The sequence below is a fragment of the Streptomyces sp. NPDC056883 genome (assembly GCF_042788835.1).
GTDB lineage: Bacteria > Actinomycetota > Actinomycetes > Streptomycetales > Streptomycetaceae > Streptomyces > Streptomyces stoeckheimensis.
The window spans coordinates 420,052-475,681 of the sequence record NZ_JBHUBS010000003.1; the positions used below are offsets into that span (position 1 = coordinate 420,052).

The window sequence follows — 55,630 nt, forward strand, 5'->3', positions numbered from 1 at the left end:
GCCCCCACCCGAGAGGGAGGACGCGCCTCCCCGAGCCCTCTCGTCCTGGGGCCAGAGGAACGAACCCCCCCCCCCCCGCCCTTCCCCCACTCCCTGCCCCCCCCCCCTCTCCCCCCGCTCCGAGACGGGTTCGTGCGCGTTGGATCAGCGCGAGGAGCCCGCGCGGCGCATCCGCGCGGCGAGCAGGACTCCGGCTCCGGCGACGAGTGCGGTGCCCGCACCGCCCGCGATCCAGGCGGTGTTACCGGCGCCGGTGGTGGCGAGGTGCCCGCCGCTGCCGCCCTGGGGGGTGACCGCGGTGTTCCCCGGGGTGCTCCCGGAGCCGGGGGTGGTGCCGGGAGCGGTCGGGGTGGGGGTCGGCGTCGGCGTCGGCTTCTCCTTTTCCTTCTCCTTCTCCTTGTCCTCCTGGGCCTTCTTGTCCTTGGCGCGGGCCTCGTGCTGGCCCGTCTTCAGGAACTCGGCGCGGTCGGCGGGAGTGCCGTTGAGCGCCGCGACGCCCGCCTTGACCAGCTCCGGGCCCCCGCCGTCGATGATCTGGGCGATCTCGATCCGGTTGTCCTGGTCGCGCAGGTGGTGCTGGCCCGTCTTCAGGAACTCGATGCGGTCGGCGGGCGTGCCCTTGAGCGCCTTCTTGGCACCTTCCTTCAGATTCGGGCCGGCGCCGTTGACCATCCTGGAGATGTCGACCTGGTTGTCCTCGTCGCGCAGCTCGTGCTGGGTGACCTCGTAGAAGTGGCGCAGCTGCTCCAGGGTCGCGTCGCTGCGCATGATCTGCTTGATCCCGTCCTTCAGGGCGGGCCCCGCGTCGTTCGCCAGACGGGTGATGAGCACCCGGTAGTCGTCCCGGCGGATCACGTGCTGGTCGGTCTCGATGAACTTGCGCATGGCCGCAGGACCGGCGGCGATGGCCTTGCGGCCCGCTTCCTTCATGTACTCGCTGGCCATCGGGTCGGCGATGATCGCGAGGATCGTCTTGCGGTCCTGCTCGGCCTGACTGTCGCCCGGCTGCTCGGCGGGGGGCTGAACCGCTGCCGGCTGCTCGGCCGGAGGCTGCACCGACGCGGGCTGGTCGGGCGCGGTCGGAGCAGTGGGGCCGGCGGGCGCAGCGGGTTCCTCGCCGGTGGCGAAGGCCGGGGACGAGAGGAACACGGCTGGGGCCAGTGCGGAAACGGTGATCGCCGCAGCGATTCGGGACAACTTCACAGCAAAAACCCCCAGGGGAGAACGTTCTTTCGCAGTGAGAGACTCACCGGCCGCACGGATGGTTGTACGGCACATCGAAGAACCTGGGGGCGTGACCGCTGCTCAGCCCGTCAGGGCCGCCTCGGCTCCCGCGTAGGTGATCCCGTGGTCGCCCAGGACCTCGGCGGACGTGCCGGGGCGGGAGAGGAGGGCGAGGAGCAGGTGGAGGGTGGAGATGTGGCGCTCCTTGCGGCCCAGGGCGATGCGCAGGGACTGCTCCAGGACCTTCTTGGCGCCCGGGGTGAACCGGGTGCGGCCGGATCGGCCGCGCGGGGCGGGGTCCGACAGGGCGCCCTCGCCGTGGGTCTCCTCGATGCGGGAGACGATCTCCGTGAGGTCGATGCCGAGGCCCGCGAGGGCTTCCTCGTCCGCCTTGGACATGCCGCCCCGGCGGCGGGCCGCCGCCAGATCGGCGGAGATCGCGGCCCGGTCTGCGTCCAGGGGGTCGAGGGCGCCCAGGGCGAGCAGGGCGAGGAGCAGGTGCTCCTCGCCGACCCGCTGCGCCCCGGTCCGCTCGGCTTCGGCGACCGCGCCCGTCACGGTGGAGCGGGCGTCCTGGGTGAATCGTTCGAACATCAGAGCCTCCCGTGCTTCTTGTGTACGGCCTGCCGGCTGACGCCCAGCTCGGCCGCGATCTCCTGCCAGGACCAGCCCTGGGCGCGGGCCCCGCGCACCTGTACGGCTTCCAGCTGCTCCAGCAGTCGCCGGAGGGCGGCCACGGCGCGCAGGCCCACCCGGGGGTCACGGTCACCGGCGCGCTCGGCCAGATCGGTAGCTTCCGTCATGGGTGTCAATGTAGGTTGACGCACGGGAGGATGTCAACCCGCATTGACAGCGGCGAGGGCTGGACGGCGAGGGCTAGACGGTGAGGACGATCTTGCCGAACACGTCGCCCGACTCCAGCTTCTCGAAGCCCTCGCGGGCCCGGTCCAGCGGCAGGGTCTCGTCGATCACCGGGCGGACGCCGGTCGCCGCGCAGAAGGACAGCAGATCCTCCAGCTCGTCCTTCGAGCCCATCGTCGAGCCGACCACCTTGAGCTCCAGGAAGAAGATCCGGGTCAGCTCGGCGTGCGCCGGGCGGTCCCCGCTCGTGGCTCCCGAGATGACCAGGGTGCCGCCGGGGCGCAGCGATTTGACCGAGTGCGACCAGGTGGCGGCGCCGACCGTTTCGATGACCGCGTCGACCCGCTGGGGGAGCCGCGCGCCGGGCTCGTAGGCCTCCACGGCGCCCAGCTCGACCGCACGCTTGCGCTTGGCCTCGTCGCGGCTGGTCGCGAAGACCCGCAGGCCGGCCGCCTTGCCGAGGGCGATGGCGGCGGTGGCGACCCCGCCGCCCGCGCCCTGGACCAGGACCGAGTCGCCCGGGCGGACGCCGGCGTTGGTGAAGAGCATGCGGTACGCGGTCAGCCACGCCGTGGGCAGGCAGGCGGCCTCTTCGAAGGAGAGCTCGGCGGGCTTGCGCAGGACGTTCCAGGCGGGGACGGTGACCTGCTCGGCGAAGGTGCCCTGGTAGCGCTCGGTCAGGATCGAGCGGGGCTCGTCGGGGCCGACGCCGTGGCCGGTCTGGCCGATGACGGAGTGCAGGACGACCTCGTTGCCCTCCTGGTCGATCCCGGCGGCGTCACAGCCGAGGATCATGGGGAGCTTGTCCCCGGACAGGCCGACCCCGCGCAGCGACCAGAGGTCGTGGTGGTTGAGGGAGGCGGCCTTGACGTTCACGGTCACCCAGCCGGGGCGGGCCTGCGGGGCGGGGCGGTCGCCCAGCTCGAGGCCGCTCAGCGGCTGGTCACGGTCGATTCGGGCAGCGTAGGCAGCGAACATGGCCGCGAGGCTACCGGTCGGTAGGCCGCCGGACCACCCTGCGCCGCCGCGTCCGCCCGTGTCTCCTTAGGCTTGCGCCGCGGGCGCGCTGCGTGCCCAAGGGGAGGACTGCATGGGGTACTTGGACGAGGGCGACCCGCGTTGGGCTGCCGACTCGGGTGGTGAAGGTCACTGGGAGAAGCCGGAGTGGGGGGCCGCAGACGGCCCCGCGGCGGCGGCGCTGCTCGCCGAGACGGCTGAGCAGAGCCGCCTCATCCTGGAGTACCTGGTGCGCCACCCGGGGCTGGAGGTGCACTGCACGGAGCTCGTGGACGCGGTGATGGGCGGCCCCAACGCGAGCAACCCCGCCAACCGTGTCGCCGGTGCGCTGGCCGGCATGGGCAAGGCGCACGCCGCCAGCGGCCGACGGCTGCCGTTCTACTGGTGGGCCGCCCCGGAAGGCTCCACGGGCGCCACGTACGCGGTGAAGCCCTCCGTGGCCGCCGTCTTCCTGGCGGCGCTCCTGGAGCAGGCGCGACACGCCCGGGGCTGATCCGAGCCGGGTACGCGGAAGGCCCGGCCGGATCGCTCCGGCCGGGCCTTCACCCGTACAGCTCAGTGCGGCGATCAGACGAGGCGGGCCACGCCGTCGGCCTTCGCCGCTGCGGCGACCGCGGCCGTGACGGCCTCGGCGACGCGCGCGTCGAACGGCGACGGGATCACGTAGTCGGCGGTGAGCTCGCTGTCGGCGACGACACCGGCGATGGCGTCGGCGGCGGCGATCTTCATGTTCTCGGTGATCCGCGAGGCCCGGACCTTGAAGGCGCCCGCGAAGATGCCCGGGAACGCCAGCACGTTGTTGATCTGGTTCGGGAAGTCCGAGCGGCCCGTGGCCACGACCGCCGCGTACTTGTGCGCGACGTCGGGGTGGACCTCCGGGTTCGGGTTGGCCATGGCGAAGACGAAGCAGTCCTTCGCCATCGTCGCCACCGCGGCCTCGGGGACCGTACCGCCGGAGACGCCGATGAAGACGTCCGCGCCCGCGAGGGCGTCCTCCAGGGAACCGGTCTGGCCGGTCTTGTTCGTCAGGCCCGCGATCTCCGCCTTGACGTCCGTCAGGTCGGAGCGGTCGGCGGAGACGACGCCCTTGCGGTCGGTGACGCAGACGTCGCCGATGCCCGCGTCCACGAGGATCTTGGCGATCGCGATGCCGGCGGCACCGGCGCCCGAGATCACGGCGCGCAGGTCGGCGAGGGTGCGACCCGTGAGCTTCGCGGCGTTGCGCATGGCGGCCAGCGTCACGATGGCCGTGCCGTGCTGGTCGTCGTGGAAGATCGGGATGTCCAGCGCCTCCTGGAGGCGGCGCTCGATCTCGAAGCAGCGGGGCGCCGAGATGTCCTCCAGGTTCACCCCGCCGAAGGACGGCGCGAGGCGGATCACGGTCTCGATGATCTCGTCCGTGTCCTTGGTGGCGAGCGCGATCGGAACCGCGTCCACACCACCGAACTGCTTGAAGAGAATGGCCTTGCCCTCCATCACGGGGAGGGAGGCCTCGGGCCCGATGTCACCGAGTCCGAGCACGGCCGTACCGTCGGTGACGACGGCGACCACGTTGGACTTCCAGGTGTACTCGTTCACGAGCTCGGGCTGCTCGGCAATGGCGCTGCACACCTTCGCAACGCCGGGCGTGTACGCCAGGGACAGGTCGTCCTTGTCGTTGACGGGCACGGTGGCCACGATGGCCATCTTTCCGCCCCGGTGCAGCGCGAACACCGCATCCGGGTTGTTGTCCGTCACGCTGTCGCTGCGAGGATTGACGATCTCCGCTGCCACTGTCTTAACCCCTTAAGTCTTTGAATCGTTGAGGGTGGCCACTCCTGGTTAAGGGGTGGGCGGGCACCGCGTCCGTCTCCGCGTCGACGGGTTTGGGTCCGTCTCCGCGAAGGGGAGGTTCGTACGCGCGGGCGCGCCGCACGCGCGCCCTGAGCCCCGGATGAGGGGTGTAAGGATCTGTTCTACCCGAAGAACGCTCACCCAGACGAGTCGATTCCCGCTCGACCATAAGCTCCTTGTCCCGGTTTTGGCGAAAAGTCCAAACCTCTCTGTCCGATGGGCGAGACGCGCCGCAAATAGTGCGGCAAAAGGACCAGGTCACAGCCGTTCGTGCGGTTCTGAGGCCCCTTGTCCGCAGTCCTGTTGGGTACGAAGCGGCTGCCGTTATCCGATTTTGACCTGACGGGCTGCCTGAATGACTCAGTCCGAATGGCAAGATGCCCCTAATCACACAAGGTCGCGACACTCGATGGGGCGTGCCCGACCGCTTTTCGATGCTTTCCACCTGCCGGAGGAACCAGCTCATGACCGCTAGCACCACCCGCCGTACGACCGCCGCCCGGTCCCGGATCGCCGCGGTCGGCGCGATCGCGGTCGCCGGCGCCCTGATCCTCACCGGCTGTGGAGACCAGACCGAGAAGAAGGGGTCCGGGGACGCCACGAAGTCCAACGCCGCCCCCCTCTTCTCCGCCCTGCCGAAGAAGATCCAGGACGCGGGTGTCATCAAGGTCGGCACGGACGCGGCGTACGCGCCGATGGAGTTCACCGAGGGCGGCAAGATCGTCGGTGTCGACCCCGACATCGCCGAGGCCCTGGGCAAGCAGCTCGGCGTGAAGTTCGAGTTCACCTCGGGCAGCTTCGACGGTCTGATCACCTCGATCTACTCCGGCCGCCAGGACGCGATCATGTCCTCGGTCACGGACAACGAGAAGCGCCAGAAGGGCCTCGACGACGAGGGCAAGCAGATCGGCAAGGGGATCGACTTCGTCGACTACTTCTCCTCCGGCGTCTCGCTCCTCGTCAAGAAGGGCAACCCGCAGAACATCAAGTCCCTGGACGACCTCTGCGGCAAGACCGTCGCCGTCCAGCGCGGCACGATCTACGAGGACACCTTCAAGGCGCAGGCCACGAAGTGCGGTGACAAGAAGCTCACCATCGAGGCCTTCGACACCGACGCCGAGGCCCAGACCCGCGTCAAGGCCGGCGGCGCCGTGGCCGACCTGAACGACTTCCCGGTCGCCGCGTACATCGCGAAGACCTCGGGCGGCGGCAACGACTTCGAGGTCGGCGGCGCGCAGGCCGACGTCGGCCTCTTCGGCATCGGCGTCAGCAAGGAGAACACCCAGCTGCGCGACGCCCTGAAGCAGGCCCTCGACGCGATCATCAAGGACGGCTCCTACGCCAAGGTCCTGGAGAAGTGGAACGTCAAGGACAGCGCCGTTCAGTCCGCGACGGTCAACGCAGGCAAGTGACCCGTGCGGTCCGGGGGCGCACGCGCCCCCGGACCCTGGTTCCTGAGCTCCACTGAAGGGCAGTCATTGTGACTGACAAGATCGACAAGGGTCCGGCGGCCACCCCGCCGGCCGGGCCCGGCGCCTCGGGTACCCCGTACGAGGCAATCAAGGCAATCCCCGTGCGGCATTACGGCCGCTGGATCAGCGGCGCCGTGGTCGTCGTCCTGCTGGGCTGGCTGGTCTATGCCTTCTCGCAGGGCAACGTGATCTGGAAGACGGTCGGAGACAAGCTCTTCGACCCCTCGATCATCGCCGGCCTCGGCAACACCGTGATCATCAGCGTGTCCGCGATGGCGCTGGGCCTCGTGCTCGGCATCCTCTTCGCGGTCATGCGGCTCTCGAAGAACCCGGTGACCAACACCGTCGCCTGGCTCTACATCTGGTTCTTCCGCGGTACCCCGGTCTACGTACAGCTGCTGGTGTGGTTCAACCTGTCGCTGATCTTCCAGTACGTGAACCTCGGCCCGATCTACAAGCAAGAGACCGTCGAGCTGATGACCCCGTTCATGGTCGCCCTCCTGGGCCTGGGCCTGAACGAGGGCGCCTACATGGCGGAGATCGTCCGTGCGGGCATCCAGTCCGTCGACGAGGGCCAGAGCGAGGCCTCGCACGCACTCGGCATGACGCAGACGCAGACCATGCGCCGCGTGGTCCTCCCGCAGGCGATGCGCGTGATCATCCCGCCGTCGGGCAACGAGTTCATCAACATGCTGAAGACCTCGTCCCTGGTGTCCGCGGTCCAGTACACCGAGCTCCTGCGGGCCTCGTCGAACATCGGGTCCACGGCCGGCGCCATCATGGAGATGCTGTTCGTCGCCTCTATCTGGTACCTGGCCCTGACCAGCGTCTTCAGCGTCGGTCAGTACTACCTGGAGCGCCGCTACGCGCGCGGTTCGCTGCGCTCCCTGCCGCCCACGCCGTTCCAGCGGCTCAAGGCCAACCTGAACATGTTCCGCCGTACGGAGGTGGCGAAGTGACCGCCCAGCCGATGGTCAAGGCCGAGGCCGTCCACAAGTCGTACGGCGCCGCCCACATCCTGCGGGGCATCGACCTCGAAGTCGCCCCCCGCGAGGTGTTCTGCCTGGTCGGCCCGTCCGGCTCCGGCAAGTCCACCTTCCTGCGCTGCATCAACCACCTCGAGCGCATCAACTCCGGCCGCCTCTCGGTGGACGGCGAGCTGGTGGGCTACAAGGAGAAGGCCGGAAAGCTCTACGAGCTCAAGGACAGCGAGGTCGCGGCCCAGCGCCGGGACATCGGCATGGTCTTCCAGCGCTTCAACCTCTTCCCGCACATGACGGCCATAGAGAACGTCATGGAAGCCCCCGTCATGGTCAAGGGCGAGAGCAAGGCCGTCGCACGGGCCCGCGCGATCAAGCTCCTGGACCGGGTCGGCCTCGGCGACAAGGGCGGGAACTACCCCACCCAGCTCTCCGGCGGCCAGCAGCAGCGCGTGGCCATCGCCCGCGCGCTGGCGATGGAGCCGAAGCTGATGCTCTTCGACGAGCCCACCTCCGCGCTCGACCCGGAGCTCGTCGGCGACGTCCTCGACGTCATGCGGGACCTGGCCGAGTCGGGCATGACCATGATCGTGGTCACCCACGAGATGGGCTTCGCCCGCGAGGTCGGCGACAACCTCGTCTTCATGGACGGCGGCGTCGTCGTCGAATCCGGCCACCCCCGCGAGGTCCTCGGCAACCCGCAGCACGACCGCACCAAGGCCTTCCTCTCGAAGGTCCTGTAACCCGGCCGCGTTCCATGCGTGAGGGGCGGTACGGAGATCCGTACCGCCCCTCACGCATGACCGGCCCGCGCTGCGGGCCGGGGCCTACTTCAGGGCCAGCACCAGCCCGTCGGAGGGCGAGCGCCAGACCGTACGGGCCTCCGCGAAGCCGGCGCCGCGCAGCGTGGCCGCGTGCCAGGACTCCGGCGGGGTGTCCCCGTCGGCGTGCTCGCCGTAGATCTCGAAGCGGGCCTTCGTCGGCTCGGCGAGCACGGGGTCGGCGGCCGCGAGCTCCCACCACTCGCGCCAGTCCAGTGCCCCGGTCGCCTTCGCCCGGTCCATTCCGCCGTGCCGGTGGGCGCGCTCGGCGGCGTTGATCCGCGGGGTGGCGGGGTCGGGCATGTGGTCGGCGTTCATGAACACCCCGCCGGTGCGCAGCAGGGGAGCGAGCTGCCCGTAGAGGACGGCGAGGTCCTCGCTGGGCAGCCAGTGCAGGGCGGTGGCCGTCAGGATGGCGTCGTAGGAGCCGTGGGGGAGGGCCGTGCGCCAGTCGGGGTCCTTGAGGTCGGCGGTCACGAAGGTGACGCGGGGGTCGCCGGCGAAGTGGCCGCGGGCGATCGTCAACAGCGCGGGGTCGAGATCGACTCCCGTACTGGTGGATTCCGGGAACCTCTTGAAGACGCGGTCCGTGATACTTCCCGTACCGCACGCGAGATCGAGCACCCGGGGGGCGGTGCCGACCAGCGCCTCCACCATGTCCAGCATCACCCGGAACCGCTCCTCGCGGTCGGGCATGTACCACTCCTGCTGCCGGTCCCAGCTGTCCTGCCAGGCCTGCCAGTCGGACGGTGCTGCCGTATCGAAGCGTGCCGTATCCGCCACGAAATCCTCCACGCGTAATACCCTCGAACATGTCTCAGCCGTTACCGGAGACACTAATCTGCAGCCGTAAGGACTACAAGTGGAACTGGCCCATTACTCGGACTACGCCGTGCGCCTGGTCAACACCGAGGAGCCGGCCCGCAACAAGGACTCGCTGACCTCCGTGGACGCCGTCCGTGCGCTCTTCGGTGCCAGCGTCCAGATGGCCCGCCGGGTCACGGACGGTGACGTCACCCGCTTCCGCAACGTCCGCGGCCGGCTGCGCACCGTCTTCGAGGCCGCCGACGGCGGGGACCACGTCCTCGCCGTCGACCTGCTGAATTCCCTGCTCATGGAGTTCCCGGTCAGCCCGCAGGTCTCCGGGCACGAGACGATCGGTGAGCACGGCGGCCCGAACTGGCACATCCACCTGGCCGACCACCCCTCCAACGCCTCCGCCGGCTACGCCGCGATCGCCTGCTTCGGGCTGGCCTTCCACCTCACCGAGCACGGCCCGGACCGGCTCGGCCTCTGCCAGGCCCCGCCCTGCCGCAACGCCTACCTCGACACCTCCACCAACCGCTCCCGGCGGTACTGCTCCGACCGGTGCGCCACCCGAGCCAACGTCGCCGCCTACCGCGCCCGCAAGCGGCTGGAGGCCGAGGAGTCCGCCCACAGCGGGCGCAGCGCCGAGGAAGCCCAGGAGAGCCACGCCCTCAGCGAGCGCTGACCCTCCGCCGCGTGTTCCGGCCGGGGGCGCGGCCGGAAGCGGACCACCGCCGTCGCCAGCACCAGCTCGTCGGGGACCACCCCGTAGTCCGTGCTGTCGCCCGTCTCGTTGTACGGGTTGTCGCCCAGCACCCACCAGCCGCCCGGCCGCCGCTCCGCCGCCCGCTTCACGACCAGCAGGTCCTGCTGGAACGGGTGGCGCAGCACCACCACGTGGCCCGGCCGTACCGGGGCCCCGTAGCGGACCAGCACCTGGTCCCCGTTCTCCAGGGTCGGCGCCATCGAGGGGCCGCTCACCTCCACGGTCCCGATCCGTTTCAACGGCGACTCCCACTCCCGCGACCGGCCGCGCGAGCGCGTGCTCCCCGTCATCCGTGACCTCCGTAACCGCTCTGGTCCACTCTCCGTGCCCTCCGCATGCTGCCGCACTCTTCCGTACATTCGGTCACCGGCCCGGGCACACCCCTGGACTTTTGTCCCAACCCCACGGGGGCGGCCGCGAAATCGTCTTTCTCACGGAGTAATCTCCCCCTTGAGAAGACGATCACGAGGAGGACAAACCCCATGCTTTCCCGCCTGTTCGCCCCCAAGGCCACGGTCTCCGCGCACTGTGACCTGCCCTGTGGCGTGTACGACCCCGCCCAGGCCCGCATCGAGGCCGAGTCCGTCAAGGCCGTGCAGGAGAAGTACCAGGCCAACGAGGACGCCGACTTCCGCGCGCGCGCCATCACCATCAAGGAGCAGCGCGCCGAGCTCGCGAAGCACCACGTCTCCGTGCTGTGGAGCGACTACTTCAAGCCGCCGCACTTCGAGAAGTACCCGCAGCTGCACACCCTGGTCAACGACACCCTGAAGGCCCTCTCGGCCGCCAAGGCGTCGAACGACCCGGCGACCGGCGCCAAGGCGCTGGAGCTCATCGCCGAGATCGACCGCATCTTCTGGGAGACCAAGGCCGCCTGATCAGGCTCCGTGCCTGATCGGCCTTGTCCCGAGGACGATGACGAAGGGGCCCGACCGCAGTGCGGTCGGGCCCCTTCGTCATGCTGTCGGCTACTCGTCGACCCCTCTAGTCTTCGTCTTCGTCGTCCCGGCGGGCCAGCCAGGTGGCGAGGCGTTCCACCGGGACCTCGAAGTCCGGGTTCAGGTCGACGAAGGTGCGCAGCTGCTCGGCGAGCCACTCGAAGGTGACCTCCTCCTCGCCGCGCCGCTTCTCCAGCTCCTCGATGCCGCGATCGGTGAAGTACAAGTCGGGCTCCGTGCGGTGGTCGGGTGTTCGGGTGTCTCCCGTCAGGATAATCCGCCGCCCCGCCGGGCCCGGACCTGACCGCTTTCCGCCGTTCGCGGAGCCCCTCCCCAGGGCAGGGATGAAGGGTCCGCGGCGGGAGGTATGCATGGATCACCCCGAGCCGAGCGACGACGTGCTGCGCGCACTCGGTTCCACCGAGCCGTCCACCGAAGGGACCGCGCTGGTGCGCGGCGTACGCCGGGCCCGGCGGCTGCGGCTGCTGCGCGAGCTCGGGGAACTGCCCGGCGCCCGCGCCGGGGAGGCGGCCGAGCGCTGGGCCCTGCTGGCGGAGGCCGGGCGCCGCGACCCCGGCGCGGTGGCCGACGTAGTGCACTATCCGGCCACCGGGGTGTGGGCCGAGGAGACGCTGCGCCGGCTGCGCACGCGGCACGGGCCGCCCGCCGACCTCGGACACCTCGGGGCGCTCGCCGCCGCCGCGGCGCTGCGCGCCGGGATCGGCTTCAAGATCACGCTGCGGCCCGCGCACGGACGGCTCCCCCTGCCCACCCTCGGACTGCTGCGCCCGGACCGGCCCGGCCCGCTCGCCCTCACCGAGGGCTCCTGGGACCCCGGCAACCCGGAGGCACTGGCCCTGCACGCACTGCCCGACGGGCGGACCGCCCTCGACGACCTGGACCCGTACCGCGCCCCCGAGACGGTGCCCGCCGCACGCCGGCTCACCCCCAAGGGGCACAAGCGCTGGGACACCCAGTGGTCCGGGGCCCTCAGCCTGCTGCGGCGCTACGACACCGCCCGCGCGGAGGAGGCCGGGAGGCTGCTGCGCTGCCTGGTCCCGCTGTCCGGCATCTCCCGGTCCTACGGCGCGACCCTGCCCGCCGCGGCGGGCTCCGTCCTGGCGCGGGCCCAGCCGCCGCCCGCGCTGGCCGCGACCCTCGTGTTCGAAGTGCAGCACGGGAAGCTGGCGGCCCTCGCGGAGGCGCTCCCGCTGCACACCGCCGACCGCGCCGCGCGGTACTGGGCCCCCTGGAGGGCCGATCCTCGGCCGCTGGAGGGGCTCCTGCGGGGCGCGTACGCGCATCTCGGACTGGCGGGCTACTGGCAGCGCGCGGCGCTCTACGGGGCCAGGGGGGCGTGGGCGCAGCACGCGCGGGTGCGGGCGCAGGTGGCGGCGGTGCTGCCGGTCCTGCTGGCCTGCCCGGAACTCACCGCCGGGGGGCGGGTGTTCGTCGATGCGATGGCCGCGGCGGAGCGGGCCATGGACGGGGTGCCGGCGCCGGGTGCGCGGTACGCGGTGGCCCGGGGGGTGGTCGAGCGGGACCGGGTCGCGTGGTGCGAGGCGCACCCGAACCTGGCCCCGTACGCGGTCGGCTGACAGGGCGGGCCGCTGCGCGGGGCCGTCCCCCACCCGCCCTTCGCCCGTTCCCCGGGGCACCGCCCCGGACCCCGCTCCTCAAACGCCGGAGGGGCTGAATGTGGCCGAGGATGCCGGAAGGCCCGGCCCCCATGGGGGCCGGGCCTTCCTTCAGGTGCGAGGCCTAGGCTTCGAAGACCTCGTTCAGGAGGAGCTGCTGCTCCGCCTGGTGGCGCTTGGCCGAGCCGACCGCCGGGGACGAGCCGTGCGGGCGGGAGATGCGGCGCAGGCGCTCGCCGGCCGGGACGTCCGCGCCGACCGCCAGGTCGAGGTGGTCGATCAGGTTGAGCGCGATGAAGGGCCACGCGCCCTGGTTCGCCGGCTCCTCCTGGGCCCAGATGTACTTCGCCGCGTTCGGGAACTTGGCGATCTCCGCCTGGAGCTCGGCACCCGGGAGGGGGTAGAGGCGCTCGATGCGGATGATCGCCGTGTCGGTGATCCCACGCTTCTCGCGCTCGGCCTCCAGGTCGTAGTAGACCTTGCCCGCGCAGAAGACGACCTTGCGGATCTCGTTCGGGTCACCCGCACCGGAGGAGATCCGGGTGTCGCCGATGACCGGACGGAACGAACCGGTCGTGAACTCCTCCGCCTTCGACGCCGCCGCCTTCAGACGCAGCATCGACTTCGGGGTGAAGACGATGAGCGGCTTGTGGTGCGGGTTGTGGACCTGCCAGCGCAGCAGGTGGAAGTAGTTCGACGGGAGCGTGGGCATGGCCACCGTCATGTTGTCCTGCGCGCACATCTGCAGGAAGCGCTCCGGGCGGGCGGAGGAGTGGTCCGGGCCCTGGCCCTCGTAGCCGTGCGGCAGGAGGAGCGTGACGCCGGACGTCTGGCCCCACTTCTGCTCGGCGGAGGAGATGAACTCGTCGACGACGGTCTGCGCGCCGTTGACGAAGTCGCCGAACTGGGCCTCCCAGAGGACCAGCGCGTCCGGGCGGGCCAGCGAGTAGCCGTACTCGAAGCCCATGGCCGCGTACTCGGAGAGCAGCGAGTCGTAGACGTTGTAGCGGGCCTGGTCCTCGGACAGGTAGAGCAGCGGGGTGTAGTCCTCGCCCGTCTCCCGGTCGATGAGGACCGCGTGGCGCTGGCCGAAGGTGCCGCGGCGGGAGTCCTGGCCGGACAGCCGGACCGGGGTGCCCTCCATCAGCAGCGAGCCGAAGGCCAGGGTCTCGCCCATGCCCCAGTCGATGGTGCCGTCGTCGATCATCGCCGCGCGGCGCTGGAGCTGCGGCAGCAGGCGCGGGTGGACCGTGTGGCCGTCGGGGATGTTGACCTGGGCCTCGGCGATCCGCTTGACGACCTCCTGGGAGATCGCGGTGTTCACGAAGACCGGGAACTCCTGCGCGACCTGGGCGGGCGCCACGGGGGCGACCGCGGGCTGCGTGGCGGCCTCGCGGACCTCCGCGAAGACCTTCTCCAGCTGGCCCTGGAAGTCCTGGAGCGCCTGCTCGGCCTCTTCCAGGGTGATGTCGCCGCGACCGATGAGGGACTCGGTGTACAGCTTGCGCACCGAGCGCTTCTTGTCGATCAGGTCGTACATCAGCGGCTGCGTGAACGCCGGGTTGTCCGACTCGTTGTGACCGCGGCGGCGGTAGCAGATGAGGTCGATGACCACGTCCTTGTTGAACGCCTGACGGAACTCGAAGGCGAGCCGCGCGATGCGGACCACGGCCTCCGGGTCGTCGCCGTTCACGTGGAAGATCGGCGCCTCGATCATGCGGGCCACGTCGGTCGCGTACATCGAGGAACGCGAGGACTCCGGGGCGGCGGTGAAGCCGACCTGGTTGTTGATGACCACGTGCACGGTGCCGCCGGTGCGGTAACCGCGCAGCTGCGACATGTTCAGCGTCTCGGCGACGACGCCCTGGCCCGCGAAGGCCGCGTCGCCGTGCAGGGCGACGGGCAGGACCGTGAAGTCCGTGCCGCCCTTGTTGATGATGTCCTGCTTGGCGCGGACCACGCCCTCCAGGACCGGGTCCACAGCCTCCAGGTGCGAGGGGTTGGCGACGAGCGAGACCTTGATCTGCTCCCCGTCCAGGCCCGTGAAGGTGCCGTTGGCGCCCAGGTGGTACTTGACGTCGCCGGAGCCGTGCATGGACTTCGGGTCGAGGTTGCCCTCGAACTCGCGGAAGATCTGCGCGTACGACTTGCCGACGATGTTCGCGAGGACGTTCAGGCGGCCGCGGTGGGCCATGCCGATCGCGACCTCTTCGAGGCGGGCCTCGGCGGCCGAGTCGATGACGGCGTCGAGCAGCGGGATGACGGACTCGCCGCCCTCCAGGGAGAACCGCTTCTGGCCGACGTACTTCGTCTGCAGGAAGGTCTCGAAGGCCTCCGCCGCGTTCAGCCGGCGCAGGATCCGCAGCTGCTCCTCGCGCTCCGGCTTGGAGTGCGGGCGCTCGATGCGGTCCTGGATCCAACGGCGCTGCTTCGGGTCCTGGATGTGCATGAACTCGACGCCGGTGGTGCGGCAGTACGAGTCGCGCAGCACGCCGAGGATGTCGCGGAGCTTCATCATCGACTTGCCGGAGAAGCCGCCGACCGCGAACTCGCGCTCCAGGTCCCACAGGGTGAGGCCGTGCTCGGTGATGTCGAGGTCGGGGTGCTTGCGCTGCTTGTACTCCAGCGGGTCGGTGTCGGCCATGACGTGGCCGCGGACCCGGTAGGAGTGGATCAGCTCGAAGACGCGGGCGGCCTTCGTGACGTCGTCGTCGTGCGAGGCGTCGATGTCCCGGAGCCAGCGGACCGGCTCGTACGGGATGCGCAGCGCCTCGAAGACGTCGTCGTAGAAGCCGCTCTCGCCGAGCAGCATGTTCGCGACGATGCGCAGGAACTCGCCGGAGGCCGCACCCTGGATGACCCGGTGGTCGTAGGTCGAGGTCAGGGTCATGACCTTGGAGATGCCCAGCTTGTTCAGGGTGTCCTGCGAGGTGCCCTGGAACTCGGCGGGGTAGTCCATGGAGCCGACGCCCATGATGACCGACTGTCCGGGCATCAGGCGGGGCACGGAGTGGACGGTGCCCAGGCCGCCGGGGTTGGTGAGGGAGACCGTCACCCCGGTGAAGTCGTCCATCGTCAGCTTGCCGATGCGGGCCCGGCGGACGATGTCCTCGTAGGCCTGCCAGAACTCGAAGAAGTTGAGGGTCTCGGCCTTCTTGATGCCGGCGACGACGAGCTGGCGGTCGCCGTTGGGCTTCACCAGGTCGATCGCGAGGCCGAAGTTGATGTGCTCCGGCTTGACCAGGGTCGGCTTGCCGTCCTTCTCCGCGAAGGAGTAGTTCATCGACGGCATGGCCTTGATGGCCTGCACCATCGCGTAGCCGATGAGGTGGGTGAAGGAGATCTTCCCGCCCCGGGCGCGCTTCAGGTGGTTGTTGATGACGATGCGGTTGTCGAACAGCAGCTTCACCGGGACGGCGCGGACGGACGTGGCCGTCGGCACTTCCAGCGAGGCGTTCATGTTCTTGACCACGGCAGCCGCCGGGCCGCGGAGCGTCACCAGTTCGGGGCCGGCAGGGGCCTCGGTGGCGGGCGCGGCCTTCTGGGGGGCTACGGAGGCGGAGGGGGCGGCGGCGGGAGCCGGGGCCTGAGGGGCAGCGGCAGCCGGTGCGGCGGCGGCCGGGGCCTGGGAGGTGACAGTCACAGCAGGGGCACCAGAGGGGGTGGCAGGTACAGGGGCAGGTGCTGACACGGGCGTCGTGGGCGCGGCGACCGGGGTGGCGGGCGCGAGGCTCGCCGTCCCTGTGGCGGCGGCGTCGGAAGCCTGCGGAGTCGCGGCGGTGACGGGGGCGGCGGCCTGTGCGGAGGCGCCGTCCGTCGTCGTCGCGGCGGGGGGAGCGGGCCGGTCCGTGGGCTTATCCGCCTTCACCGGAGCGACAGCGCCCCCCGGCTTGTAGTCGGCGAAGAAGTCCCACCAGGCCCGGTCGACCGAGTTCGGGTCCTGGAGGTACTGCTGATAGATCTCGTCGACGAGCCACTCATTCGCGCCGAAGCCCGGGGCGGGGTTCTTCCCGCCTGCTCCTGCTTCGGTCGTGGTGCTCGAGTTACTGGGGGACTGTGGCGACACGGCGGCAACCGCCCTCTTCCGCTTCACAAGGTATGGACAGCGGGAATAAAGGCTACGCCTCCCGGGCCGTGAGATGCAGACCGGGCGGGACTTACGTCGCGTAGGTCACATCGAACGGCGGGTTTCACCACCAGGAATGGCGGGAAACAAGCGTGGTTCGGGCAGGAGGCACCGCGGTTGCGGCCCCCTGGCTTCGCACCCCTGACGGACCCCGGCGTGTGTGGCCGAGATCATGTCCTTCCCACTCGAACCCTACGTCAACTCGATGCCTGCGAGCTGCCCGGAAGTGTGACAAGGATCCGGCAGCCCCGTGACGATTCGGCCACTCCGATGTCGCCCCCATGCAGGCCGACGGCCCAGCGGGCGATGGCCAGGCCCAGGCCCGTGCCGCCGTCGCCGCCCCTCGCGCTGCCCCGGTTGAACCGCTCGAAGACCCGGTGGCGCTCCGCCTCCGGAATTCCGGGACCTTCGTCCCGCACTTCGAGCACCAGACCCCCGGGCGCGTCGCCCGCCCGGGCGTGGACCGTGACCCGGCCGTGCGGCGGGCTGTGCTTGACCGCGTTGTCGATCAGGTTCGCCACCACCTGGTGCAGCCGTTCGGCGTCCGCGTACGCCGTCAGGTCCGGCGGGGACACGTCCAGGTGGAGGTGGACGTCGTTGCGGGTGTGCCCGCCCGAGCCGGAGGACAGCCCCGGCCGGCCCGCGGCCGCCAGACCCGACTCCTTCAGCACCCCCGACAGGTAGGGCCACACCTCGAAGCGGCGGGCCCGCAGCGGCACCACCCCGTTGTCCACGCGGGAGAGGTCCAGCAGGGTCTCCACCAGCCGGCCGAGCCGTTCGGTCTGCTTCAGGGCCGTGCGCATGGTCTCCGGATCGGCGGCGGAGACCCCGTCCACCACGTTCTCCAGTACCGCCCGCAGGGCCGCGATCGGGGTGCGCAGCTCGTGCGAGACGTTGGCGACGAGCTCCTTGCGGTGCCGGTCCACCGCCTCCAGGTCGTCCGCCATCAGATTGATGGTGGAGGCCAGGTCGCCCAGCTCGTCGCGGCGGCCCGCCCCGCGCACCCGGCGCGTGTAGTCCCCGCGGGATATCGCCCGGGCCACGGTGGTCATGTCGTCCAGCGGCGCCGTCAGGCTGTGCGCCACGAACTGGGTGATCAGCATCGAGGCGATCACCGAGAACACCGTGATGAAGCGCACCTCGGTGGCCGTGCGCAGGGCCACCATCAGCAGGCCCGTGGTGATGAAGACCGACACCACCACCAGCGTGCCCAGCTTGGTCTTGATCGAGAACGGGGAGAAGGGCCGCAGCCCCCCGGTCGGCCGCTGCCCCGGCGGCCGGTAGCCGCTCACGGCTGCGCCGGGGTCTCCAGGGCGTACCCGACGCCGTGGACCGTACGGATCCGCTCGGCGCCGATCTTCCGGCGCAGCGCCTTGATGTGGCTGTCGACCGTACGGGTCCCGGACGCGTCGGCCCAGTCCCACACCTCGGCGAGCAGCTGCTCCCGCGAGAGCACCGCGCGCGGGGTCCCGGCCAGGCACACCAGCAGGTCGAACTCCGTCGGCGTCAGGTGCACGTCCTCGGTGTGCACGCGGACCCGGCGCTGGGCGTGGTCGATCTCCAGATCGCCCAGGCGCAGCGTGGCTCCGCGCGGGGCGTGGGCGGCCACGTTGGCCCGCTCCACCCGCCGCAGCAGTACGTGGACCCGCGCGGCCAGCTCGCGCATGGAGAAGGGCTTCGTCATGTAGTCGTCGGCGCCGACCCCGAGGCCGACGAGCATGTCGGTCTCGTCGTCCCGGGCGGTGAGCATGAGCACCGGGACGGGCCGCTGGGCCTGGACCCGGCGGCAGACCTCCAGGCCGTCGAAGCCCGGCAGCATGACGTCCAGGACCAGGAGGTCCGGCAGCCAGCCCTCGGCCGCGGCCACGGCAGCCGGCCCGTCCGCGGCCGTCTGGACCTGGAAGCCCTCGGCGCGGAGCCGGGCCGCGATGGCCTCCGCGATGGTGTGGTCGTCCTCGACGACGAGTACCCGGCGCTGCGCGCCGGGGGTGGCCGCGGCGCCGTTGTGGGTGGTGGTGTGCGTCTGTTCCATGTCCCGCCCCTGAAGATCCCGCGTGGTAGGGGTGCAGCGTAGAGGAGCGGCTGAGCTCCGGCTATGACGGGTTCGCTGCGCGGGTTCGTTGCCGGGCCCTCTGCCCCCGGACCTGCGGTTCAAACGCCGGCGAGGCTGGAAGATCCAGCCTCGCCGGCGTTCGAGGCGCGGGGTCCGGGGCGGAGCCCCAGGTCTTTCGGGGTCCGGGCGGAGCCCGGGGAACGGTGGAAGGGCGGGTGGGGGACTCCCGCCCCGCAGGGCTACAGGGTCAGGCCGTGGCCGTGCGGGAACACCGGGTTCTCGGTGTCGTTCGGGACGTCCGGGCGGGAGGCCGCCACTGCCTCCATGGAGCGCGGGAGTTCGAAGGGCAGCCGCCCCCCGGCGGCCGCCCGTCCGAAGGCCACGTCCAGGAGGGCGGCGTCCGAAGCCCCGTAGTCCGCGATCAGCGCGGCCGCCCGCTCCGCGATCTCGGGGATCACCGCGGCCCGCTCCAGGTTGATGCAGACCAGGGTCGGGACGGCGTCCAGGAGGGCCAGGATCTCGGTCAGCTCCGGCTCGGGGAAGGCCAGCGAACCCGAGTGGAAGAAGGACTCGAAGATGTTCGTGCGGGGCTCGTGCGGGGTGCGCAGCCGCAGCACCGCCAGGTCCGCCTCGGCCGGGTCGGACACGAGTTCGCCGTACGCCGCCGCGACGTCCGCGTCCACGTCCTTGACGTACAGCTTCGGCCGACCGGAGACCGGCAGGGTCTCCCCGGTGTTGGTGAGCACCGTCAGGGAGCGCCGCTGGGCCGCCGCGCCGGCCGCGGTGAAGTCGGCGCGGCCGACGGTCTCGGCCGCCGCGTCCGGGTCCACGTACGGGTTCTCGAAGAGGCCGAGGACGAACTTCTCGCGCAGCAGCCGGCGGACGGACGCGTCGATCCGGGCCTCGGAGATCCGGCCCGAGCGGACCAGCTCCACGACGACCTCGGGGCACTGCTCGCCGCCGAACTGGTCCGAGCCCGCCTCCAGGGCCAGGGCCGCCCGCTCGGCGATGCTCAGGTGCTCCACGCCCCAGGCGCGGGCCGGGTGCGGCTCGCCGAAGATCACCGAGTCCGTGATCAGGCCCCAGTCGGTGCAGACGATGCCCTGGAAGCCGAGCTGCTCACGGAGCAGGCCGGTGACGACGCCCTTGTTGAAGCCGAAGCCGACCTCTTCCCAGTCGGTGCCGATGGGCTGGCCGTAGTACGGCATCATCTGCGAGCAGCCGGCCGCGATGGCCGCCTTGAACGGCTCCAGGTGGTGCTCGCGCATCCCGCCCGGGTAGATCTGCTCCTTGCCGTGCGCGAAGTGCGGGTCCTCGCCGTCCTTCTGCGGGCCGCCGCCGGGGAAGTGCTTGACCATCGCGGAGACCGATGCCGCGCCGAGCGTCTCGCCCTGCAGGCCCCGTACGTACGCCTGCACGAGCTCGCCCGTCAGCTTCGCGTCCGAGCCGAAGGTGCCCGACTGGCGGGCCCAGCGGGGCTCCGTGGCCAGGTCGATCTGCGGGTGCAGGGCGACGCGGAAGCCGACGGAGAGGTACTCGCGCCGCATGATGTCGGCGAACTCGAAGACCAGCTCCGGGTCGCCTATCGCGGCCAGGCCGATGGCCTCGGGCCAGGCGGAGAAGGCGCCGGCGTTGAAGGAGGCGCCGACGTTGTCGGTGAAGGAGTGCCGGGGGTCGGTCGACAGGGTCACCGGGATGCCGAGGCGGGTGCCGGCGGCCATCTCCTGGACGGCGTTCTGCCAGGTCGCCATCGCACGGGCGCCGTAGCTGCCGAGGAGGTTGAAGTGGGTGAGGTGGCGGCCCTCGATCAGCTCGGGGGTGGTGAACGGGAGGATCGAGCCGTCGGTCTCGGTGACCGGGGTGCCGTCCGCGTTCATCATCAGCATCGAGTGGAAGAGCTGGCCGGCCTTCTCCTCCAGGGTCATGCGGGAGAGCAGGTCGTCGACGCGCCGGTCCACGGGGAGGGAGGCGTCGCGGTAAGGGAGGGGCGAGGCGGCGGGGGCGGCCGGGGGCGTCGGGGTGGCGTTCATGGCGGGGCTCCTGGGGAGGTCGGTCGCGCGGGAGGTCGCGGGGGCGGGTGCGGGAGCGTGCGTGGGGGCGGGTGTGGGGCCGGACGGGTGGCTGTGGTCGGGGGCGCCGGGGCCGGGTGCGCGGTCTGCGGCGGGCGCGGTCGGGCGGGCCGTCACCTGACCGAGCGGATCAGCTGGACCAGGGCGGCGCCGACGGCCGCCGCGATGCCGCCGAAGAGGAAGAGGGCGCCGTAGTTGCCCCCTCCGCCGATGGCGAGGACGAACGGCGCGAGCATCGGGACCAGGGACTGCGGGAGGGCGTTGGCGATGTTCAGTACGCCCATGTCCTTCGCGGCGGTCTCGGGGTCCGGCAGGACGGCGGCGGCGAGCGCCACGTCGACCGCGAGGTAGAGGCCCTCGCCGAAGCCGAAGACGGCCACGGCGAAGAGGAACATCCCGAAGGTGCCCGCGGTGGCGATCAGCAGCAGCCCGATGCCGATGACGAAGGCGGACGCGAACACGAAGGGCTTGCGGCGGCCGGTGGCATCGGACAGCCAGCCGCCGGCGAGGGAGCCGGCCACGACGCCGCCGACGGTGACGAGGGTGGTGGTGAACATCTTCGAGGCGACCTCGCCCTCGGCGACCCCGAGGCGGTCCATCAGGAAGTACACCTGGTAGCTGGTCACGCAGGCGATGCCGATGAAGACCAGGAAGCGGCTCGCGAAGTTCCACGAGTAGTCGGGGTTCTTCCGCGGATTCACCCAGAAGCTGTGCAGGAACTCCCGCAGGCCGTACGGGGCCACGGACTCGGCGCGGGCCGGCCGGTCGGGCATCACGGCGGCCAGTACGCACACCCCGAGGACGCCGACGACGGCCGGGACGATGAAGGCCAGCGCCATGTTCTCCGTGAACAGCTGCGCGAGGAAGCTGCCCGCCACCATCGAGACGGACAGCATCATGCCGACCATGCCGGAGACGCGGCCGCGCTGGTGGTCCGGGATCAGGTCCGGGATGCAGGCGGTGACCATGCACAGGGCCGCGTTGCAGCCGAGCTGCGCGATGGCCCAGCCGACGAGCAGCGTGGTGACGCCGGAGCCGAGGCCGACGACGGTCAGCCCGACGGCGGCCACCGCCATGCCGCCCACGAGCCAGGGGCGGCGGCGGCCGAACCGGCTGGTCGTGCGGTCGGAGAGGGCGCCGAAGAGCGGGTTGCCGACGAGGGCGAGGAGCGCTCCGACGGAGAGCACCTTGCCGAGGGCGGCGCCGCGTTCGGCCTCCGGGACGATCTGGGTCACGCGCAGGGCCAGGGTCACCACGATCGGGGTGAAGACGGCGATGCAGACGCCGAGCTGGGCGGCGACCAGGCCGAAGATCAGCTTGGCGGGGGCGTCGGCCGGTGGGTCGGCGGGTCCGTGGGCCGGAGCGGTCGGGGCGTGGGCCGCGGTGGCTGAGCCGTGGGCCGGGGTGGCCGGATCGGGTCGGTCGGTGGCGGCGCGTGCGCTTCCGGGGTCCTGCGTGAGCGGCATGAGGGCTCCAACGTCTCCGCGTCGGCCTCGTCACCGACCGGGCGGTTTCACGGTAGGCGCGAAAACCGCGTACCCACTAGGTTTTCGCGGAGTGAGCTGGATCACTCCCTCGGGGTGGCCGGAAACCGTCCGGTTTAGGGTGGTCCGCATGGCACAGGAGAAGGGCCGAACGGCCCCCAAGGCGGCCCCCAAGGCGGCGACCGCCCGGGGCGGCTACGCGGTGGGCGACGCCCGTCGCCAGAAGATCCTCGACACCGCCGTCGAGCACTTCGCGCAGTGGGGTTTCCACGCCTCCTCGCTCGCCCGGATCGCCAACGACTGCGGGATCACCCAGGGCGGCCTGCTCCACCACTTCCGTGGCAAGGAGGACCTGCTGCTGTCCGTGCTGGCGCAGAGCGAGCAGCACGACGTCGAACGGCTCTTCAGCGGGCCCGCGGAGAAGGTCCCCTCGGTCGCCGCGTACTTCGCCGCCGTGGTCGCCCTCGCCGAGGAGAACGCCCGCCGGCCCGGGCTCGTACGGATGTACAACACGCTGGTCGGCGAGTCCGGGAACCAGGGCCACCCCGCGCACGCCTACTTCCGGCAGCGCTACGACCGGGTCCTGGGCTACAGCGTCGACCTGCTCCGGGCGGGCGTCGCGCGCGGCGAGGTGCGGCCGGACGCGGACTGCGAGGCCGTCGGCCGCGAGATCATCGCGGTGATGGACGGGTTCCAGATCCAGTGGGTGCTGGACCCGGAGGGCGTGGACATGGCGGTCCTGCTCCGCGCGTACCTGGACCGGCGGCTGCGGGAGATCACGGTGGCGGGAACCGGGCTGTGACGGGCCGGCGGGCAGCAGCGGCGGCGACCTGGCCCCCCTGCTCCCCTCAGCGCGGCTCGAAGGCCGGCAGGGCGCCCAGGACCCCCTCCAGGGGCCGGGGCAGCGTGGTCTGGGCGGCGGCGACCTCGTAGCCTCCGTGCCGGAAGGCGTACGTGAACGCGTCGAAGACCGGCTCCTTGGGCATCGAGATCCGGGGCAGTCGGGGGAAGTCCGCCTCCCGGAGCGCGGTGCGCAGCTTCGCGAGGGCGGCCGCCGAGAGCTTGCCGCTGTCGACCGTCTCGGCCTTCGCGTCGAGCCGGAGGAACGATCCGTCCCCCTTGATGATCAAGGTGCTGGTCTTTCCGCTGATGCCGCCGCTACGGGTGACCGCGACGAGCGTCTCGTCGGCGCCGGGCGGCGAGGCGCTGGGGGCGGGGGCGGAGGTGCTCGGCGCGGGCTGCGGGGCGGGAGCGGTCGTACCGGTGCCCGGGTCCGGGCTCTGGCCGGCGCTCTGACCGGGGGACGGCGTCCCCGGGGTGTCCGTCGCGGTCCCGGACGGAGCGCCGGTGGCGGGGCCAGTGCCCGTGCTCGCGTTCGGATTCGGCTTCGGTGAGGCCCCGTCCTTGGAGCCGTCGGAGGAGCACCCGCCCAGGGCCGCCACCACGGCCAGCGCCACGGCCGCCGTTGCCAAGCCCACTCGCCCACCACGTGCTCGCACGCCCCACCCCCGCAGGTATCCGGCTCGAACCCCGAGTATGGAGTCAGCACCACCCGCACGGATAGCACCCGGAGGCCGACATCCGCCGCTTCGCCCTTTGGCGCTGGCTGCCGCCGCTCACCGCCCTCGCACTCGGCCTCTGGGGCCTCCCGCGGGGCGGCTCCCTGTGGCGCGACGAGTCCGTCACGTGGCAGGTCGCCCACCGGCCGCTCGGCGAGCTCTGGGAACTGCTGGGTCAGGTCGACGCCGTCCACGGCCTCTACTACCTCCTGATGCACGCGGTCTTCGCGGCGACGGGCACCACCGCCTCCGACCCCGGCCTCTGGGTCCTGCGCCTCCCCTCGGTCGCCGCCACCGCCCTCGCCGCCTCCGGCGTGGCCGCGGTGGCCCACCACCTGACGGGCACGCTGCGCTCCGGCCCTTCCTCCGGGCGGGTCGCGGTGCTGGCCGGGGTCGGGTACGCGCTGCTGCCGCCCGTGCAGATGTACGCCCAGGAGGGGCGCTCGTACGCGCTCGTCGCCGCGGCCGTCGTCTGGGCCACGTACCTGATGCTGCGCGAGCACTGGGTCGCCTACGCCGTGGTGCTGGTGCTCGGGTGCTGGCTGCACGAGTTCGCCGTACTGGCGCTGCCCGCGCACGCGTTCGCCGCTTGGCGCTCGCGCGGCTGGCGGCTCGCCGCCGGGGCGGTGGTGGCCGCGCTGCTGCCGCTCGCGCTGGTCAGCGCGCGGCAGGCGCAGCAGCAGCTGGGCTGGCTCGGACGGCCGAGCTGGCAGGACTGGGCGGCGTACGGGGTCCTCGCGGCCGCCTCGCTGCTCCTGGCCCGGGGGGCCGCGCGGGAACTCGTACGGGTCGCCCTGCCGCTGGCGCTGCTGCCGCCCGGAGTCCTGCTCGCGGTCTCGCTGGTGCACCCCTGGTACGTCGACCGGTACGTCCTCTACGCCCTCGCCGGCTTCGCCCTCCTCGCGGGGGCGCGGCTCGCCACGGCGCGGGGGTGGTGGGTGTGGCCGCTGGTCGGGGTCCTGCTCGTCCCCGTGGGGCTCTGGTCCGCGTGGCTGCGTACTCCCGAGAGCCGCAAGGACGACGCGCGGGCCGTGGCGGCGGCCGTACGCGAACTCGCGCGCCCGGGCGACGCGGTGCTGTTCCTCCCTTCGCGGCGGCGCGAATGGCTGCTGTCCTCGCCGGAGGCCTACGGCTCCCTGCGCGACCTCGCCCTGTCCCGCACCCCGGCGGCTTCGCGGAGCCTCCAGGGCGTGGAGCGGACTCCGGAGGAGATCCGGGCGGCCCTGCTGGACCCGGCCGTCGACCGGGTGATCGCCCTGCTGGACCCGGTGGGGCAGCCGCTGGACGGCTATCCGGCCGAGGCGGTGAAACGCCAGACGCTGGTCTCCCACTTCGACCTGTGCTCCGTGACGGACGTACGCGGCGCCCGCGTGGCCCTCTTCGCCCGTCCGGGCGCCTGTCCGTAGGTCGCGGTGGGGTCGAGGGTTGAGGAGGGTGCCTCCCTCGGACGTGGTCGCAGGGGAGAGGATGGGCCGCGGGGCGCCCACCGTGCCGGGGCCCGTTGGATTCTGTCGGAGGTGCCGTATGGACGCAGACGCAGCTCGCCCCCACTCCCTCGTGCCGCCCGGTCCGCTCGTCGGCGGGGACTGGCTCGCGGAGCGGCTCGGTGCGCCCGGACTCGTCGTCTTCGACGCCTCCGTCGGGGCGCACCGCGACACGGACCGGCGGATCTCGGGAGCCCGTCCCTTCGACCTCGACGGCGCGCTGTCCGACCACACCGCCGCCGCCCCGCACACCATGCCCGGCCCCGCCGCCTTCGCCGAGGCGATGCGCGCCCTGGGCGTGGACGACGGCAGCACGGTCGTCGTGTACGACGGCGCCGGCATCTACTCCAGCGCCCGCGCCTGGTGGATGCTGCGCAGCATGGGCTTCGACCGGGTCGCCGTCCTCGACGGCGGGCTGCCCGCGTGGGTCGCCGCCGGGCGGCCGGTGGAGGAGCGCCGGCCGGGCTACGAGGGCCCGCGCGGCTCCTTCACGGCCCGGCCCCGCGCCGGACTGCTGGTGGACGCCGGCACCGTCTCGGCGGCCCTGGCCGATCCGGCCGCCGCCGTGCTCGACGCCCGGACCCGCGAACGCTTCGCCGGGACCGCCCCCGAACCCCGCCCGGGCCTGCGCGGGGGCCACATGCCGGGCGCCGTCAGCCTCCCCTTCGGCGAACTGCAGCGCCCCGACGGCCTGATGCGCCCCGCCACGGAGCTCCGCGCGGCCTTCGGGGCGGCGGCGGGAGAGCGGGAGCGGCTGTACTTCAGCTGCGGATCGGGGGTCACCGCCTGCGTGCTCGCCCTCGGCGCCGACCTCGCCGGGTACCAGGACCTCGCGGTGTACGACGGCTCCTGGAGCGAGTGGGGCGTGCCGTCCCCGGACCGGCCGGTCGTGCAGGGGGGTTAACCCCACCCCGGATCCGGGCACGTGCACCATGCCCCCGCGGCCGCCGCGCGGGCACGATCGACACCATGACCACGAAGACGCGCCCCCGCGGCACCAAGGCCACCGTCACCCTCACCGCCACGGCACTCGCCGCCGGCCTGCTGCTCACCGGCTGCTCCTTCGGCTCGCTCGTCTCCCGCGGCGGACCGGAGAAGACGGGGAGCGCGGACGCCACGGTGGCCGAGGCCGTCACCGCGGTCGAGGTGGCGGACTCCGGGAGCGGATCCATCGAGGTGGTCGTCGGATCAGGCCCCGGCGTCGTCGTCGGCCGCACCGTCCACTACCACGGCGACACCGTCCCCGAGCCCGCCCAGCGGCTCTCCGGCGGAGTGCTGACCCTCACCAACGGAGAGTGCTCCGGCCGCTGTTCCGTCGACTACCGGCTGGAGGTACCGGCCTCCGCCACGGTCCGGGCCAAGAGCAGCAGCGGCCGCGTCGCCGTGTCGGGGGTGGCCGCCGCCGACGTCGTGACGTCCTCGGGCGGGGTGCGCGTGGAGCGGATCGCCGGCGCGCTGGAGGTCGGCACCGCCTCCGGCCCGGTCCGGGCGGACCGGATCGCCGGCCCGCTGAAGGTCCGTACGTCCTCGGGCTCGATCACCGCCGGGGAACTGTCCGGAACGGGCGCTGACGCCCGCTCCGACTCCGGCGACGTCCGTCTCGCCTTCACGACGGCCCCGGCCTCGATCGCCGTGCGGACCAGCTCGGGCGAGGCGAAGCTGAAGGTCCCCGCGGCCCCGTACGCACTCGACGTCGCCACCGACTCCGGCGCACGCGACATCACCCTCCCCGCGACCCCCTCGGCCGCCGCCCGCCTCGCGGTGACGACCTCCTCGGGCGACATCCACATCTCGGCGGCCTGAGCCACCCCTTGCCCTCGCCCTCGTCCGCACCCGTGGTGACCTGTGTCTTTCCGGTTGTGTCACCGCCTGGGCGGGATGCGCCCGACCCTGTTCGCCCCGGGCGAACGGGCGTTGGGGAACATCGGGACCCTCACGTGCATTGAGTCGGCATAGCTCAACTTCACTGCCGGAGGGAACATCATGGCTTCGACGTCCGTAACGCTCACCCTGCCCGTGCTGCCGCTCGACGACGAGGTCGTGCTGCCCGGGATGGTCGTTCCGCTGGACCTGTCCGACGCCGAGGTGAGGGGTGCCGTCGAGGCCGCGCAGGCGGCTGCCGCAGGTGGCAAGCCGAAGGTGCTGCTCGTGCCCCGGGTCGACGGGACGTACACCGGCACCGGGGTGCTCGGCACCGTGGAGCAGGTGGGGCGGCTGTCCGACGGGGATCCCGGGGCGCTGATCCGCGGGCGCGGCCGGGTCCGCATCGGGGCCGGGACGACCGGGCCCGGGGCCGCGCTCTGGGTCGAGGGGGAGACGGTGGACGAGGCCGTCCCCGATCCGCTGCCCGGGGCCGTCGCCGAGCTCGTCAAGGAGTACAAGGCGCTCGCCACGAGCTGGCTCAAGAAGCGCGGGGCCTGGCAGGTCGTGGACCGGGTGCAGCAGATCGAGGGGGTCGGGGCCCTCGCGGACAACTCCGGCTACTCCCCGTTCCTGACCGTCGAACAGAAGGTGGAGCTGCTGGAGACGGCCGACCCCGTCGCCCGGCTGCGGCTCGCCGTCAAGGCCCTCAGCGACCACCTCGCCGAGCAGGACGTCGCCGAGTCCATCGCCAAGGACGTCCAGGACGGCGTCGACAAGGTCCAGCGCGAGTTCCTGCTCAAGCGGCAGCTCGACGCCGTGCGCAAGGAACTGCGCGAGCTCAGCGGGGAGAAGGAGGGCGAGGAGTCCGACGACTACCGGGCCCGCGTCGAGGCCGCCGACCTGCCCGAGAAGGTACGGGAGGCCGCGCTCAAGGAAGTCGACAAGCTGGAGCGCTCCAGCGACCAGTCCCCGGAGGGGTCCTGGATCCGCACCTGGCTGGACACCGTGCTCGAACTGCCCTGGAACGAGCGGACCGAGGACGAGTACGACATCCGGGGAGCCCGCGCCGTCCTGGACGCCGAGCACGCCGGACTGAGCGACGTGAAGGACCGGATCACCGAGTACCTGGCGGTGCGCAAGCGCCGCTCCGAGCGCGGGATGGGCGTCGTCGGCGGGCGCAGGGGCGGGGCCGTGCTGGCGCTCGTGGGCCCTCCCGGCGTCGGAAAGACCTCCCTCGGCGAGTCCGTGGCCCACGCCATGGGGCGCAAGTTCGTCCGCGTGGCCCTCGGCGGAGTCCGCGACGAGGCCGAGATCCGCGGACACCGGCGTACGTACGTGGGCGCGCTGCCCGGCCGGATCGTACGGGCGATCAAGGAAGCCGGGTCCATGAACCCGGTCGTCCTGCTCGACGAGATCGACAAGGTCGGCTCCGACTTCCGGGGAGACCCGGCGGCGGCCCTGCTCGAAGTCCTCGACCCCGCCCAGAACCACACCTTCCGGGACCACTACCTGGAGGTGGAACTGGACCTGAGCGACGTCGTGTTCCTGGCCACCGCCAACGTCCTGGAAGCCATCCCCGAGGCCCTCGCCGACCGCATGGAACTGGTCCGCCTCGACGGCTACACCGAGGACGAGAAGGTCGTCATCGCCCGCGACCACCTGCTGCCCCGGCAGCTGGAGCGCGCCGGCCTGGCCGAGGAGGAAGTGGTCCTGGAGGAGGACGCGCTGCGCAAGCTGGCGGGGGAGTACACCCGCGAGGCGGGCGTGCGCACCCTGGAGCGTTCCCTCGCCCGGCTGCTGCGCAAGGTGGCCTCCCAGCACGAGCTGGGGGAGCGGGAGCTGCCGTTGCGGATCGGCGCCGACGACCTGCGCGCACTCATCGGGCGGCCGCACCACGTACCGGAGTCCGCGCAGGACCCGGCCGAGCGGCGCACCGCGGTACCGGGCGTGGCCACCGGCCTCGCCGTGACCGGGGCGGGCGGCGACGTCCTGTTCGTCGAGGCCTCGCTGGCCGATCCCGAGACGGGCGCGGCCGGGCTCACCCTGACGGGCCAGCTCGGTGACGTGATGAAGGAGTCGGCGCAGATCGCGCTCAGCTTCCTGCGCTCCCACGGCGCCGAGCTGGAACTCCCGGTCGCCGACCTGAAGGACCGGGGCGTGCACATCCACTTCCCGGCGGGCGCGGTGCCCAAGGACGGTCCGAGCGCGGGCATCACGATGACGACGGCGCTGGCCTCGCTGCTGTCGGGCCGGCAGGTCCGCACGGACGTGGCCATGACCGGCGAGGTCTCGCTGACCGGGCGGGTGCTGCCGATCGGCGGGGTCAAGCAGAAGCTGCTGGCCGCGCACCGGGCCGGGCTGACCACCGTCATCATCCCGAAGCGGAACGAGGCCGACCTGGACGACGTTCCCGCCGAGGTGCTGGCAGGGCTGTCGGTGCACCCGGTGACGGACGTACGGCAGGTCCTGGAGCTGGCCCTGGCCGCGGACGAGGTCGCGGTGGCCGCGGTGGCGTGATCCGGGCGGCCGGTCAGCCGGTCGGCCGGTCGGCCGGTCGGGCCGAGGGCCCGGGGTTCCCCGCTCCGGCGGGGCCCCGGGCTCCCGGCGTACCCGCTGCGAAATACTGGTGGCCCACACACCAGCGAAGGAGCGGGCCGTGCACGGGACCGAAGACCAGGAGTTCCTTGCCCTGGAGCGGGAGCTGTCCGTCTTCCTCCGACGGGCCCGCGCCTCCTCCGGGGAGATGGCGCGCGAGCTGCACCCCGAGCTGGAACCGGCCGCGTACGGGCTCCTCGTACGGCTGGAAGCCGCCGGGCGGCAGCGGGCGACCGAGCTCGCCGCGTACTTCGGGGTCGGCAAGGCCACCATGAGCCGGCAGCTGCGGGCCCTGGAGGTGCTGGGGCTGCTGGCCCGCGAGCCGGATCCGGCGGACGGGCGGGCCTTCCTGGTCGGGCTCACGGAGGAGGGCCGGGAACGCTTCCTGCGGGTCCGGGGCGCCCGGCGCGAGCAGTACATGCGCAAGCTCGCGGACTGGGACCGCGGAGAAGTGGCGGAACTGGCCAGGCTCCTGAACCAGTTGAACGCGGGCGGGGAGTAACACCAGAGCTCGGGCGCGGGCTCGGGCTCGGGTGCGGGCCGCCCGTGCCCCTACAGCTCCACGTAAGCCGCCGACGCGTCGTCGTGGCGCTTGTCGCGGCGGTGCGCCCGGCCCGGGTCCGATTCCAGCGCGCGCACCCGGTCGATCAGCGACTGCGCGCCCTCCTTGTGCAGCACCGCCAGGCATTCGGCCCAGTCGCCCTCCCCGAACGTGTCCGTCCACCGGCTGGCCCCGTCCGTGAGCGCCGCCACCGCCCGTACCTCCGCGCGCGGCGTCCGCCCGGTCACCGCCCGGGCCGCCACCTCCGGGTCGGCGGCGGCGGTGAAGAAACCGCCCTCCGCGTTGCGCAGCTCGTCGGCCGAGGCCTCCGTGCGCAGCCGCTCGCGCGGGATCCGGTCCAGCCGGTCGTCGAGGACGGCGCGCACCTCTCCTCCCGGCGCCTGGAGGAGGAGTACGGAATCCGAGAGCACCAGGTGTTCGACGCAGGACGCGTCCCAGCGGACCACGACCACCGTCGCCTGGGGCGTCCGGACGTGAGAAAGGTCACAGGTGTCGCGGTGGGCGTCCGCGGTGACGCGGATGGCCTCCGCCAGGACCCGGTCGAGGGGCATGTCCCGGCGCGATCCGGACAGTTCGGTCAATCGGCCGCCCAGCCTGGCCGCGAACCACGGCACTCCGTGCGCGCATCCGACCTCGCCCGGAGGCGGGGTGACCCCGTCGAGGGCCACCAGAACTCCGCCGCCCGAGGCGGGGATCGCGGCCGACAGCCAGTCCTCGTTGGGGCGTTCCGGGTTGCCGGGGGCGGAGGAGAGATCGATGCGCATGGGGACATTCTGCCCGCGCGGGGCTCCGTAGGGGCGGGAAGAGCCGGGGAAGGTCCGGACCAAAGTGGGGCGGGTGGGGAGTGAAGGGACTCCCGGGGGCCGCGGGGTGGCTCTCGGCGATGTGGGCGGGCATCCTGCCAAAAGCCGCATCGATCTTTCAACCACCCGTCCACGGTGCGGCCCTGACAGCCGATCGCCGAGTTGGTCGCCAACTCCTCCGTGCTGTTCACTCCTTCGTGTGGCCGGGCGGGCGATGTGCGGCCCTCCTCCCAACTCACTGCGAGGGTCTGAGGCGGTACGGCGGCAGGCGCGCGCGCAAGCGGCGCGTACCGAGCAGCACGTACCCGGCACCAGACAACGAGCACGAGCAGCACACGTAAACAGGATTGCGAGCACCGGTGCAGAAGAAGCGGCCTCGGAAGAACGGCACCGTCGCGAACGGCACCGCACCCGACGGCACCGCACCCGACCGACGAGCCCCCGACGGCCCGGTCGCCGCGACCGCACCCGCAGGGCGCCGCGTCCGCGTGCGCCGCAGGCTGGTCATCGGGGTCGCCGTGGCCGGGCTCGCCGTGCTCGTGGCGGGAGCGCCCGCCGTCCTGTCCGCCTCCGCGGACCTGAAGGACTCCCAGCAACTGGTCACCCTCGCCGACCAGAGCCGGCAGACCCTCACCCTCGCCCACCTGCTCGGGGACGAGCGCGACGCGGTCACCGCGTACGTGGCCAAGGGCCGCCCCGGCGGCGCCCGGGGCGCGCAGGCCGCCGCGGTCCAGGAACGCACCGCGGGCACCGACCGCCAGCTCGCCGAGGTCCAGGCCGACGCGGACGAGGAACTCGCCCAGGCCCTCGGCCGGGTGGGCGCCGTCCGCACCGAGGCCATCGAGGGCAAGGACAGCGCCCTCGCCGCCCACCAGGCCTACTCCGGCGTCATCGCCGAACTCCTCGCACCGAGCGGCCGGCTCGCCGAGCTGACCCCGCCGCGCGCCGCCGACGCCCTCGTCACCGCGCGTCCCCTGGCCGCCCTCGGCCAGGCCGTGGAACAGGCCTCCGCCACCCGCGGACTGCTGCTCGCCGCGCTGTCCGTGCCGGGCGGCGACAAGCAGCCGGGCGCCGCGTTCGTGGACGAACTCACCGCCGCCGCCCAGCGGGCACGCGTACGGGAGCAGGGCGCGCTCGACGACTTCGCGCGGGCCGCGCGCCCCGACGTGCGCCAGAGCCTCACCGCCACCGTCACCGGACCCGAGGTCAAGACGGCCGACGACTACCTCAAGCGGCTCACCGACCGGCCCGCCCTGTCGCCCGCCGACCGCAAGCTCGATCCCGGCACCGTCGGACCGGCCCTGACCGCCCGCGTCGACCGGATGCGCTCGGTCGAGGCCACCCTCGCCGGCCAGCGCGCCACCGCGCTCGCCGCGCTGCGCGACGACGACGTGACCGCGCTGGAGGTCATGGTCGCCTTCCTCGGCGTCCTCTTCCTCCTCACCCTCGGCATTTCCACCGCCATCGCGCGCTCCCTCACCCGGCCGCTGTCGGTCCTGCGGCGCGGCGCGGCGCGGCTGGCCACGCCGGAGGGCTCGGTGGAACCGGTTCGGTTCACGGGCCGCAACGACGAGTTCGCCGAGGTGGTGCGCCACCTCAACGCGGTACGCGACCAGACGGTCTCCCTGCACACCCGGATCGCCGGACTCGACGCCGACCGGCGCCGCCTCATCGGCCGCAACGAGGCGCTCTCGGCCGGCCGGGAGGCGCTGGAGGAAGAGCTCGCGCAGCTGCGGGCGGGGCTGGAAGAGCACCGCCGCATCATGTCGACCACGTCCGTGTCGCTGTCCCTGCGGACGCTGGGGCTCGTCGAGCGCCAACTCGCCGTCATCGAGGAGCTGGAGTCCGAGGAGCCGGATCCGGACCGCCTCTCCACCCTCTTCAAGCTCGACCACCTGGCGACCGTGATGCGCCGCCACAACGAGAACCTTCTCGTCCTCGCCGGCCAGGAACACGGCCACGGGCAGAGCCTGCCGGTGCCGCTGGTCGACGTCATGCGGGCGGCGGTCAGCGAGATCGAGCGCTACGAGCGCGTCGACCTCGGGGTGCTGCCCTCGTACACGCAGGTCGCCGGGCACGCCGCCGACGACATCTCGCACGTGCTGGCCGAGCTGCTGGAGAACGCGACGACCTTCTCGCCGCCCGACGCCAAGGTCAAAGTGTCCGGCTGGCTGCTGGACTCCGGCGACGTGGTGCTCTCCGTCGTCGACGAGGGCATCGGGATCACCGGGGACCGGCTGACGACCCTGAACGAGCGGCTGGCCACGCCGGACGCGTACGACGAGGAGCCCGAGTCGGAACACGGCCTGGGCCTCGGCCTGTACGTGGCCGGCCGGCTCGCGGCCCGGCACGGGGTGAGCGCGGAGCTGCGCGCGCAGCGGCACGGCGGTACGGAGGCGCTGGTCGTCGTACCGGCGACGCTGCTGCCCGCCACCCCGCCGGCCTCGCCGGTCCACACCCTGGGCGCACCGGGCGCACCCGCGCTGCACCTGCCCGGGGTGATCGCGGAGGCCAACGAGAACACCCTCCCCGCACGGGTACGGGGCCTTGCCACCCTCCCGCCCGAGGCCCCGGCGGCGGCCGAAGAGCCGGCCGCGGCTGAGGCACCGGCGGTGCCCGAGCCCCAGGCCGCGGCTTCGGCACCGGTCGTGGAACCGGACCCCGTGTCCTTCCCCGAGCCCGAGGCCGCCCCCGACCCCGCCCCGGTGTCCTTCCCCGAGCCGGAGCCCGCGCACGAGACGGCGCAGGCCTCGGCCGCGGAGCCGCCCGCGCGGGTGGCTCCGGAGCCCGCTCCGGCGGGGTTCGCGCCGCCGGCCGGGCAGCTGCCGCCCACGGAGCAGGTGTTCCGGGTCCCGGCACCGGTCGAGGTCCCCGCCGAGCAGGTGTTCCGCGTACGGCCCCAGGCCCGGGCCGCCGCCGAAGTGCCCGTAGAGCAGCCGCAGGTTCCCGCCCGGGCCGCCGCCGAAGTGCCCGTGGAGCAGCCGCAGGCTCCCGCGGACGTGCCCGCCGAGCAGGTGTTCCGCGTACCGCCGCAGGCCGAGGCGCCTGCCCCGTACGAGGCCGAGCCGGAGGAAGCCCTCACCGACAAGGGGCTTCCCAAGCGGAGCCCCCGCGTGGTGAGCGCCGGACGCGAGGAAGAGGTGCGCCCGGCGCCGGGCCGGGTGGACGCCGACGAGCTGCGCCGCCGGCTCGGCGGGTTCTACCGGGGAGCCCAGGACGGGCGACGCGTCGTGGAGGCCGAGCTCGCGCAGGACCCCCGACAGGGCCCGCCGCAGGACCAGGGGCAGACCGACCGGGGGGACACCGCACAGGAGGCACGCACATGAACGCGTCCAGTACGTACGGACTGAGCTCCCAGGCCCGCAACCTTCAGTGGCTGCTGACCGACCTCGTCGAGGAGGTGCCCGGGGTCAACTCGGTGGCCGTCGTGTCCTCGGACGGGCTCCTCCTGCTGTCCTCCGATCCGGTGGCACCCGACACACCGGCCGCCGCCTCCGCATCCGCCCGGCCCCGCGGCCCCCGCGGAGCGTCCGCCGATCTCGCGACCATCGTCTCCGGCCTCGGGTCGCTCACCACGGGCGCCGCAGCCCTGATGGACGGCGGCTCGGTCAAGCAGACGATGGTGGCCATGGAGCACGGTTCCGTGTTCGTCATGTCCATCAGCGACGGATCGCTCCTCGGCGTGCACGCCACGCCGGACTGCGACATGAGCGTCGTCGCCTACCACATGGCCTTGTTCGTGGGCCGCGCCGGCCACGTCCTGACCCCCGAAGTCCGCAGTGAGCTGCGCCAGTCGATGGAGAACACCCCGTGAGGAGTCCGGCCTCCGACCGGCTGCCGATACGCGGCGCCGACCGCCGTCCCGCCCGTGTACGCCCGTACTCCCTGACGGGCGGCCGCACCCGCTTCACCCAGGTCCTGCACGTCGAGACCTTCGTCGCGGCCCTGGACACCAAGGTGTCCGAGCCGCGCAAGCCCGACCGGATGCCGGAGATGCCGGCGATCGTCGAGGTCTGCCGCCGCATGCGGACGATCGCCGAGATCGCCGCCCTGCTGAAGCTGCCGCTCGGCGTGGTCCGCGTCCTGGTCAGCGACCTCGCCGACCAGGGCAGGATCCGTGTCTACGGGACCGGCCACGGCAGCGGCCGTCCCGACCGCGCTCTGCTCGAAAGGGTGCTCAGTGGGCTCCGCCGTCTCTGAAACCGGCCTCTTCTCCTTCTCCGCGAACCCGGACGCCGATCCGGACGAGCCCGTACAGCCCTGGCAGTACGACCGCTCGCGCGCGCCCGTCGCCGTGAAGGTGCTGGTGGCGGGCGGTTTCGGGGTGGGCAAGACCACGTTCGTCGGTTCCGTCTCCGAGATCCGGCCGCTGCGCACCGAAGCGGTGATGACCGAGGCCGCCGCTCCGACCGACGACCTGTCCGGGACCCCGGACAAGCACACCACCACCGTCGCCATGGACTTCGGGCGCGTCACGCTCGACGACGACCTCGTCCTGTACGTGTACGGGACCCCCGGCCAGGAACGCTTCTGGTTCATGTGGGACGACCTGGTGCGCGGCGCCGTCGGCGGGATCGTCCTCGCGGACACGCGGCGGTTGCGCGACTGCTTCCCCGCCCTCGACTACTTCGAGAGCTGCGGGCTGCCGTACGCCGTGGCCGTCAACCACTTCGAGGGCACGCCTTCGTACGAACCGGAGGACGTGCGGGAGGCGCTGACCATACCGGCGCAGGTACCCGTCGTGATCATGGACGCGCGGCGCCGGGTGACGGTCCTGGAATCCCTGATGACCCTCGTGGGCCACGCCCTCGACACGACCCCCGAATAGAGAACGTCCAGATGCGCAAGATACTCGTCGTCGGCGCCGGCCAGTCCGGTCTCCAGCTCGCCCTCGGACTCCAGGCGAAGGGGTACGAGGTCACCCTCATGTCCAACCGGACGGCGGACGAGATCCGCACCGGGCGGGTCATGTCCACCCAGTGCATGTTCGACACGGCGCTCCAGCACGAGCGGGACCTCCAGCTGAACTTCTGGGAGCAGCAGGCGCCGAAGATCGAGGGCCTGGGCGTCTCCGTCTCCGCCCCCGACGCCGGCCGCGCCGTCGACTGGCTCGGTAAGCTCAAGGGCTTCGCGCAGTCCGTCGACCAGCGCGTGAAGATGGCCGGCTGGCTCGACACCTTCGCGCAGCGCGGCGGGCAGCTGGTCATCCACGGCGCGTCCGTCTCCGACCTGGACTTCTTCTCCCGTACGTACGACCTGGTGCTGGTCGCGGCCGGCAAGGGCGAGCTCGTCTCGCTGTTCGGCCGGGACGCGGCCCGCTCCCCGTACGACGCCCCGCAGCGCGCGCTCGCCGTGTCGTACGTGCACGGGCTGTCTCCGCGCCCCGAGCACCCGGAGACGGAGGCCGTGCGCTGCAACCTGGTCCCGGGCGCCGGCGAGCTGTTCGTGATGCCGACGCTGACCACCTCCGGGCGGGCCGACATCCTGTTCTGGGAGGGGATCCCGGGCGGACCGCTGGACGTCTTCGGCGGGGTGAAGGACCCGGCGGACCACCTCGCGCTGACGCTGGAACTGATGGAGAAGTTCACGCCCTGGGAGTACGCGCGGGCGACGAAGGTGGAGCTGACGGACGCGGGCGCCACGCTCGCCGGGCGGTACGCCCCCGTCGTCCGCAACCCCATCGGGCGGCTGCCCGGCGGCGGGCTGGTGCTGGGCGTGGCGGACGTGGTCGTCGCCAACGACCCGATCACCGGGCAGGGTTCGAACTCCGCAGCCAAGTGCGCGGCCTCGTACCTCTCCTCGATCCTCATGCACGGGGACAACCCGTTCGACGAGGCGTGGATGAAGGCGACCTTCGACAAGTACTGGTTCACCAGCGGCAAGCCCGCGACCCAGTGGACGAACGCCATGCTCGGCGTCCCGCCGGAGCACGTGCTGAACCTGCTCGGTGCGGCCGGGCAGCTCCAGCCGGTGGCGGATCGATTCGCCAACGGCTTCGACAACCCGGCCGACTTCGACGCGTACTTCTACGACCCCGAGGACGCGGCGGACTACCTGGCGGACGTCGCGGGCGCGGTCTCGGCTTCGGATTCGGGCTCGGTCTCGCCGGAGTAGCCCGTATCGTCCCCGGCCGCCGCGGCCCCGCCCGTCTCGGGCAGCGGCGGCGGGGTGAACGCGCGCAGCGGCGCCCCGTCGGGGTCCGGCCGTACCGCGCCGAGCAGCGGATTCGCGGCGATGGGCGAGACCTTCACCTTCGCGCCCGGGCGGGGCGCCTGGATGACCTTGCCGTCGCCGACGTACAGGGCCACGTGGGTGGCGGTCGGGAAGTACACCACCAGGTCGCCCGGGCGCAGTTCGTCGAGCGGTACCCGGGGCAGCCGGGCCCACTGCTCCTGACTGGTCCGGGGGATCTCGCGGCCCGCGTGCGCCCAGGCCTGCGAGGTCAGCCCGGAGCAGTCGAAGGAGGCCGGACCCTCGGCGCCCCAGACGTACGGCTTCCCGATCTGGGCGGCCGCGTACGTGAGGGCCGTGCCGCCGGCCGCGGTGGGGTTGCGGAGCGGCGGCGCGCCGCCGCTGCCCAGCTTCCCCGAACCGATCAGCTCCCGCTGCGCCGTGGCGGTGTCCTCGGCTTCCCGGGCGTCGAGCTCGGTGAGCTGGGCGGGGCTGAGCGAGGCCAGCATCCGCTCGACCTCCTTGAGCTGCGTGGCGGCCTCCTCCTTGCGCTGCTTGGTGTCGGCGGCCAGCTTCAGCTCGGAGTCCAGCGCCTTGCGGGCGGCCGTGGCGAGACGGTCGGCCTGCTTCTCGCCCCGGGTGAGCCGGTGCAGCGCGGCGGCCCGCCGGGCACCCTCGCGCTCCGCGACCCGGCGCTGGTCCAGGGCCCCTTGGGGGTCCCCGGCGAACAGCATCCGGGCGTACGGGGAGAACCCGCGGCCCCCCTTGTACTGCTCGCGCGCCAGTCTGCCCGTGGTGGTCTGGGCGTCGGTGACGGCGGTACGGGCCCTGCCGAGCTCGGTGCTGAGCCGGCTCTCCTCGCGCTGCCGGGCGGTGAGGGCGGTCTCGGCGGCGTTGTAGGCCTCGGTGGCCTGCTCGGCGCGCTGGTAGAGGCCCTGGAGGCGGGTGAGGAGGACACCGACGGGTTCGGTGGGGGTGGCGGGAGCGTCGGGGGCGGTGGGGGCCGCGGCGGCCGCGGGGGTGTCCGGCGCTGCCGGGGTGTCCGGTGCGGCGGGCGTCTCCGGTACTGCGGGCGTCTCCGGTGCGGCGGGGGCGGCGGGCTCGGCGTGGGTGACGGGGAGCGGGCCGGCCGTGACGAGGGCTGCGGCGAGGCACGCGGCGCGAAGCAGCCGACGTCTGCGTCGTCGTGACATGGGGTCACCTCCTGGCGGCCGATGCTGCCATGCGCGGTATGACAAATCGCCCACCCGGGGCGGCCGTGCCGCTCCGCTCACCCGGTCGGCGTACGTCCGCCGGCCGGACGCGATGAAACGCTTGACGCGACTTTCGCCAAGTACGGGGTGAGGGGCCGACGGGGCCTCGTTGACCAGGGGAGGGACCGGGGTGAACAGCGCACACGAGGACGGCGCGGGGGCGGGCGGCGCGCCGGCGGGGAGCAGGGGGAAGGACTCCGGATGGGCGGGGGCCGGCCCACCGGACCTCCGGACGCCGGAGGGGTTCGGCGCGTTCTACGAGGAGCACATCGACGCCGTGCTCGGGTTCGTCACCCGGCGGGTCACCGACCCGCACCTGGCGGCGGACCTCACGGCCGACATCTTCCTCGCCGCGCTGAAGGACGCGGCCGGCTATCGGCCCGACAGGGGAGTGCCGATCGCCTGGCTCTACGGCATTGCACGCAACGTCCTGGCGAGCCACGCCCGTGCGGGCGCCCGCGAGCGCGGAGCGCTGCAACGGCTCAGCGGCCGCAGGCTGCTCGACGACCAGGACGTGGCGGCCCTGGAGGAACGGATAGACGCACAGCGGGCCTTCCGCGACCTGGCCGAGCGGCATGCCGCCCTGTCGGAGCCGCTGAGGGCCGCGCTCGACCTGGTCGTGGTCGACGGCCTCACCCCGGCCGAGGCCGCCCAGGCCCTCGGAGTCACCCAGGCCACCATCCGGGTCCGCCTGCACCGCGCCCGGCGCGCGCTGCGGACCCCCGAGGATCCGCACGTCCCCGCCCCGGCGCAGCAGTTGGAGGTAGCACGATGAGCACCAGGCCCACTGCGTTCGAGGAGCGCCTGAAGGCGGAGCTCGTGGCGATAGCCGCCGACCGGGAGGAGTCCGGCGGAGGGGTGGGGCTCATTACCCGCCCGCCTGCCCGGCGCCTGCGCATACCGCTCGCCGTCGGGCTGGCGGCCGCGGCGGCCGCGGGCCTGATCGCCCTCCCGGTCATGGGGGACCAGGGAGGTTCGTCCGCCGCGTACGCGCTGAGCAAGAGCGATGACGGCACCATCGTCGTCAGACTCTTCAACTCGGAGGGACTTCCGGGCCTGGAGCGGGAGCTCCGGCGCCTGGGTGTGCCGGTGGCCGTGATCCAGCAGAAGCCGGTCGCGGAATGCGACGCGCCCGGCGGCGGGTTCGACGGACCGGTCTGGAACGAGGAGCGTCAAGCCTGGGAGCCGTTCGAGGACGTCCTCGACACGAGGGCTGACGAGCCCGTCCTGAGGATCAACTCCGAGACGGTGAAGCCGGGGCACACCCTGGTGCTCGTCAGGCCGGTCAAGCCGTCCAGCGACCCCATGAACGACCACATGGGCTTCGGCACGATGGAGACCTCCAGGCTGCCGTCCTGCATACCCGACTACACCAGTGCCCTCGACCCGAAGCTGGTGCTCGACGCCCCCCGGGAGGGGGCGGCAGGAGGCACCCCGAAGTAGCTGCTCGGGCCGCGCGGTCCGGGTCAGCCGGCCAGTAGGCGGGCCTTGGCCGCCGAGAACTCGTCCGGGGTCAGCAGGCCCTCGCGGGCCAGGGCGGCCAGCTGGGTCAGGCGGTCCGTCAGATCGGCTCCGGGGGAGACCGGTCCGGGGGATGCCGGGCCGGCGTGCGGAGCGGGGCGGGCGGCTGCGGGCTCCCGGCGGGCGGAGGGGGCCGCCGGGGGCGAGGGGGCCGGGCCGGGGCGTGTGTCCGGGGTCGCGTCGGGGGGCGTGCCCGGGGCCGTGCCGTCCTGGGGCTGGGGGGCCGCAACCGCCGCCGGGTGCTGGGCCGCGTCCCAGACGTAGGCCCCGCGCGCCAGGATTCCGCGCAGCAGGGGGTGACCCGAGGGGCGCTGGGAGGGGTTCACGACGGAGCCGATGGGGCGGATGAACATCAGGCCACCCCCAGCCGGTCGGCCGGGAGGCGGACCGCTCCCGCGATCCGGCCGCCCGCCGCGCGGACGGCGATGGCGGCATCCTCTGCCCATACGTGCTCGACGACCAGGAGGAGGGCGCAGCTGCCGCGATCCATCAGTTCAGCCGATTCCCTGACGTCCTCGGGGCCGATCAGCGGGGCCGCCTCCCGGTGGGCGAGCAGGCCCCGGAGTTCGACGAACTCGTCGAACTCCGCCGACAGCACCTCGCCGCCGGCGGTCTTGGTGGCCACCAGCCCGTCGACGAGCCGCACGACCCCGGCCTTGCGCAGTCCCATCACCGCCTCGACCGCCGCGACCCGCAGCTGTTCTTCCGGAAAGGCCAGGACGATGAACTCCGCAGGTCCCATGGAAGGAGACTCCTGATCCGCTACTGATCCGCTACTTCGCTTCCGACCGGTTCTGACGACTCTTCGGCACACTATGACATAAGCGGACATACGGCCCGGCTCCTTGCTACGTTTCCCCGTATGACCGCTCTGACGGCGAAGGTGACGGAACCCGCCCCGCCACCGCCACCCGACGCCCGTGCGCCCAAGCGTCGTGGAGTCGAGCTGTCGCTGCTCTTCGGCGCCGTCCTGATCGCCGTCCTCGGCCACCTCTACGTGGGGATCGCCACCACCGGCAGCATCCCCGCACCCGCCGCCCACTACGCCGCCGGCCTCGCCGTGGCCGCGCTCGTCGCCCACCTCGCCGTCCGGCTGTTCGCCCCGTACGCCGATCCGCTGCTGCTCCCGATCGCCGTCCTGCTCAACGGCCTCGGCCTCGTCCTCATCCAGCGCCTCGACGTCGCCACCCCCGGCCGTGCCACGGCCGGTGAGCAACTGCGCTGGTCGGCCCTCGGAGTGGTGCTCTTCGTGCTCGCCCTCGCGCTACTGCGCGACCACCGGGTGCTGCAGAAGTACGCGTACCTGTCCGTCGCCGTCGCACTGGTGCTGATGCTGGTGCCCGTCTTCTTCCCGGCCGTGAACGGCGCGCACATCTGGATCCGGTTCGCCGGGCTCTCCTTCCAGCCGGGGGAGTTCGCCAAGATCCTGCTCGCCGTCTTCTTCGCCTCCTACCTCGCGGCGAACCGCACCGCCCTGGCCCTCACCGGGCGCATCCTCTTCTGGAAGCTGAGGCTGCTGCCCGGCCGGGTCCTCGGCCCGATCCTGGCCATCTGGCTGCTCTCCGTCGGCGTGCTCGTCCTGGAGCGCGACCTCGGGACCTCGCTGCTCTTCTTCGGACTCTTCGTGATCATGCTGTTCACGGCCACCGGCCGGATCGGCTGGATCGCCATCGGGCTGCTGCTCGCGGCCGTGGGCGCGTACGCCGTGGGGACCTTCGAGCCGCACGTGAACAGCCGCGTGGAGGACTGGCTGAATCCTTTCGCCTCCATCGAGCGCGGCGAAGGCCCCGGCCAGCTCGCCCAGTCGCTCTTCTCCTTCGGGGCCGGTGGACTGCTCGGCGCCGGGCTCGGCCACGGCCAGTCCTTCCTCATCGGCTTCGCCGCCAAATCCGACTTCATCCTCGCCACCGCCGGAGAGGAGCTCGGCCTCGTCGGCCTCACCGCGATCCTGCTCCTCTACGGGCTCCTCGTCGCCCGCGGTTTCCGCGCCGGGCTGGCGCTGCGCGACCCCTTCGGGCGACTCCTCGCCACCGGACTCGCCTCGATCGTCGCGCTCCAGGTGTTCGTCATCGCCGGCGGAGTCACCGGCCTGATCCCGCTGACCGGCATGGCCATGCCCTTCCTCGCCCAGGGCGGCTCCTCCGTGGTCACCAACTGGATCATCGTCGCCCTCCTCGTCCGGCTCAGCGACAGCGCCCGCAGGCCCGGACCGGCCGAGGAGGCCGACGCGTGATCCGCTACATCCGCTGGTGCGCGTACTTCTGCGCCCTGCTGCTCGTCGCCCTGCTGGTCAACGTCGGTCGCGTACAGGTCTGGGAGGCCGCGGGCTACGGCGCGAACCCGGCCAACAAACGCCCCGCCATCGAGCGGTACGCGGAACCGCGCGGGGACATCACCGTCGACGGCCGTCCCGTCACCGGCTCCCGGGACAGCCGCCAAATCCTGCGCTACGAGCGCACGTACAAGAACGGACCGCTCTACGCGCCCGTCACGGGCTTCGCCTCGCAGACCTACGGGACCAGCTTCCTGGAACGCGCCGAGGACCAGGTCCTCTCCGGCACCGACCCCGGGCTCTCGGCCTTCCCGCTCTGGTACGAGCTCTCGCGCGGCCGCCCCGGCGGCGGCGACGCCGCCACCACCATCCGGGCGAACATGCAGCTGGCCGCGTACACCGGGCTCGCGGGCAAGCGGGGCGCGGTCGCCGCCGTGGAACCGGCCACGGGCAAGATCCTCGCGCTGGTCAGCAGCCCCTCCTACGACCCGGCGGTGCTGTCCGGCACCGGGCCCAAGGTCAAGGAGGCCTGGGAGAAGCTCAACGCGGACCCCGCCAAGCCGATGCTCAACCGCGCCCTGCGCGAGACGTACCCGCCCGGCTCCACGTTCAAGATCGTGACGGCGGCCGCCGCCCTCGACGCGGGCGTGGTCACCGACGTGGACGCGCCGACCGAGACCCCGGACCCGTACCCGCTGCCGGGCACCAGCACCCTGCTGCCGAACGCCGGCACGGGCTGCGCCGACGCCTCGATGGCGGACGCGGTGCAGTGGTCGTGCAACACGGTGATGGCGAAGATCGGCGTACAGGTCGGGCTGCGCGGGATGACGGAGGCGGCCCGGCGGTTCGGCTTCAACGACGCGGGGCTGCGGGTGCCGGCCTGGGTGTCGCGGTCCAACTTCGACACCGACATGAGCCCCGACCAGCTGGCCCTGTCCTCGATCGGCCAGTTCAACACCAAGGCCACCCCGCTGCAGATGGCGATGGTGGCGGCGGCCGTCGCCAACGGCGGGGAGCTCAAGGCCCCCTACCTGGTGGACCGCACGACCCAGGACGACGGGGACCCGGTCCGCCGGGCCGACCAGCGCAGTCTCGGCCGGGCCATGACCCCGCTGACCGCGATGCGGATACAGGAGCTCATGGTGAAGGTGGTGGAGAACGGCACCGGCCGCAACGCGGCGATCCCCGGCGCCGTGGTCGGCGGCAAGACCGGCACGGCCCAGCACGGCGTCGGCAACGCGGGTACCCCGTACGCCTGGTTCATCTCCTGGGCCAAGCCGCAGGGCGGCCGTCCGCCGGCCGTGGCGGTCGCGGTGGTCGTCGAGGACGCGTCGGCCGTCCGCGGGGACATCAGCGGCAACGGCGCGGCCGCGCCGATCGCCCGGGCGGTGATGGAGGCGGCCCTGTCGGCCCGGTGACGGTTGCCCTCCGCACGGGATTCCTGCCGGAGGGCGCGTCGTAGGAGCCGCATCGCGGGAGCCGCGCCGCCCGGGCCGGCGCTCCCGCCCGACCGGTTCCGCCCACCGCCCCTAGGGGGTGTTCGCACCCTCCGTGATGGCCTCCGCGACCTCCGCCACCCGCTGCTCCTCCTCGGCCGCGAACCGCTCCCGGTCGAGGGCCTCGGCGATCTCCTCGTCCTGGCTCATCAGCAGGTCCAGGTTGGAGTTCCCCATCTCGAAGACGCCCATGTCCAGGTACGCCTTCTGCAGCCGCTCGCCCCACAGCCCGATGTCCTTCACGCACGGCACGATCCGGCTGAAGAGCAGCTTGCGGAAGAGCGCCAGGAACTCGGAGCGTTCGCTGAGCTCCTCCGCCTCCGCCCGCGGGATGCCGAAGTTCTCCAGCACCTCCACCCCGCGCAGCCGGTCCCGCATCAGGTAGCAGCCCTCGATCACGAACTCCTCGCGCTCGCGCAGCTCGGCGTCCGACAGCTGCTTGTAGTAGTCGCGCAGGGCCATCCGCCCGAAGGCCACGTGCCGTGCCTCGTCCTGCATCACGTAGGCCAGGATCTGCTTGGGCAGCGGCTTGTTCGTGGTGTCGCGGATCATCCCGAAGGCGGCCAGCGCCAGCCCCTCGATGAGCACCTGCATGCCCAGGTACGGCATGTCCCAGCGGGAGTCGCGCAGGGTGTCGCCGAGCAGTCCCTGCAGGCTGTCGTTGATCGGGTAGAGCATCCCGATCTTCTCGTGCAGGAACCGTCCGAAGATCTCCGCGTGCCGTGCCTCGTCCATGGTCTGCGTGGCGGAGTAGAACTTCGCGTCGAGGTCCGGCACCGACTCGACGATGCGCGCCGCGCACACCATCGCGCCCTGCTCGCCGTGCAGGAACTGGCTGAAGTTCCAGGCGCTGTAGTGCCGGCGCAGCTCGCCCCGGTCCCTTTCCGTGAGCTTGGCCCAGTGCCGGGTGCCGTGCAGCGGGAGCGCTTCGTCCGGGGTGCCCAGGGGATCGTACGGATCCACCTCGATGGCCCAGTCGATGCGCTTGGCGCCGTCCCACTGTTTGTCCTTGCCCTTTTGGTACAGGGCCAGCAGCCGTTCGCGGCCGCCGTCGTACTCCCAGCTGAAACGGGCATTTCCGGATGCGGGGACCGGCCAGACGGTCTCGCCCGGATCGTTGGTGTAGAGCTCGTGCGTCGACACTGACGCCCCCTCGCCTCACGTAGCCGCGTACTTCCGTACAGGACCGGACAGTTGGCAGCGTCACACGTTGGTAGACGCGCGGTCAACAAGTCGTGCGCGAGGGATTGACGGTCTTGCTGACAGGCAGTCTCATAAGGAGTGACCGCCGGTAACTCGACGCAGAGGTGTCCGAAGCCATGACCACCGTGACCGAACGAGCCGAGCTGCGCGACGCCCTCGGCCTGCTCAAGGACCGCGAGCAGATCGCCGAGCGGCTGCTCGAATCCTCGGCGAAGCACTCCTTCGACCCGGACAAGGAACTCGACTGGGACGCCCCGCCCATCGACGGCAAGTACTACTGGCCGCCCGAGCTGCTCTCCCTCTTCGACACCCCGCTCTGGAAGAAGATGGGCGAGGAGCAGCGCATCGAACTCTCCCGCCACGAGGCGGCGGCGCTCGGCTCGCTCGGCATCTGGTTCGAGATCATCCTCATGCAGCTCCTGGTCCGACACGTCTACGACAAGTCCCTGACCAGCAATCACGTCCGGTACGCGCTCACCGAGATCGCCGACGAGTGCCGCCACTCGATGATGTTCGCCCGCATGATCAAGACGGGCGGCGCCCCCGAGTACCCGGTCTCCCGCGCCAACCACAACCTCGCCCGCGTCCTGAAGACCGTCTCCACCACCCCCGGCTCCTTCGCCTGCACCCTGCTCGGCGAAGAGGTCCTCGACTGGATGCAGCGCCTGACCTTCCCGGACGAGCGCATCCAGCCCCTGGTCCGCGGAGTCACCCGCATCCACGTCATCGAAGAGGCGCGCCACGTCCGCTACGCCCGCGAGGAACTGCGCCGCCAGATGCTCACCGCCCCGCGCTGGGAGCAGGAACTCACCCGCGTGAGCTGCGGCCAGGCCGCCCGCGTCTTCTCGCAGGCCTTCGTGAACCCCCAGGTCTACGACAACATCGGCCTCGACCGGCGCGAGGCGCTCGCCCAGGTCAAGGCGAGCGGCCACCGCCGGGAGGTCATGCAGACCGGAGCCAAGCGGCTCACCGATTTCCTGGACGACATAGGCGTGATGCGCGGAGTCGGCCGCAAGCTCTGGAAGAGCTCGGGGCTCCTCGCCTGAACACTCCTCGCCCCAGGGTCATGGGGTGCGGCTACCCTGCGGACATGACAGCCGTACGGGCGTACCGCAGGATGAGCGTCGAGGAGCGCCGGGCCCAGCTCCTCGACGCGGCCCTGACGTTGTTCGCACACCGGGCGCCGGAGGAGGTCTCGCTCGACGACGTGGCCGAGGCCGCCGGTGTCTCGCGCCCCCTCGTCTACCGCTACTTCCCCGGCGGGAAACAGCAGCTCTACGAGGCCGCCCTGCGCTCCGCCGCCGACGTCCTGCGGCTCTGCTTCGCCGAACCCCAGGCCGGCCCCCTGACCCAGCGGCTCTCCCGGGCCCTGGACCGGTACCTCGCCTTCGTCGACGAACACGACGCCGGCTTCTCCGCCCTCCTCCAGGGCGGCAGCGTGGTCGAAACCTCCCGCACCACCGCCACTGTCGACGGCATCCGCCGGGCGGCCGCCGAGGCGATCCTCTTCCACCTCGGCGTGCCGGCCCCCGGCCCGCGCCTGCGCATGATGGTGCGCACCTGGATCACGGCGGTCGAGGCCGCCTCGCTGATCTGGATCGACGAGGGCAAGCAGCCGGAGATCGACTCGCTCCGGGACTGGCTGGTGGACCAGTTCATCGCCCTCCTCACGGCCACGGCCGCCACCGACCCGGAGACGGCCGCGGCGGCCCGCGCCGCCCTCGCCCTCGAATCGGCGGACGGACCGGTGGGGGTACTGGCCCGCCGGGTGATCCCGGTGGTCTCCGAGGCGGCGCACCTGCTGTGACCCTTGAACGGCGGTGCCCCCTGAACAGCGGTGACCCCTGGACAGCGGTGACCCCTGGACAGCGGTGATTTCCGGATTGCTGTGAGACTGGAGGGGTGAGAAGCCAACCCACCCCCTTCGAGGGCGGCCCGATGGACGGCCGGACCCTCCCGATCCTCCTCGGACCGACCGGCCACCCGTCGAAGTGGTACGAGATCCCGGTCCCGGCCCCGGACGGCGGCGCCCCCACGGTGCTGCTCTACGAGAGGGTCCCGGCGGGGTACTCCAAGCGCCTCGGCCTCCAGCGGGGCTGGAAGTACGTCTACGCCCCGGGCGGCCAGAAGCCGAAGCTCCGCTGGCCCTGGACGAAGCCGACCCCGTCGGCTCCGCCGGGGGAGTGACGGCAGGGCCTCACCCCGCGGCAGGCGGCCGTCGCCTCACGGCAGGGTGCCGTCGCCCGACGGCAGCCGGGCCTCGACCAGGGTCAGTACGGCCTCCGCCCCGCCCCCGGTCGGCTCCGCCTGCCGGAACACCAGCCTCGCCCCGATGACCTCGGCCTGTCCCACCGCGATCGTCAGCCCCAGCCCGTGCCCCTTGCTCCCGCCCCCGGTACGGAACCGCTGGGGCCCGTGGGACACGAGGTACTCGGGATAGCCGTCGCCGTGGTCCCGTACGGTCACCACCGGCCCGTCCACCGTCACCACCACCGGCGCCCGCCCGTGCTTGTGGGCATTGGCGACCAGGTTCCCCAGCACCCGCTCCAGCCGCCGCCGGTCGGTCTCCACGTGCGCGTCCCGCACCACGACGACCTCCGTGTCGGTCCCCGACGCCCGCACCACCCGCCGCGCGAGGCGCCCGAGCTGGTGCAGGTCCGTCTCCACCACCTCGCTGCCCGAGTCGAGCCGGGAGATCTCCAGCAGGTCCTCCGTCAGCTGCCGCATCGTGCGCACCCGCTCCTGCACCAGCTCCGTCGCCCGCCCCTCGGGCAGCAGCTCCGACGCCGCCTGCAGACCGGTCAGCGGGGTCCGCAGCTCGTGCGCGACGTCCGCCGTGAACCGCTGCTCCCGCTGGAGCTTCGTCTGCAGGCTGCCCGCCATCGTGTCCAGGGCCGCCGCCACCGTCGCCACCTCGTCCTGGTGGCGCGAGGGGTCCTTCGTGCGCGGGTCCCCGACCCGTGCGTCCAGGTCGCCCTGGGTGATCCGGCGGGCCACCGTCGCCGTCTGGTGCAGCCGCCGCGTCACCCGCGTCACGGCGAAGGCGCCCACCAGCAGCGTCCCGCCGATCGCCAGCACCGACGAGCCGATGATCGCGTTGTCCAGCCCGGTGATCGTGCGCGCGCTCTGCCCGTAGTCGACGGCCGTGGCCAGCGCCTTGCCGTCCGCCGGGGCCGCCGCCCACATCAGCTGCCGGCCCCCCTCCTGCGCCACGAGCGTCCCGCGCTGTCCGGAGAGGGCCAGCGCGCGCAGCCGGTCCGGCAGCCCGGCCGGGTCCAGCCCGGACTCCGGCGGCAGCACCTCGCCCGCCTCGTAGGCGCGCGAGGCGTCGGTCAGCTTGCCGAGGGCCTTCTCGCGGGCCGTCGCGACGGTCTGCCGGGTCACCTCCACGTGCACGAGCACGCCCAGCACCGCCGCGAGCGAGCAGCACATCAGCACGATGAAGCACGCCGACTTCCAGGTCAGCGTCGCCGTCCACGAGGGCAGCCGGAGCCTCACCGCGATGCTCCCGCCGAGCCGGGGCTCGGGGACGGGGACGGGCTCGGGGTGCGGCGCGGGCCGGTGCTGCCGGGGACCCGGACGATCTGCTCCCAGGTCGGCAGCATCGAGCGCTGCGTCTCGTCCCAGGACCAGGTGGTGTTCACCTCGTAGCCGGCGTTGCCGCTGGGGACGCGCAGGATCACGTCCCGTCCGGCGAGTTCGACGCTGATGACGGTGTCGGTGGTGGCCATGATCCGGTTGAGCCGGCCCTCCGCGTCCGCCGTGTACACGCGTACGGACATCTGCTGATCCGGGTACTCGATGCCGACGATCAGCTCGTCCTTGCCGTTTCCGGTGAGGTCCCGGTAGTACGGCGTCAGCACCGGACACTTCTTCGGATCGGCCCCGTCCGCCCCGCACTCCTTGATCGCGGCGACGGTCTCGGGCGGCATTCCGTCGGGGCCGGTCTGCACGTTCGGGTGAGCCCGCAGCTCGGCCTGCACCAGGGTCGCCGGGTCGATCACGTGCACGTTCTGGTCCTGGACGGGCGCGATTCCGGGTACGTACTCGGGCGGCGCGCCCCCGGGATCGGCGGGCGGTACGACGGCCCCCGCGCGCCCCGGCCACAGATGTACGGGCCCGCTCGCGGTCGGGGTCGCCCCGGCACCGGCCAGCCCGCCGGTGTCACCGCAGGCGCTCGCCAGCGGCAGCAGCAGGGCGGCCAGCAGACCGGCCCGGACGCGCCGGCGCAGGCCCCGGTGTCCGGGACCGGGGGAGGGAACGGATCCGGATCCGATCACCCGTCGACCCTCCTCTCCCATGAGCATGTGCCTGTCCACAGTAGGCAGAGCCGCATCGTTTCTGCCCGTGAGTCCGGGCCGGAGCACCGGCGGGCCGAGGCGCCGGGAAGGACCCGTCCTACGCGTCCGTACGCCCGCGGCGCAGCATCGCGAAGCCCAGCCCCGCGGCGCCGATCGCCGCGATGCCGCCGCCCGCGGCGAGCAGCAGCATGCCGTCACCCGGGCCGTCGGCCAGCGTGTGCAGCCCCAGCGCCTCGACGGTCCCCGTACCCGTACCCGTACCCGAGCGCGGGGGCGCGGAGGCGGGGACGACCCGGCCGTCGCGGCTCCCGGTCTTGTGCCCGTCCGTGCTTCCGGCGCCGGAGGGGCTGCCTGCATCCTGCGTACCGCTGCCGGGCCCGGCCCAGGAACTGAGCCGGCCGTCGGACCGCAGCGCGAGGTGCATCTCCCCGGCGGCGCCGTAGCCGGTGCTGCCGTCACGGCTGGTCAGGGTGGCGGCGGTGGAGCCGTCGGGGTTGAGGACATCGGCCTGGTAGGCGCCCTTGGCCACGCGGTACACGTGCGCGGTGGAGACGCCGTCGGCGAGCGACACGGTCTTGACCAGGGTCCGCGGGGCGGTCACGCCCTGCACGGAGGAAGCCGACGGCACCCCGTCGGCGAACGCGGCGGCCGCGGGGAACGCCAGCAAGGTGCCGGCACCCACAGCCACGGCGGCGGCGCTGACGAGAGTGCGGCGGCTGTGGCTCACGGTGTTCACGGGACGTCCTTCGGTGCAGGTCAGACCCTGGTCTGTCCAGGTGGGATAAACGTATGCACCGGCCGTTGCGGTAACCCGTTGCTTCTGTAACAGCCATGCCTCAGCGACCCGGCGGAGTCGTTACACGCCACGTGCCGCACCACGCACGCGACAGGCCGGACCCGACCGGGGGATTGCCGCGGGGCGCCGGGGCTGCTCCCATGGACGCCGGGGGTGAGGGCATGTCTTCGATGGGTTCGAGGGGACTGAAGGTACTGCCGAGCGGCCGGCCCGGCCGCGGCCGGCTGTATGTGAACCTGCCCGACGGCAGGGCCGTGGCCTGGTACGACCGGCGGGCCAACCGGATCAGCGTGCTGGCAGACGAGCGCCGCGAGGAGATCCTGACGGCGTTACGCCCCTACCTCACCGGAACCGTTGCCATCGGCCCGCCACCCGTCCCCACGGCCGGGGACCTGCTCCGCCTCTCCCTCCCGCCCGACGAGGACCTGGCCCCGAACCGCCCGGGGGAGGCCCTGCTCGGAGCCCTCACCTACGGCACCGCGGGCACCCGCGCCCGGCACCGGCTCCGTCAGGAGCTCACGGTGAGGCAGCGGATGGGCGAGGTGCTGGACGCCCTCGCGGAGACGGAGGACTGGCAGGTCCTGCACTCGATCCACGCCGTCGCGGACCACCTCCTGATCGGGCCGCCCGGCGTCTTCTGCATCCGCACGGTCCAGGGCCGCCGCCAGCGCGTGGCGATCGGCGACCTCCTCCTCACGGTGGGCCGCACCGACCCCGCCCCGGACCCCCGCGAGGCCCGCCGCGCGGCGGCCCACGCGACCCGCGCCCTCGCCACCCCGGTGACCCCGGTCCTGGCCGTGGTCGACGCGACCCGCCTGGAGATCGCCCCCACCCTCCGCGACGTCCGCATCCTCACCCCCGCCACCACATCAACCTTCCTGACGAACACCCCCACCACCCTCAAACCCCCGGACGTGGAAGCCCTCTACACAACAGCCAGAGACCGCCGAACCTGGCACGCCCACCCATCCGGCGCTTGAGCACCGGGCGCATCCCATCGAGCCGTCCGACGTTCAAGGAGGCCCGGGGCATCTCAGCCGCCGGTGTCCGAGGAGGCCCGGGCCTTTTCAGCCGTCCGGCGTTTGAGGAGGCCCGGGCCATTTCAGCCGTCCGGCGTTTGAGGACCGGGGTCTGGGGCGGAGCCCCAGGGGGTCCGGGCGTAGCCCGGGACCCCCTCTCGGCCCCGCCCGGTGGCATCCCCAGCCTCGCCGGCGTTTGAGGCGCGGGTCCGGGCAGCGCCCGGGGAACGGTGGAAGGGCGGGTAGGGGACAGCCCCGCAGGGCCCAGATCCCGGCCCCCGGGGCCCAGTACCCCTCAAGCGGAGCTCCGCTTGCGCGGCGTCACCGCCTTCTTCGCGGCACCCCGCGCCGGCTTAGCCTCCGCAGCCTTGGCGGAGGCCGCCTTCTTCACAGCCGCAGCAGCAGCCTTCTTCTTCGCAGCGGCGGCAGCAGTCGACTTCTTCGCAGCACTGGCCCCGGCCCCGGCAGCACCCCCACCACCACCACCCGCCGCCGACGCAGTCGACTTCTTCCCGCCCACCGCCTTCGGCGCAACCGCCCCCGCAGCCTTCTTCCGCCGAATCGGAGTAACCTCCGCCTCAGCCCCCGCCCCCTCCGCCGCAGACGCCCCCGCCCGCGAAGCCTTCGCCACCCGCACACTGTTCTCCAACGCCGCCATCAGATCGATGACCTGCCCACCCGCCCCCTCCACCACCGGCCCCGCCGCCACCGCCGGTTCACCCCCACCCGCCTTCGCCGCGATCATCGCCTCGACCGCCTCCCGGTAGTCGTCGCGCAGCGAGTCCATCTCCACCTCCCCCAAGGTCGCCATCAGCGCATCCGCCAGGTCCAGCTCGGCCTCCCGCACCGACACCGCACCCTCGGGCGCGACCCCCTCCGGAACCCGGATCTCGTCCGGCCACAGCAGCCCGTGCATCGCGATCACGTCGTCGACGACCCGCAGCATGCCCAGCCGCTCCCGCCCCCGCAGCGCGTACTTCGCGATGGCGACCTTCCGGCTCCGCTTCAGCGCCTCCCGCAGCAACGTGTACGGCTTGGCAGCCGTAGCCCCGCTCGCCGCGAGGTAGTAAGCCGTGTCCATCTGCAACGGATCGATCTGATCGGCAGGAACGAACGAAACGATCTCGATCGTCTTCGCGGTGGCGATCGGCAGCTGCGCCAGATCCTCGTCCGTGATCGGGATGATCGACCCGTCGGCCTCCTCGTACCCCTTGCCGATCTCGGCGGTCGGCACCTCCTCCCCGTCCAGCTCGCAGACCTTGCGGTAGCGGACGCGCCCGCCGTCACCGACATGGATCTGGCGGAAGGAGATCGAGTGGCTCTCGGTGGCGTTCACGAGCTTGATCGGAATGCTGACCAAGCCGAAGGAGATTGCCCCGTTCCATATGGATCGCACGGTTCCTCCTGTTTCGTGGCAGTCTCATCGTATGACGCCGATCACCCTGGTGGAGGGCCGTCGCATTTCGCTCAGCAACCTCGACAAGGTCCTCTACCCGGAGACCGGCTTCACCAAGGGCGAGGTCCTCCACTACTACGCCACGGTCGCGGGCCACCTGCTCGCCCACATCCACGACCGTCCGGTGTCCTTCCTGCGCTATCCCGACGGCCCGGAGGGACAGCTCTTCTTCACGAAGAACCCGCCGCCCGGTACCCCCGGCTGGGTGAAGACCACCCCGGTCCCGCGTTCGGAGGACCTCCGGGCCGAACAGGTGGTCATCGCCGACCTGCCCACGCTGATGTGGGCCGCGAACCTCGTCGTCGAGTTCCACACCCCCCAGTGGCCGGCCGGCGCCCCCGCCCTCGCCGACCGCCTGATCCTCGACCTCGACCCCGGTTCCCCGGCCACCGTCGTCGAATGCTCGGCCGCCGCCCTGTGGCTCCGCGACCGCCTCACCGCCGACGGCCTCCACGCCTGCGCCAAAACCTCCGGCTCCAAGGGCCTCCACCTGGCGGTACCCCTCGAACCGACCCCCTCCGAGCACGTGTCGGCGTACGCGAAGACCCTCGCCCAGGAGGCCGAGCGCGAGCTCCCCGACCTCGTCGTGCACCGGATGACCAAGGCGCTCCGCCCGGGGAAGGTCTTCGTCGACCACAGCCAGAACGCCGCCGCCAAGACCACGGCGGCCCCCTACACCCTGCGCGCCCGCACCCTGCCCACCGTCTCCGCCCCCGTCTCCTGGGCGGAGGTCGAGGCCTGCCGGACCCCCTCCGACCTGGTCTTCCTCGCCGACGACATCGCCCCGCGCCTCGCCCGCGACGGAGACCTCTTCGCCCCCCTCCTCGACCCCGCCCTGGCCGGACGGCTCCCGTGATCACCGTCGCGCTCGCCGTGGCCGTACGGACCCTGCCGCGCGCGCCCGGTCTCGCCTACGAGCCCAAGTTCGACGGCCACCGCCTCGTGATCGTCCGCACCGTGGACGGGGTGGTCCTCCAGGCCCGCTCCGGCCGCATCGTCACCGCGGCCTTCCCCGACCTCGCGGCGGCCGCCCACCACCTGCCCGCCGGGACCGTCCTCGACGGGGAAGTGGTGGTCTGGCACGCGGGCCGCACCGACTTCGCGCTCGTACAGCGCCGGGCGGCCGCCGCCTCGGCCGCGCGGGCCGCCGTACTGGCCCAGACGCTGCCGGCCTCGTACGCGGCCTTCGACGTACTGGAACTCGCCGGCCTGGATCTGCGCGCCCGCCCCTACGAACGCCGGCGCACCCTCCTCGTCGACCTCCTCCTGCCCCTGGGCCCACCGCTCCAGCCGGTGCCGATGACCACGGACCCGGAGCTGGCGGAGACCTGGTACGAGACCCTGCCCGCCAGCGGCATCGAGGGCCTGGTCGTCAAACGGATGGACCAGCCCTACCCCGCCGGCCGGCGCGGCTGGCAAAAGCTCCGGCACACCAACGTCCGCGACGCGGCGGTGGTCGGCTACACGGGCACCGCCCGGCGCCCGCTCGCCCTCGTCCTGGTCCTCCCGGTCGGCGACGAGACCCCGCTGGTCTCGAGCCCCCTGACGGCGCCGCTCCGCGCGGAGGTGGCGGCCGCGGTGGCCGCCCGCGACCCGGAGGCGGCCGGGGGAGCCCCGCGCACCTCCCGGGGCGCCACCATCACGGCCATCGGCCTCGGCGAAGTCCCCTTCCACCCCCTGGACCCGCCGCTGACGGCCGAGGTCCGCCACACCTCGACCCGCCACCCGCCACCGGAGGTCCTGCGGCTGCGCACGGACCTGTGACCCGGGGCGGGGTCCGCCCCGGGTCACAGACAGGTCGGAGGGCCGGCTGCCGGATCGGTGGGTCAGTGGGTCAGTGGATCAGGGGGTCAGTCGTGTGCGCCCCGCCCCGAGTTGGGCGGAGAACCGGGCTGCGGGTGGGGACCCGGCCCTTCGACGTGCTGGTGGGCCGCTTCCCGCCGGGCCCTGACCTCTTCCGGGTTGAGCGAGGTCGTGGAGCCGAAGTTCCCGTACCCCTGCATCTCGTGCGGGCGCAGTCCGCTCTCGGGGAAATCCACGTAGTCCCGCTCCTCGCGCACCTCGTACACGGCACCGCCGTCGGGCAGGTGCGGCTGGCTCTCGGGAGTGGGGGGTGCGGGTTCCTGTGCCCGGACCCGCTTGCCCAGCAAGAAGCCGCCGAGCAGGAAGCCGACCACGATGAGCCCGACGACCAGGAACCACGCGATGTTGGTCAGTGTCCTGTCCACCGCGAGGAACGTCAGAGTCGTGTCCATACAACCCATTTTCCCGCATCGGTGACTTTTCCACCCGACGGCCCGGTACGGCCTGCGGCCCGGCTCAGCCCTTGAGCGGCCCCTCCGCGTCCCGTACCCCACGGATCTCCCGGCCTCCGAGCACCGCCAGGATCTCCGCGCAGATGGCCAGAGCAGTCTCCGCCGGGGTCTGCCCGCCCAGGTCCAGCCCGATCGGCCCGTGCACCGTCCGCAGCCGCTCCTCGCTCACCCCCGCCGCGAGCAGTCCCTCGCGGCGCCGCGCGGTGGTCTTGCGGGAGCCGAGCGCACCGACGTACGGAATCCCGAGCGCGAGCGCGGTCCGCAGCGTCGGCACGTCGAAGTCCGGATCATGGCTCAGCATCGCCAGACAGGCGGCGTCGCGCCGCACGTCGAGCAGCTTCTCGGCCTCACCCGCGGAGACGACGATGCTCACCTCCCACCCGAGCAGCCGGGCCTGCGCCTCGATGACCTCGGCCAGCTCCCCGGCCCCGCCGATGACCACGTACGGAGCCGACGGGTACGCCTCCACGAGCACCAGCCCGGACCCCGCGTACAGCGCGTCCCGGCCCGGCCGCCGCGTCCTCAGCAGCTCCCCGGCCCGCCGCTCGGCGTCGCCGGACGGCTGGTCCGCCCCGCGTACGACGACACTGACGGCCTGATCCGCCCGCTCGTTCAACTGGGTCACGAGCGCGACGCCGACCCCCTGCCCCAGCAGCTCCCACCACTCACCGGGAATCGCGGCCAGCGGCTGCAACAGCACTTCGGCCTGCCCGCCGCACGTCAGCTTCGCCTCGACGGCCTCGCCGCCGCCGACCGAGACCTCGCACACCCGCGCGGTCTCCCCGCTGCCCATGGAAGCGGCCTCCGCCACGAGCTCGGCGTCGAACACCCCCCGGTACAGGGCCCCGACGCACTCGCCGCGCGCATCCACGA

General features: G+C 72.5%; 53 protein-coding genes (1 of these 53 cut by a window edge). 28 read left to right on the forward strand and 25 right to left on the reverse strand.

Annotation, left to right across the window (positions count from 1 at the left end; all coding sequences use genetic code 11):
• Window positions 1-144: 144 nt before the first annotated feature.
• The 4 genes from ACFRU2_RS10935 to ACFRU2_RS10950 all read right to left on the reverse strand — a co-directional run bounded on the left by ACFRU2_RS10935 (window position 145) and on the right by ACFRU2_RS10950 (window position 3,063).
• Window positions 145-1,197, reverse strand: a complete 1,053-nt coding sequence (locus ACFRU2_RS10935; RefSeq protein WP_382970430.1) for an ALF repeat-containing protein — start codon at window positions 1,195-1,197, stop codon at window positions 145-147.
• A 108-nt stretch (window positions 1,198-1,305) separates the two neighbouring features.
• Window positions 1,306-1,818, reverse strand: coding sequence for a Clp protease N-terminal domain-containing protein (locus ACFRU2_RS10940; RefSeq protein WP_382970432.1), 513 nt, complete (start codon window positions 1,816-1,818; stop codon window positions 1,306-1,308).
• On the reverse strand, window positions 1,818-2,027 hold the full coding sequence (locus ACFRU2_RS10945) for a helix-turn-helix domain-containing protein (RefSeq protein WP_243336126.1): 210 nt from the start codon (window positions 2,025-2,027) through the stop codon (window positions 1,818-1,820). Before ACFRU2_RS10945 ends, ACFRU2_RS10940 begins: the two co-directional genes overlap by 1 nt.
• A 73-nt stretch (window positions 2,028-2,100) precedes the next feature.
• Window positions 2,101-3,063: a zinc-binding dehydrogenase gene (locus tag ACFRU2_RS10950; protein ID WP_382970435.1), complete on the reverse strand. Its 963-nt coding sequence runs from the start codon at window positions 3,061-3,063 to the stop codon at window positions 2,101-2,103.
• Between the two features lie 112 nt (window positions 3,064-3,175).
• Here ACFRU2_RS10950 and ACFRU2_RS10955 point away from each other — a divergent pair, with 112 nt between their 5' ends.
• On the forward strand, window positions 3,176-3,595 hold the full coding sequence (locus tag ACFRU2_RS10955; protein WP_382970438.1) for a DUF6416 domain-containing protein: 420 nt from the start codon (window positions 3,176-3,178) through the stop codon (window positions 3,593-3,595).
• A gap of 74 nt (window positions 3,596-3,669) precedes the next feature.
• On the opposite strand, the gene ACFRU2_RS10960 is transcribed toward ACFRU2_RS10955, so the two are convergent.
• Window positions 3,670-4,875 carry an NADP-dependent malic enzyme gene (locus tag ACFRU2_RS10960; RefSeq protein WP_382970440.1) on the reverse strand — a complete coding sequence of 402 codons (1,206 nt, stop codon included), beginning with the start codon at window positions 4,873-4,875 and terminating at the stop codon, window positions 3,670-3,672.
• A gap of 524 nt (window positions 4,876-5,399) precedes the next feature.
• Between ACFRU2_RS10960 and ACFRU2_RS10965 the strand changes: the two genes are divergently transcribed.
• The 3 genes from ACFRU2_RS10965 to ACFRU2_RS10975 all read left to right on the forward strand — a co-directional run bounded on the left by ACFRU2_RS10965 (window position 5,400) and on the right by ACFRU2_RS10975 (window position 8,130).
• Window positions 5,400-6,347, forward strand: coding sequence for an ABC transporter substrate-binding protein (locus ACFRU2_RS10965; protein ID WP_382970443.1), 948 nt, complete (start codon window positions 5,400-5,402; stop codon window positions 6,345-6,347).
• A 68-nt stretch (window positions 6,348-6,415) separates the two neighbouring features.
• Window positions 6,416-7,366: an amino acid ABC transporter permease gene (locus ACFRU2_RS10970; RefSeq protein ID WP_382970446.1), complete on the forward strand. Its 951-nt coding sequence runs from the start codon at window positions 6,416-6,418 to the stop codon at window positions 7,364-7,366.
• Window positions 7,367-7,377: 11 nt separating this feature from the next.
• Window positions 7,378-8,130, forward strand: coding sequence for an amino acid ABC transporter ATP-binding protein (locus ACFRU2_RS10975; protein ID WP_382970844.1), 753 nt, complete (start codon window positions 7,378-7,380; stop codon window positions 8,128-8,130).
• Window positions 8,131-8,214: 84 nt separating this feature from the next.
• On the opposite strand, the gene ACFRU2_RS10980 is transcribed toward ACFRU2_RS10975, so the two are convergent.
• Entirely contained in the window at window positions 8,215-8,991 is a 777-nt protein-coding gene (locus ACFRU2_RS10980) for a class I SAM-dependent methyltransferase (RefSeq protein WP_382970449.1), read from the reverse strand.
• 79 nt (window positions 8,992-9,070) lie between these two features.
• On the opposite strand from ACFRU2_RS10980, the gene ACFRU2_RS10985 reads away from it, so the two are divergent.
• Complete coding sequence (locus ACFRU2_RS10985; protein ID WP_266955249.1) at window positions 9,071-9,700, forward strand: CGNR zinc finger domain-containing protein; 630 nt, start codon at window positions 9,071-9,073, stop codon at window positions 9,698-9,700.
• On the opposite strand, the gene sodX is transcribed toward ACFRU2_RS10985, so the two are convergent.
• Complete coding sequence (gene sodX, locus ACFRU2_RS10990) at window positions 9,604-10,071, reverse strand: nickel-type superoxide dismutase maturation protease (protein ID WP_382970453.1); 468 nt, start codon at window positions 10,069-10,071, stop codon at window positions 9,604-9,606. The two genes, ACFRU2_RS10985 and sodX, sit on opposite strands and share 97 nt — an antisense overlap.
• 192 nt (window positions 10,072-10,263) lie before the next feature.
• Between sodX and sodN the strand changes: the two genes are divergently transcribed.
• Window positions 10,264-10,659 carry a superoxide dismutase, Ni gene (gene sodN / locus ACFRU2_RS10995; RefSeq protein ID WP_382970456.1) on the forward strand — a complete coding sequence of 132 codons (396 nt, stop codon included), beginning with the start codon at window positions 10,264-10,266 and terminating at the stop codon, window positions 10,657-10,659.
• A 106-nt stretch (window positions 10,660-10,765) separates the two neighbouring features.
• On the opposite strand, the gene ACFRU2_RS11000 is transcribed toward sodN, so the two are convergent.
• On the reverse strand, window positions 10,766-10,945 hold the full coding sequence (locus ACFRU2_RS11000; RefSeq protein WP_375958046.1) for a DUF6104 family protein: 180 nt from the start codon (window positions 10,943-10,945) through the stop codon (window positions 10,766-10,768).
• 145 nt (window positions 10,946-11,090) lie between these two features.
• Here ACFRU2_RS11000 and ACFRU2_RS11005 point away from each other — a divergent pair, with 145 nt between their 5' ends.
• Window positions 11,091-12,317 carry an aKG-HExxH-type peptide beta-hydroxylase gene (locus ACFRU2_RS11005; RefSeq protein WP_382970459.1) on the forward strand — a complete coding sequence of 409 codons (1,227 nt, stop codon included), beginning with the start codon at window positions 11,091-11,093 and terminating at the stop codon, window positions 12,315-12,317.
• A gap of 163 nt (window positions 12,318-12,480) precedes the next feature.
• On the opposite strand, the gene ACFRU2_RS11010 is transcribed toward ACFRU2_RS11005, so the two are convergent.
• From ACFRU2_RS11010 to ACFRU2_RS11030, 5 genes are all read right to left on the reverse strand, one after another.
• Window positions 12,481-16,422, reverse strand: coding sequence for a multifunctional oxoglutarate decarboxylase/oxoglutarate dehydrogenase thiamine pyrophosphate-binding subunit/dihydrolipoyllysine-residue succinyltransferase subunit (locus ACFRU2_RS11010; RefSeq protein ID WP_382970462.1), 3,942 nt, complete (start codon window positions 16,420-16,422; stop codon window positions 12,481-12,483).
• 257 nt (window positions 16,423-16,679) lie between these two features.
• Window positions 16,680-17,774 carry an ATP-binding protein gene (locus ACFRU2_RS11015; protein WP_375951945.1) on the reverse strand — a complete coding sequence of 365 codons (1,095 nt, stop codon included), beginning with the start codon at window positions 17,772-17,774 and terminating at the stop codon, window positions 16,680-16,682.
• Complete coding sequence (locus tag ACFRU2_RS11020) at window positions 17,771-18,514, reverse strand: response regulator transcription factor (protein ID WP_266881101.1); 744 nt, start codon at window positions 18,512-18,514, stop codon at window positions 17,771-17,773. The genes ACFRU2_RS11015 and ACFRU2_RS11020 overlap by 4 nt, the downstream gene beginning before the upstream one ends.
• Window positions 18,515-18,774: 260 nt before the next feature.
• The gene (locus ACFRU2_RS11025; RefSeq protein WP_382970466.1) at window positions 18,775-20,565 is read right to left on the reverse strand and encodes a glycoside hydrolase family 3 protein; all 1,791 of its coding nucleotides are present in this window, start codon (window positions 20,563-20,565) and stop codon (window positions 18,775-18,777) included.
• Window positions 20,566-20,717: 152 nt separating this feature from the next.
• Window positions 20,718-22,070, reverse strand: a complete 1,353-nt coding sequence (locus ACFRU2_RS11030; protein ID WP_382970469.1) for an MFS transporter — start codon at window positions 22,068-22,070, stop codon at window positions 20,718-20,720.
• 148 nt (window positions 22,071-22,218) lie between these two features.
• Here ACFRU2_RS11030 and ACFRU2_RS11035 point away from each other — a divergent pair, with 148 nt between their 5' ends.
• Window positions 22,219-22,890, forward strand: coding sequence for a TetR/AcrR family transcriptional regulator (locus ACFRU2_RS11035; protein WP_382970471.1), 672 nt, complete (start codon window positions 22,219-22,221; stop codon window positions 22,888-22,890).
• A gap of 46 nt (window positions 22,891-22,936) precedes the next feature.
• Here the strand turns inward: ACFRU2_RS11035 and ACFRU2_RS11040 are convergent, their stop codons facing one another.
• Window positions 22,937-23,566, reverse strand: coding sequence for a hypothetical protein (locus ACFRU2_RS11040; RefSeq protein WP_382970474.1), 630 nt, complete (start codon window positions 23,564-23,566; stop codon window positions 22,937-22,939).
• A 293-nt stretch (window positions 23,567-23,859) separates the two neighbouring features.
• Here ACFRU2_RS11040 and ACFRU2_RS11045 point away from each other — a divergent pair, with 293 nt between their 5' ends.
• The 5 genes from ACFRU2_RS11045 (at window position 23,860) to ACFRU2_RS11065 (ending at window position 30,091) form a co-directional block, all read left to right on the forward strand.
• Window positions 23,860-25,053 (forward strand): hypothetical protein, encoded by a 1,194-nt coding sequence (locus ACFRU2_RS11045; RefSeq protein WP_382970477.1) that lies wholly within the window; start codon window positions 23,860-23,862, stop codon window positions 25,051-25,053.
• Between the two features lie 118 nt (window positions 25,054-25,171).
• Window positions 25,172-26,035: a sulfurtransferase gene (locus tag ACFRU2_RS11050; protein WP_382970478.1), complete on the forward strand. Its 864-nt coding sequence runs from the start codon at window positions 25,172-25,174 to the stop codon at window positions 26,033-26,035.
• A 65-nt stretch (window positions 26,036-26,100) separates the two neighbouring features.
• Window positions 26,101-26,934 carry a DUF4097 family beta strand repeat-containing protein gene (locus tag ACFRU2_RS11055; protein WP_382970481.1) on the forward strand — a complete coding sequence of 278 codons (834 nt, stop codon included), beginning with the start codon at window positions 26,101-26,103 and terminating at the stop codon, window positions 26,932-26,934.
• 180 nt (window positions 26,935-27,114) lie between these two features.
• Window positions 27,115-29,511 (forward strand): endopeptidase La, encoded by a 2,397-nt coding sequence (gene lon, locus ACFRU2_RS11060; protein WP_382970483.1) that lies wholly within the window; start codon window positions 27,115-27,117, stop codon window positions 29,509-29,511.
• A gap of 139 nt (window positions 29,512-29,650) precedes the next feature.
• Complete coding sequence (locus ACFRU2_RS11065) at window positions 29,651-30,091, forward strand: MarR family winged helix-turn-helix transcriptional regulator (protein ID WP_243336175.1); 441 nt, start codon at window positions 29,651-29,653, stop codon at window positions 30,089-30,091.
• A 50-nt stretch (window positions 30,092-30,141) separates the two neighbouring features.
• On the opposite strand, the gene ACFRU2_RS11070 is transcribed toward ACFRU2_RS11065, so the two are convergent.
• Window positions 30,142-30,915, reverse strand: a complete 774-nt coding sequence (locus tag ACFRU2_RS11070) for a hypothetical protein (RefSeq protein ID WP_382970486.1) — start codon at window positions 30,913-30,915, stop codon at window positions 30,142-30,144.
• Between the two features lie 398 nt (window positions 30,916-31,313).
• On the opposite strand from ACFRU2_RS11070, the gene ACFRU2_RS11075 reads away from it, so the two are divergent.
• Genes ACFRU2_RS11075 through ACFRU2_RS11095 form a run of 5 tightly spaced genes read left to right on the forward strand, consistent with a single transcriptional unit; the run spans window position 31,314 to window position 37,068 of the window.
• A complete protein-coding gene (locus ACFRU2_RS11075) occupies window positions 31,314-34,280 on the forward strand; it encodes a nitrate- and nitrite sensing domain-containing protein (protein ID WP_382970489.1) in 2,967 nt (988 codons plus the stop codon).
• The gene (locus ACFRU2_RS11080; RefSeq protein WP_382970491.1) at window positions 34,277-34,768 is read left to right on the forward strand and encodes a roadblock/LC7 domain-containing protein; all 492 of its coding nucleotides are present in this window, start codon (window positions 34,277-34,279) and stop codon (window positions 34,766-34,768) included. Before ACFRU2_RS11075 ends, ACFRU2_RS11080 begins: the two co-directional genes overlap by 4 nt.
• Window positions 34,765-35,154: a DUF742 domain-containing protein gene (locus tag ACFRU2_RS11085; protein WP_382970494.1), complete on the forward strand. Its 390-nt coding sequence runs from the start codon at window positions 34,765-34,767 to the stop codon at window positions 35,152-35,154. Before ACFRU2_RS11080 ends, ACFRU2_RS11085 begins: the two co-directional genes overlap by 4 nt.
• Complete coding sequence (locus ACFRU2_RS11090) at window positions 35,135-35,782, forward strand: ATP/GTP-binding protein (RefSeq protein WP_382970497.1); 648 nt, start codon at window positions 35,135-35,137, stop codon at window positions 35,780-35,782. The genes ACFRU2_RS11085 and ACFRU2_RS11090 overlap by 20 nt, the downstream gene beginning before the upstream one ends.
• A gap of 11 nt (window positions 35,783-35,793) precedes the next feature.
• The gene (locus ACFRU2_RS11095) at window positions 35,794-37,068 is read left to right on the forward strand and encodes a styrene monooxygenase/indole monooxygenase family protein (protein WP_382970499.1); all 1,275 of its coding nucleotides are present in this window, start codon (window positions 35,794-35,796) and stop codon (window positions 37,066-37,068) included.
• On the opposite strand, the gene ACFRU2_RS11100 is transcribed toward ACFRU2_RS11095, so the two are convergent.
• The gene (locus ACFRU2_RS11100; protein WP_382970502.1) at window positions 37,005-38,318 is read right to left on the reverse strand and encodes an NlpC/P60 family protein; all 1,314 of its coding nucleotides are present in this window, start codon (window positions 38,316-38,318) and stop codon (window positions 37,005-37,007) included. The two genes, ACFRU2_RS11095 and ACFRU2_RS11100, sit on opposite strands and share 64 nt — an antisense overlap.
• A 190-nt stretch (window positions 38,319-38,508) precedes the next feature.
• Here ACFRU2_RS11100 and ACFRU2_RS11105 point away from each other — a divergent pair, with 190 nt between their 5' ends.
• Together ACFRU2_RS11105 and ACFRU2_RS11110 are read left to right on the forward strand one after the other, a co-directional pair.
• Window positions 38,509-39,153, forward strand: a complete 645-nt coding sequence (locus tag ACFRU2_RS11105; RefSeq protein ID WP_382970505.1) for an RNA polymerase sigma factor — start codon at window positions 38,509-38,511, stop codon at window positions 39,151-39,153.
• Window positions 39,150-39,821 (forward strand): hypothetical protein, encoded by a 672-nt coding sequence (locus ACFRU2_RS11110; RefSeq protein ID WP_382970508.1) that lies wholly within the window; start codon window positions 39,150-39,152, stop codon window positions 39,819-39,821. The genes ACFRU2_RS11105 and ACFRU2_RS11110 overlap by 4 nt, the downstream gene beginning before the upstream one ends.
• 23 nt (window positions 39,822-39,844) lie before the next feature.
• Here ACFRU2_RS11110 and ACFRU2_RS11115 read toward each other — a convergent pair whose 3' ends face one another.
• Complete coding sequence (locus tag ACFRU2_RS11115; RefSeq protein ID WP_382970511.1) at window positions 39,845-40,252, reverse strand: SHOCT domain-containing protein; 408 nt, start codon at window positions 40,250-40,252, stop codon at window positions 39,845-39,847.
• Complete coding sequence (locus tag ACFRU2_RS11120; RefSeq protein WP_274549540.1) at window positions 40,252-40,641, reverse strand: DUF6325 family protein; 390 nt, start codon at window positions 40,639-40,641, stop codon at window positions 40,252-40,254. The genes ACFRU2_RS11115 and ACFRU2_RS11120 overlap by 1 nt, the downstream gene beginning before the upstream one ends.
• A gap of 120 nt (window positions 40,642-40,761) precedes the next feature.
• Here ACFRU2_RS11120 and ACFRU2_RS11125 point away from each other — a divergent pair, with 120 nt between their 5' ends.
• Both ACFRU2_RS11125 and ACFRU2_RS11130 read left to right on the forward strand, forming a co-directional pair.
• Window positions 40,762-42,132: an FtsW/RodA/SpoVE family cell cycle protein gene (locus ACFRU2_RS11125; RefSeq protein ID WP_382970515.1), complete on the forward strand. Its 1,371-nt coding sequence runs from the start codon at window positions 40,762-40,764 to the stop codon at window positions 42,130-42,132.
• Window positions 42,129-43,589 (forward strand): penicillin-binding transpeptidase domain-containing protein, encoded by a 1,461-nt coding sequence (locus ACFRU2_RS11130; protein ID WP_382970517.1) that lies wholly within the window; start codon window positions 42,129-42,131, stop codon window positions 43,587-43,589. The genes ACFRU2_RS11125 and ACFRU2_RS11130 overlap by 4 nt, the downstream gene beginning before the upstream one ends.
• 111 nt (window positions 43,590-43,700) lie before the next feature.
• Here ACFRU2_RS11130 and ACFRU2_RS11135 read toward each other — a convergent pair whose 3' ends face one another.
• Entirely contained in the window at window positions 43,701-44,810 is a 1,110-nt protein-coding gene (locus ACFRU2_RS11135) for a ferritin-like domain-containing protein (RefSeq protein WP_382970519.1), read from the reverse strand.
• A gap of 176 nt (window positions 44,811-44,986) precedes the next feature.
• Between ACFRU2_RS11135 and ACFRU2_RS11140 the strand changes: the two genes are divergently transcribed.
• From ACFRU2_RS11140 to ACFRU2_RS11150, 3 genes are all read left to right on the forward strand, one after another.
• A complete protein-coding gene (locus tag ACFRU2_RS11140; RefSeq protein ID WP_266955211.1) occupies window positions 44,987-45,916 on the forward strand; it encodes a diiron oxygenase in 930 nt (309 codons plus the stop codon).
• 44 nt (window positions 45,917-45,960) lie between these two features.
• Complete coding sequence (locus ACFRU2_RS11145; protein WP_382970522.1) at window positions 45,961-46,677, forward strand: TetR/AcrR family transcriptional regulator; 717 nt, start codon at window positions 45,961-45,963, stop codon at window positions 46,675-46,677.
• Between the two features lie 95 nt (window positions 46,678-46,772).
• The gene (locus ACFRU2_RS11150) at window positions 46,773-47,057 is read left to right on the forward strand and encodes a hypothetical protein (RefSeq protein WP_382970525.1); all 285 of its coding nucleotides are present in this window, start codon (window positions 46,773-46,775) and stop codon (window positions 47,055-47,057) included.
• A 36-nt stretch (window positions 47,058-47,093) separates the two neighbouring features.
• Here the strand turns inward: ACFRU2_RS11150 and ACFRU2_RS11155 are convergent, their stop codons facing one another.
• The 3 genes from ACFRU2_RS11155 to ACFRU2_RS11165 all read right to left on the reverse strand — a co-directional run bounded on the left by ACFRU2_RS11155 (window position 47,094) and on the right by ACFRU2_RS11165 (window position 49,907).
• Window positions 47,094-48,368 (reverse strand): histidine kinase dimerization/phospho-acceptor domain-containing protein, encoded by a 1,275-nt coding sequence (locus ACFRU2_RS11155; protein ID WP_382970527.1) that lies wholly within the window; start codon window positions 48,366-48,368, stop codon window positions 47,094-47,096.
• Window positions 48,365-49,150, reverse strand: coding sequence for a hypothetical protein (locus ACFRU2_RS11160; protein ID WP_382970530.1), 786 nt, complete (start codon window positions 49,148-49,150; stop codon window positions 48,365-48,367). Before ACFRU2_RS11160 ends, ACFRU2_RS11155 begins: the two co-directional genes overlap by 4 nt.
• Before the next feature lie 118 nt (window positions 49,151-49,268).
• Window positions 49,269-49,907 carry a hypothetical protein gene (locus ACFRU2_RS11165; RefSeq protein WP_382970533.1) on the reverse strand — a complete coding sequence of 213 codons (639 nt, stop codon included), beginning with the start codon at window positions 49,905-49,907 and terminating at the stop codon, window positions 49,269-49,271.
• 221 nt (window positions 49,908-50,128) lie between these two features.
• Here ACFRU2_RS11165 and ACFRU2_RS11170 point away from each other — a divergent pair, with 221 nt between their 5' ends.
• Window positions 50,129-50,947: a nuclease-related domain-containing protein gene (locus ACFRU2_RS11170; RefSeq protein WP_382970535.1), complete on the forward strand. Its 819-nt coding sequence runs from the start codon at window positions 50,129-50,131 to the stop codon at window positions 50,945-50,947.
• 334 nt (window positions 50,948-51,281) lie between these two features.
• Here the strand turns inward: ACFRU2_RS11170 and ACFRU2_RS11175 are convergent, their stop codons facing one another.
• Window positions 51,282-52,382: a Ku protein gene (locus tag ACFRU2_RS11175; protein ID WP_382970538.1), complete on the reverse strand. Its 1,101-nt coding sequence runs from the start codon at window positions 52,380-52,382 to the stop codon at window positions 51,282-51,284.
• A 31-nt stretch (window positions 52,383-52,413) separates the two neighbouring features.
• Between ACFRU2_RS11175 and ligD the strand changes: the two genes are divergently transcribed.
• Window positions 52,414-53,298, forward strand: coding sequence for a non-homologous end-joining DNA ligase (ligD, locus tag ACFRU2_RS11180; protein ID WP_382970540.1), 885 nt, complete (start codon window positions 52,414-52,416; stop codon window positions 53,296-53,298).
• Entirely contained in the window at window positions 53,298-54,206 is a 909-nt protein-coding gene (locus ACFRU2_RS11185; protein WP_382970847.1) for an ATP-dependent DNA ligase, read from the forward strand. Before ligD ends, ACFRU2_RS11185 begins: the two co-directional genes overlap by 1 nt.
• A gap of 86 nt (window positions 54,207-54,292) precedes the next feature.
• Here ACFRU2_RS11185 and ACFRU2_RS11190 read toward each other — a convergent pair whose 3' ends face one another.
• The gene (locus ACFRU2_RS11190; RefSeq protein ID WP_382970543.1) at window positions 54,293-54,697 is read right to left on the reverse strand and encodes a DUF6479 family protein; all 405 of its coding nucleotides are present in this window, start codon (window positions 54,695-54,697) and stop codon (window positions 54,293-54,295) included.
• Window positions 54,698-54,761: 64 nt separating this feature from the next.
• Window positions 54,762-55,630, reverse strand: partial view of an XdhC family protein gene (locus tag ACFRU2_RS11195; RefSeq protein ID WP_382970545.1) — the 3' portion only. It continues 115 nt past the right edge of the window; the window shows 869 of its 984 coding nt (coding positions 116-984); its start codon lies beyond the right edge, outside the window; its stop codon occupies window positions 54,762-54,764.

Coding starts and splice junctions, on each gene's coding strand:
- ACFRU2_RS11035 (WP_382970471.1), top strand. CDS start 22,219: ATGGCACAGGAGAAGGGCCGAACGGCCCCCAAGGCGGCCCCCAAGGCG.
- ACFRU2_RS11055 (WP_382970481.1), top strand. CDS start 26,101: ATGACCACGAAGACGCGCCCCCGCGGCACCAAGGCCACCGTCACCCTC.
- ACFRU2_RS11140 (WP_266955211.1), top strand. CDS start 44,987: ATGACCACCGTGACCGAACGAGCCGAGCTGCGCGACGCCCTCGGCCTG.
- ACFRU2_RS11190 (WP_382970543.1), bottom strand. CDS start 54,697: ATGGACACGACTCTGACGTTCCTCGCGGTGGACAGGACACTGACCAAC.
- ACFRU2_RS11025 (WP_382970466.1), bottom strand. CDS start 20,565: ATGAACGCCACCCCGACGCCCCCGGCCGCCCCCGCCGCCTCGCCCCTC.
- ACFRU2_RS10965 (WP_382970443.1), top strand. CDS start 5,400: ATGACCGCTAGCACCACCCGCCGTACGACCGCCGCCCGGTCCCGGATC.
- ACFRU2_RS10950 (WP_382970435.1), bottom strand. CDS start 3,063: ATGTTCGCTGCCTACGCTGCCCGAATCGACCGTGACCAGCCGCTGAGC.
- ACFRU2_RS10975 (WP_382970844.1), top strand. CDS start 7,378: ATGGTCAAGGCCGAGGCCGTCCACAAGTCGTACGGCGCCGCCCACATC.
- sodN (WP_382970456.1), top strand. CDS start 10,264: ATGCTTTCCCGCCTGTTCGCCCCCAAGGCCACGGTCTCCGCGCACTGT.
- ACFRU2_RS11005 (WP_382970459.1), top strand. CDS start 11,091: ATGGATCACCCCGAGCCGAGCGACGACGTGCTGCGCGCACTCGGTTCC.
- ACFRU2_RS11050 (WP_382970478.1), top strand. CDS start 25,172: ATGGACGCAGACGCAGCTCGCCCCCACTCCCTCGTGCCGCCCGGTCCG.
- ACFRU2_RS11095 (WP_382970499.1), top strand. CDS start 35,794: ATGCGCAAGATACTCGTCGTCGGCGCCGGCCAGTCCGGTCTCCAGCTC.
- ACFRU2_RS11100 (WP_382970502.1), bottom strand. CDS start 38,318: ATGTCACGACGACGCAGACGTCGGCTGCTTCGCGCCGCGTGCCTCGCC.
- ACFRU2_RS11120 (WP_274549540.1), bottom strand. CDS start 40,641: ATGGGACCTGCGGAGTTCATCGTCCTGGCCTTTCCGGAAGAACAGCTG.
- ACFRU2_RS11125 (WP_382970515.1), top strand. CDS start 40,762: ATGACCGCTCTGACGGCGAAGGTGACGGAACCCGCCCCGCCACCGCCA.
- ACFRU2_RS10940 (WP_382970432.1), bottom strand. CDS start 1,818: ATGTTCGAACGATTCACCCAGGACGCCCGCTCCACCGTGACGGGCGCG.
- ACFRU2_RS11115 (WP_382970511.1), bottom strand. CDS start 40,252: ATGTTCATCCGCCCCATCGGCTCCGTCGTGAACCCCTCCCAGCGCCCC.
- ACFRU2_RS10945 (WP_243336126.1), bottom strand. CDS start 2,027: ATGACGGAAGCTACCGATCTGGCCGAGCGCGCCGGTGACCGTGACCCC.
- sodX (WP_382970453.1), bottom strand. CDS start 10,071: ATGACGGGGAGCACGCGCTCGCGCGGCCGGTCGCGGGAGTGGGAGTCG.
- ACFRU2_RS11080 (WP_382970491.1), top strand. CDS start 34,277: ATGAACGCGTCCAGTACGTACGGACTGAGCTCCCAGGCCCGCAACCTT.
- ACFRU2_RS11030 (WP_382970469.1), bottom strand. CDS start 22,070: ATGCCGCTCACGCAGGACCCCGGAAGCGCACGCGCCGCCACCGACCGA.
- ACFRU2_RS11170 (WP_382970535.1), top strand. CDS start 50,129: ATGTCTTCGATGGGTTCGAGGGGACTGAAGGTACTGCCGAGCGGCCGG.
- lon (WP_382970483.1), top strand. CDS start 27,115: ATGGCTTCGACGTCCGTAACGCTCACCCTGCCCGTGCTGCCGCTCGAC.
- ACFRU2_RS10955 (WP_382970438.1), top strand. CDS start 3,176: ATGGGGTACTTGGACGAGGGCGACCCGCGTTGGGCTGCCGACTCGGGT.
- ACFRU2_RS11070 (WP_382970486.1), bottom strand. CDS start 30,915: ATGCGCATCGATCTCTCCTCCGCCCCCGGCAACCCGGAACGCCCCAAC.
- ACFRU2_RS11045 (WP_382970477.1), top strand. CDS start 23,860: ATGCACGCGGTCTTCGCGGCGACGGGCACCACCGCCTCCGACCCCGGC.
- ligD (WP_382970540.1), top strand. CDS start 52,414: ATGACGCCGATCACCCTGGTGGAGGGCCGTCGCATTTCGCTCAGCAAC.
- ACFRU2_RS11145 (WP_382970522.1), top strand. CDS start 45,961: ATGACAGCCGTACGGGCGTACCGCAGGATGAGCGTCGAGGAGCGCCGG.
- ACFRU2_RS11020 (WP_266881101.1), bottom strand. CDS start 18,514: ATGGAACAGACGCACACCACCACCCACAACGGCGCCGCGGCCACCCCC.
- ACFRU2_RS11110 (WP_382970508.1), top strand. CDS start 39,150: ATGAGCACCAGGCCCACTGCGTTCGAGGAGCGCCTGAAGGCGGAGCTC.